Annotated in this window: 44 protein-coding genes and 1 pseudogene (2 of these 45 only partly in view); 17 read left to right on the top strand and 28 right to left on the bottom strand. The window is 70.1% G+C overall.

Annotated features, from left to right (window positions below; translation table 11 throughout):
- On the top strand, positions 1 to 606 hold the 3' portion of the coding sequence (locus tag PKE78_RS07975) for a transglutaminase-like domain-containing protein (RefSeq protein ID WP_271200345.1). It extends 246 nt beyond the left edge of the window; only the last 606 of its 852 coding nucleotides appear in the window; its start codon lies off the left edge, out of view; the stop codon is at positions 604 to 606.
- A gap of 261 nt (positions 607 to 867) precedes the next feature.
- Positions 868 to 1,167: pseudogene (locus PKE78_RS07980) on the top strand (excinuclease ABC subunit A); the annotation flags it as partial.
- Here the strand turns inward: PKE78_RS07980 and PKE78_RS07985 are convergent.
- Genes PKE78_RS07985 through PKE78_RS07995 form a run of 3 tightly spaced genes read right to left on the bottom strand, consistent with a single transcriptional unit; the run spans position 1,119 to position 6,837 of the window.
- Positions 1,119 to 2,636: an efflux transporter outer membrane subunit gene (locus tag PKE78_RS07985; protein ID WP_271200346.1), complete on the bottom strand. Its 1,518-nt coding sequence runs from the start codon at positions 2,634 to 2,636 to the stop codon at positions 1,119 to 1,121. The pseudogene PKE78_RS07980 and the gene PKE78_RS07985 sit on opposite strands and share 49 nt — an antisense overlap.
- Positions 2,637 to 2,639: 3 nt before the next feature.
- Positions 2,640 to 5,765 carry an efflux RND transporter permease subunit gene (locus PKE78_RS07990; RefSeq protein WP_271200347.1) on the bottom strand — a complete coding sequence of 1,042 codons (3,126 nt, stop codon included), beginning with the start codon at positions 5,763 to 5,765 and terminating at the stop codon, positions 2,640 to 2,642.
- Positions 5,766 to 5,769: 4 nt separating this feature from the next.
- A complete protein-coding gene (locus tag PKE78_RS07995; RefSeq protein WP_428981244.1) occupies positions 5,770 to 6,837 on the bottom strand; it encodes an efflux RND transporter periplasmic adaptor subunit in 1,068 nt (355 codons plus the stop codon).
- Between the two features lie 245 nt (positions 6,838 to 7,082).
- Between PKE78_RS07995 and PKE78_RS08000 the strand changes: the two genes are divergently transcribed.
- On the top strand, positions 7,083 to 7,673 hold the full coding sequence (locus PKE78_RS08000; protein WP_271200349.1) for a TetR/AcrR family transcriptional regulator: 591 nt from the start codon (positions 7,083 to 7,085) through the stop codon (positions 7,671 to 7,673).
- A 234-nt stretch (positions 7,674 to 7,907) separates the two neighbouring features.
- Here the strand turns inward: PKE78_RS08000 and PKE78_RS08005 are convergent, their stop codons facing one another.
- Both PKE78_RS08005 and PKE78_RS08010 read right to left on the bottom strand, forming a co-directional pair.
- Complete coding sequence (locus PKE78_RS08005) at positions 7,908 to 8,204, bottom strand: putative quinol monooxygenase (RefSeq protein WP_271200350.1); 297 nt, start codon at positions 8,202 to 8,204, stop codon at positions 7,908 to 7,910.
- A gap of 74 nt (positions 8,205 to 8,278) precedes the next feature.
- Positions 8,279 to 9,073, bottom strand: coding sequence for a type 1 glutamine amidotransferase domain-containing protein (locus tag PKE78_RS08010; RefSeq protein WP_271200351.1), 795 nt, complete (start codon positions 9,071 to 9,073; stop codon positions 8,279 to 8,281).
- 117 nt (positions 9,074 to 9,190) lie between these two features.
- On the opposite strand from PKE78_RS08010, the gene PKE78_RS08015 reads away from it, so the two are divergent.
- Positions 9,191 to 10,099: a LysR family transcriptional regulator gene (locus PKE78_RS08015; protein WP_271200352.1), complete on the top strand. Its 909-nt coding sequence runs from the start codon at positions 9,191 to 9,193 to the stop codon at positions 10,097 to 10,099.
- A gap of 110 nt (positions 10,100 to 10,209) precedes the next feature.
- On the opposite strand, the gene ssuD is transcribed toward PKE78_RS08015, so the two are convergent.
- The 4 genes from ssuD to solA form a co-directional block, all read right to left on the bottom strand.
- Positions 10,210 to 11,340, bottom strand: a complete 1,131-nt coding sequence (ssuD, locus tag PKE78_RS08020) for an FMNH2-dependent alkanesulfonate monooxygenase (protein WP_271200353.1) — start codon at positions 11,338 to 11,340, stop codon at positions 10,210 to 10,212.
- Between the two features lie 163 nt (positions 11,341 to 11,503).
- Complete coding sequence (locus tag PKE78_RS08025) at positions 11,504 to 11,701, bottom strand: helix-turn-helix transcriptional regulator (protein WP_428981257.1); 198 nt, start codon at positions 11,699 to 11,701, stop codon at positions 11,504 to 11,506.
- A gap of 460 nt (positions 11,702 to 12,161) precedes the next feature.
- Positions 12,162 to 12,395 (bottom strand): hypothetical protein, encoded by a 234-nt coding sequence (locus PKE78_RS08030; RefSeq protein ID WP_271200354.1) that lies wholly within the window; start codon positions 12,393 to 12,395, stop codon positions 12,162 to 12,164.
- Positions 12,396 to 12,515: 120 nt separating this feature from the next.
- Entirely contained in the window at positions 12,516 to 13,685 is a 1,170-nt protein-coding gene (gene solA / locus PKE78_RS08035; RefSeq protein ID WP_271200355.1) for an N-methyl-L-tryptophan oxidase, read from the bottom strand.
- 247 nt (positions 13,686 to 13,932) lie between these two features.
- On the opposite strand from solA, the gene PKE78_RS08040 reads away from it, so the two are divergent.
- Entirely contained in the window at positions 13,933 to 14,949 is a 1,017-nt protein-coding gene (locus tag PKE78_RS08040) for an LLM class flavin-dependent oxidoreductase (protein ID WP_271200953.1), read from the top strand.
- A gap of 33 nt (positions 14,950 to 14,982) precedes the next feature.
- Here the strand turns inward: PKE78_RS08040 and PKE78_RS08045 are convergent, their stop codons facing one another.
- Positions 14,983 to 15,816: an aspartate dehydrogenase gene (locus tag PKE78_RS08045; RefSeq protein WP_271200356.1), complete on the bottom strand. Its 834-nt coding sequence runs from the start codon at positions 15,814 to 15,816 to the stop codon at positions 14,983 to 14,985.
- A gap of 168 nt (positions 15,817 to 15,984) precedes the next feature.
- Positions 15,985 to 16,893 carry a LysR family transcriptional regulator gene (locus tag PKE78_RS08050; protein ID WP_271200357.1) on the bottom strand — a complete coding sequence of 303 codons (909 nt, stop codon included), beginning with the start codon at positions 16,891 to 16,893 and terminating at the stop codon, positions 15,985 to 15,987.
- Positions 16,894 to 16,991: 98 nt separating this feature from the next.
- On the opposite strand from PKE78_RS08050, the gene PKE78_RS08055 reads away from it, so the two are divergent.
- Complete coding sequence (locus tag PKE78_RS08055; protein ID WP_271200358.1) at positions 16,992 to 17,921, top strand: alpha/beta fold hydrolase; 930 nt, start codon at positions 16,992 to 16,994, stop codon at positions 17,919 to 17,921.
- Between the two features lie 70 nt (positions 17,922 to 17,991).
- Here PKE78_RS08055 and PKE78_RS08060 read toward each other — a convergent pair whose 3' ends face one another.
- The gene (locus tag PKE78_RS08060) at positions 17,992 to 19,008 is read right to left on the bottom strand and encodes an alpha/beta fold hydrolase (protein WP_271200359.1); all 1,017 of its coding nucleotides are present in this window, start codon (positions 19,006 to 19,008) and stop codon (positions 17,992 to 17,994) included.
- A gap of 83 nt (positions 19,009 to 19,091) precedes the next feature.
- Here PKE78_RS08060 and PKE78_RS08065 point away from each other — a divergent pair, with 83 nt between their 5' ends.
- On the top strand, positions 19,092 to 20,021 hold the full coding sequence (locus tag PKE78_RS08065) for a LysR family transcriptional regulator (RefSeq protein ID WP_271200360.1): 930 nt from the start codon (positions 19,092 to 19,094) through the stop codon (positions 20,019 to 20,021).
- A gap of 14 nt (positions 20,022 to 20,035) precedes the next feature.
- Here the strand turns inward: PKE78_RS08065 and PKE78_RS08070 are convergent, their stop codons facing one another.
- Both PKE78_RS08070 and xoxF5 read right to left on the bottom strand, forming a co-directional pair.
- Positions 20,036 to 21,091, bottom strand: coding sequence for a threonine aldolase family protein (locus PKE78_RS08070; RefSeq protein ID WP_271200954.1), 1,056 nt, complete (start codon positions 21,089 to 21,091; stop codon positions 20,036 to 20,038).
- A gap of 238 nt (positions 21,092 to 21,329) precedes the next feature.
- Positions 21,330 to 23,135, bottom strand: coding sequence for a lanthanide-dependent methanol dehydrogenase XoxF5 (xoxF5, locus tag PKE78_RS08075; protein ID WP_428981245.1), 1,806 nt, complete (start codon positions 23,133 to 23,135; stop codon positions 21,330 to 21,332).
- Positions 23,136 to 23,365: 230 nt separating this feature from the next.
- Here xoxF5 and PKE78_RS08080 point away from each other — a divergent pair, with 230 nt between their 5' ends.
- From PKE78_RS08080 to PKE78_RS08090, 3 genes are all read left to right on the top strand, one after another.
- A complete protein-coding gene (locus PKE78_RS08080) occupies positions 23,366 to 24,775 on the top strand; it encodes a histidine kinase (RefSeq protein ID WP_271200361.1) in 1,410 nt (469 codons plus the stop codon).
- A gap of 3 nt (positions 24,776 to 24,778) precedes the next feature.
- On the top strand, positions 24,779 to 25,441 hold the full coding sequence (locus PKE78_RS08085; protein ID WP_271200362.1) for a response regulator: 663 nt from the start codon (positions 24,779 to 24,781) through the stop codon (positions 25,439 to 25,441).
- A 69-nt stretch (positions 25,442 to 25,510) separates the two neighbouring features.
- Positions 25,511 to 26,449 (top strand): glutaminase, encoded by a 939-nt coding sequence (locus PKE78_RS08090; protein ID WP_271200363.1) that lies wholly within the window; start codon positions 25,511 to 25,513, stop codon positions 26,447 to 26,449.
- Positions 26,450 to 26,531: 82 nt separating this feature from the next.
- On the opposite strand, the gene PKE78_RS08095 is transcribed toward PKE78_RS08090, so the two are convergent.
- The gene (locus tag PKE78_RS08095; RefSeq protein ID WP_271200364.1) at positions 26,532 to 28,328 is read right to left on the bottom strand and encodes a hypothetical protein; all 1,797 of its coding nucleotides are present in this window, start codon (positions 28,326 to 28,328) and stop codon (positions 26,532 to 26,534) included.
- 180 nt (positions 28,329 to 28,508) lie between these two features.
- Between PKE78_RS08095 and PKE78_RS08100 the strand changes: the two genes are divergently transcribed.
- The 3 genes from PKE78_RS08100 (at position 28,509) to grpE (ending at position 36,534) form a co-directional block, all read left to right on the top strand.
- Positions 28,509 to 33,719 (top strand): alpha-2-macroglobulin family protein, encoded by a 5,211-nt coding sequence (locus PKE78_RS08100; protein WP_271200365.1) that lies wholly within the window; start codon positions 28,509 to 28,511, stop codon positions 33,717 to 33,719.
- On the top strand, positions 33,716 to 35,782 hold the full coding sequence (gene pbpC / locus PKE78_RS08105) for a penicillin-binding protein 1C (RefSeq protein WP_271200366.1): 2,067 nt from the start codon (positions 33,716 to 33,718) through the stop codon (positions 35,780 to 35,782). The genes PKE78_RS08100 and pbpC overlap by 4 nt, the downstream gene beginning before the upstream one ends.
- Positions 35,783 to 35,877: 95 nt before the next feature.
- Positions 35,878 to 36,534, top strand: a complete 657-nt coding sequence (gene grpE, locus PKE78_RS08110) for a nucleotide exchange factor GrpE (protein ID WP_271200367.1) — start codon at positions 35,878 to 35,880, stop codon at positions 36,532 to 36,534.
- Between the two features lie 16 nt (positions 36,535 to 36,550).
- On the opposite strand, the gene serA is transcribed toward grpE, so the two are convergent.
- The 6 genes from serA to ftsH all read right to left on the bottom strand — a co-directional run bounded on the left by serA (position 36,551) and on the right by ftsH (position 44,984).
- Positions 36,551 to 38,137: a phosphoglycerate dehydrogenase gene (gene serA, locus PKE78_RS08115; RefSeq protein ID WP_271200368.1), complete on the bottom strand. Its 1,587-nt coding sequence runs from the start codon at positions 38,135 to 38,137 to the stop codon at positions 36,551 to 36,553.
- A 40-nt stretch (positions 38,138 to 38,177) separates the two neighbouring features.
- Entirely contained in the window at positions 38,178 to 38,924 is a 747-nt protein-coding gene (locus PKE78_RS08120; RefSeq protein ID WP_271200369.1) for an enhanced serine sensitivity protein SseB C-terminal domain-containing protein, read from the bottom strand.
- A 185-nt stretch (positions 38,925 to 39,109) separates the two neighbouring features.
- Positions 39,110 to 40,282: a phosphoserine transaminase gene (locus PKE78_RS08125; RefSeq protein WP_271200370.1), complete on the bottom strand. Its 1,173-nt coding sequence runs from the start codon at positions 40,280 to 40,282 to the stop codon at positions 39,110 to 39,112.
- Between the two features lie 191 nt (positions 40,283 to 40,473).
- Positions 40,474 to 41,217 (bottom strand): outer membrane protein, encoded by a 744-nt coding sequence (locus PKE78_RS08130; protein WP_271200371.1) that lies wholly within the window; start codon positions 41,215 to 41,217, stop codon positions 40,474 to 40,476.
- 325 nt (positions 41,218 to 41,542) lie between these two features.
- Complete coding sequence (glmM, locus tag PKE78_RS08135) at positions 41,543 to 42,889, bottom strand: phosphoglucosamine mutase (protein WP_271200372.1); 1,347 nt, start codon at positions 42,887 to 42,889, stop codon at positions 41,543 to 41,545.
- Between the two features lie 181 nt (positions 42,890 to 43,070).
- Positions 43,071 to 44,984: an ATP-dependent zinc metalloprotease FtsH gene (gene ftsH / locus PKE78_RS08140; RefSeq protein WP_271200373.1), complete on the bottom strand. Its 1,914-nt coding sequence runs from the start codon at positions 44,982 to 44,984 to the stop codon at positions 43,071 to 43,073.
- 199 nt (positions 44,985 to 45,183) lie between these two features.
- Between ftsH and PKE78_RS08145 the strand changes: the two genes are divergently transcribed.
- On the top strand, positions 45,184 to 45,507 hold the full coding sequence (locus PKE78_RS08145; RefSeq protein WP_271200374.1) for a DUF1476 domain-containing protein: 324 nt from the start codon (positions 45,184 to 45,186) through the stop codon (positions 45,505 to 45,507).
- A gap of 234 nt (positions 45,508 to 45,741) precedes the next feature.
- Complete coding sequence (locus PKE78_RS08150) at positions 45,742 to 46,539, top strand: SH3 domain-containing protein (RefSeq protein WP_271200375.1); 798 nt, start codon at positions 45,742 to 45,744, stop codon at positions 46,537 to 46,539.
- A 267-nt stretch (positions 46,540 to 46,806) separates the two neighbouring features.
- Here the strand turns inward: PKE78_RS08150 and purB are convergent, their stop codons facing one another.
- The 4 genes from purB to PKE78_RS08170 all read right to left on the bottom strand — a co-directional run bounded on the left by purB (position 46,807) and on the right by PKE78_RS08170 (position 50,723).
- Positions 46,807 to 48,114 (bottom strand): adenylosuccinate lyase, encoded by a 1,308-nt coding sequence (purB, locus tag PKE78_RS08155; RefSeq protein ID WP_271200376.1) that lies wholly within the window; start codon positions 48,112 to 48,114, stop codon positions 46,807 to 46,809.
- Between the two features lie 117 nt (positions 48,115 to 48,231).
- Complete coding sequence (locus tag PKE78_RS08160) at positions 48,232 to 48,627, bottom strand: hypothetical protein (protein WP_271200377.1); 396 nt, start codon at positions 48,625 to 48,627, stop codon at positions 48,232 to 48,234.
- 1 nt (position 48,628) lies between these two features.
- Entirely contained in the window at positions 48,629 to 49,456 is an 828-nt protein-coding gene (locus PKE78_RS08165) for an RNA methyltransferase (RefSeq protein ID WP_271200378.1), read from the bottom strand.
- 70 nt (positions 49,457 to 49,526) lie between these two features.
- Complete coding sequence (locus PKE78_RS08170) at positions 49,527 to 50,723, bottom strand: MFS transporter (RefSeq protein WP_271200379.1); 1,197 nt, start codon at positions 50,721 to 50,723, stop codon at positions 49,527 to 49,529.
- Positions 50,724 to 50,911: 188 nt separating this feature from the next.
- Between PKE78_RS08170 and PKE78_RS08175 the strand changes: the two genes are divergently transcribed.
- Both PKE78_RS08175 and PKE78_RS08180 read left to right on the top strand, forming a co-directional pair.
- The gene (locus PKE78_RS08175; RefSeq protein WP_271200380.1) at positions 50,912 to 52,123 is read left to right on the top strand and encodes an NADP-dependent isocitrate dehydrogenase; all 1,212 of its coding nucleotides are present in this window, start codon (positions 50,912 to 50,914) and stop codon (positions 52,121 to 52,123) included.
- An 84-nt stretch (positions 52,124 to 52,207) separates the two neighbouring features.
- Entirely contained in the window at positions 52,208 to 53,257 is a 1,050-nt protein-coding gene (locus PKE78_RS08180) for a hypothetical protein (RefSeq protein WP_271200381.1), read from the top strand.
- 161 nt (positions 53,258 to 53,418) lie between these two features.
- Here PKE78_RS08180 and alaS read toward each other — a convergent pair whose 3' ends face one another.
- The 3 genes from alaS to cckA form a co-directional block, all read right to left on the bottom strand.
- The gene (alaS, locus tag PKE78_RS08185; RefSeq protein WP_271200382.1) at positions 53,419 to 56,070 is read right to left on the bottom strand and encodes an alanine--tRNA ligase; all 2,652 of its coding nucleotides are present in this window, start codon (positions 56,068 to 56,070) and stop codon (positions 53,419 to 53,421) included.
- 177 nt (positions 56,071 to 56,247) lie between these two features.
- Positions 56,248 to 57,327, bottom strand: a complete 1,080-nt coding sequence (gene recA, locus PKE78_RS08190) for a recombinase RecA (protein WP_271200383.1) — start codon at positions 57,325 to 57,327, stop codon at positions 56,248 to 56,250.
- A 147-nt stretch (positions 57,328 to 57,474) separates the two neighbouring features.
- Positions 57,475 to 57,671, bottom strand: the final stretch of a protein-coding gene (cckA, locus tag PKE78_RS08195) for a cell cycle histidine kinase CckA (RefSeq protein ID WP_271200384.1). The gene runs 2,326 nt beyond the window's last position; only the last 197 of its 2,523 coding nucleotides appear in the window; the start codon falls outside the window, past its right edge — the gene reads right to left on this strand; its stop codon occupies positions 57,475 to 57,477.

Consider the following 57,671-nt stretch of genomic DNA (forward strand, 5'->3'; position numbering starts at 1 on the left):
GCCGATCCGACGACGATCAACGAGACGCCGATCAGGGACCTGCCGCTCGACGTCCTGCCTTACCTGCTGCCCAGCCGTTTCGTGCCGTCAGACCGGCTGGCGGATTTCGCGCTTCGGGAGTTCAGCGCATTCCCGCCCGGCCATATGCGGGTGAGCAACATCTGCAGCTGGATCTACCGGAACATCGACTACGTCCGGGGGAGCAGCGACTCCGAGACGACGGCGACCGAGATCCTGATCCAGCGCGCCGGCGTCTGCCGCGACTTCGCGCATCTCGGCATCGCCTTCTGCCGCGCGCTCGGCATCCCGGCGCGTCTCACGAGCTGCTACGCCTTCGGTCTGAGCCCGGCTGATTTTCACGCCGTGTTCGAGGCCTATCTCGACGGACGCTGGTGGTATTTCGACGCGACGCGGCAGGCGGCGCTCGACGGTCTGGTGCGGATCGGCGTCGGACGGGACGCAGCCGAGATCGCGTTCTCGACGCCCTTCGGCGCTATGACGCCCAAGGGGCCGCCGAGGATCTGGATCGACCGCGCAGACGGCCAGCCGGAGCCGTCGCCCCGGACGACCGATGCGATCAGCACGGACGAACCGCATTCGGGCTGATGGCCGGCGCAACGGGCCTCCGCTAAATCACGGAGCTAGACGGCGAGCCCCTCCGGCGCCAGGCGTTGGATCTCGTCGAGAGGGTCGTGCGCCACGTCTCGCGCGACGGCCAGCATTTTTCGGCGACGCGCCGCCGCCGCCGGCGGCCGACCGCGATCTGTCGCCTCCGTCCTTGGCTTTTGACGATCGTCAATGTTTCCGGACCGGGTCCGGCGTCTCATCACGGCTTAGACGTGGCTTGCGCTTAATTCGACTTGGAGCGGCGCGCTCTATGTGGTCGACGAGCCGACGACCGGCCTTCATCCGACCGACGTCGAGCGCCTGCTCGGCCAGCTCCACGCCTTGGTCGACGCCGGCGCCAGCGTCGTCCTGGTCGATCACGACATGACGGTGGCCGCGGCGAGCGACTGGGTGATCGACATCGGCCCGGGCGCGGGCGACGAGGGCGGGCGGATCGTCGCGAGCGGCCCGCCGGCGAAGGTCGCCGCCAACGGTGAGAGCCGCACGGCCCCTTATCTCGATCGCGCGCTTGGCGGAGGCCTGCTCGCCACGACTACCTGACCTCCGAGCCTCGGTCCTGTCGCGACGTCGACCACTTCAGGCTTCGAGACGTCGACCGGTCTGTCCCAGCCGCCGCCGAGCGCCTTGTTGAGCGCGACGTAGTCGGTCGCGGCCAACACGCGGCTCTGGAGCAGCGCATCCTCCGCCTCGAAGGCCGAGCGTTCGGCGTCGAGCACGTCGAGGAAATCGGACGAACCTGCGCGATAGAGCTCGCGGGCGAGCCGCGCGGCCTCGCGATAGTTCGAGGCCGCTGTCGCAAGCTGGCCGGCGCGTTGGCGCTCCTTGGCGAGCGAGACGAGCGCGTTCTCGACGTCTTCGAGCGCGGTCAGCACGGAAGCCTTGAACGCCACAAAATACTGGTCGCGCTGCGCCTTGGCGACGTCGACCGCCGCGCGCAGCGAGCCGCCCTGGAACAGCGGCACGTTGACGGATGGCCCGTAGGACCAGCCGATCGTCGAGCGCTTGGCGAGGTCCCCGATCTTGCTGCTCGTGGTCGAGATCGAGCCTGTCAGGCTGACGCTGGGGTACAGCGCGGCCTCGGCCTGGCCGATCTTCGCGGTGTATTGCGCAAGCTGACGCTCAGCGCGGCGGACGTCCGGCCTCGTGAGCAGGACGTCCGCCGGCAGGCCTGCGGCGGGGGGACGCCGCGGGCTCGGGATCGGCTTCGTCGCCGCCATACGCGGGCTGAGCGACGCGGGGGACCGACCCGTCAGGACGCCCAGACGATGGATCGACTGGGCAAGCGAGGATTCGAGCGAGGGAATTTCCGCCGCCGTCGTGGCTGCGAGGCCGGCCGCGTTCGCCGCGTCGACGGATGAGGCCGAGCCCGCTTCGAGTTTCTGTCTCGTGAGGCCCGCAGTCTCGCGCTGGGAGGCCGCGGTTCGTCGCGCGAGCGCGATGCGCGCCTGGTAACCCCGCGCCTCGACATAGTTCTGGGCGACGTCGCCGACGAGCGTCAGCAGCGTCGAGCGAAGCTCCTCGTTCGCCGCGTCGACCCCATAGGTCGCAGCCTCGACCTCCCGGCGGGTCGCGCCGAACAGATCGAGCTCCCAGCTCGCGTCGAAGCCCGACTGAAAGGTGCTCGCGGTGACGGACGCGCCCGTGCCGGTCTGGGTCGCGGCGGTCTTGGTCCGGTCGGCGTCCGCGGTCCCGTCCACGGTCGGGAACAGCCCGCCGACGGCCTGCCGCCGCGTCGCCCTGGCCTCGCGGATCGCGGCTTTGGCGGAGGCGACGTCGAGATTGCCGGCGACGGCCTCATCGACCAGCGCATTCAGCAACGGGTCGCCGAGGTTGCGCCACCACTGCGAGAGCTGCGGGCGGGCCGGCCTCGTCTTGGCGGCTTCGCCCTTCCAGCTCACCGGCATGGCGAGCGACGGCGTCCTGTAGTCGGGGCCGACCGCGCAGCCCGCGAGCAGCAGAGCGAGCGACGCGGCGATCCCGACGCGCAGGGCGGACGCTGTGGCGGTCATGGGTCAGGCTCCCGCGGTCTGGACGGTTGCGGGAGCGGGCGAGCGCCAGAAGATCCGCCGCACGGTCACGTAGAGGAGCGGCGCGAAGAACACGCCGATCACGGTCGAGGCGATCATGCCGCCCATGACCCCAACGCCGATCGCGTTCTGCGCGCCCGATCCGGCGCCGCTTGCGACCGCAAGCGGGGTCACGCCGAGGATGAAGGCGAAGGAGGTCATCAGGATCGGGCGGAGGCGCTGCCGCGCGGCGTCAAGCGTCGCCTCGATCAGACCGAGACCCGCCGCCTGTTTCTCGATCGCGAACTCGACTATGAGGATCGCGTTCTTGGCCGCAAGCCCGATGGTCGTGAGCAGGCCGACCTTGAAGTAGACGTCGTTCGACTGCCCGAAGAGCGTCGCGGCCGCGAGCGCGCCGAAGACGCCGATTGGCACCGACAGCATCACCGCGAAAGGCACGGACCAACTCTCGTAGAGCGCGGCGAGACACAGGAACACGACGAGGAGTGAGATCGCGTAGAGCGCCGTCGCCTGGTTGCCCGACAGCCGTTCCTGATGCGACAGGCCCGACCATTCGTGGGCGTAGCCCGCGGGAAGCTGCGCGATCAGGCGATCGATCTCGTTCATGGCCGCGCCTGAGCTGACGCCGGGCGGCGACATGCCCTGGATCTCGACCGCCGAGGAGCCGTTGTAGCGTTCCAGCCGCGGCGAACCGAAGGTCCAGCGGCCGCTCGCGAAGGCCGAGAACGGCACCATCTCGCCCTCGGAGTTGCGTACGTACCAGAGGTCGAGATGCTCCGGCTGCATGCGATGCGCGGCGTCGGATTGGACGTAGACGGTCTTCACCCGGCCGCGATCGATGAAGTCGTTCACGTAGGTCCCGCCCCAGGCGGTCGAGAGCGTCGTGTCGACGTCGGAGAGGCTGAGGTCGTAGGCGCGGGCCTTCTCCGGATCGATCTCGACGGCGTATTGCGGCGTGTCCTCCATGCCGTTGGGCCGCACGCCGGCGAGTTGCCCGCTCTTCGCCGCCTCGGCGAGCAGCCGGTCGCGCGCTGCGATCAGCGCCTTGTGGCCCGCGGCGTTGATATCCTGCAGGTAGAAGCTGAAGCCGGCGGTGTTGCCGAAGCCCTGGATCGCCGGCGGATTGAGCGCGAACACCTGGCCGTCGCGGAACGAGGCGAAGCGGCCCATGGCGCGGCGCGCGACCGCCGAAGCCGACAGTCGCTCGTCCTTGCGCTTGTCGAAGTCCTTCAGCCGCACGAAAGCGATGCCGACGTTCTGCCCGGAGCCGCCGAAGCCGAAGCCGACGCTCGCGAACACGCTTTCGACCGCGTCCTTTTCCTCCGTGAGGTAGTAGGAACGGACCTGGTCGAGCGCTTTCAACGTCCGGTCCGCGGTCGCGCCGACCGGCATCTGGACCGAGGTGATGAGCAGGCCCTGATCCTCCTCCGGCAGGAAGGAGCTCGGCAGCTTCACGAACAGCCAGCCCATGGCGGCGGCGATCGCCGCGAAGGCGCCGAGGCCAATGGCGGCGCGGCGCAGGAGCGAGCGCACGCCGGACTGGTAGCCGCCCGTCATCCGGTCGAAGCCGCGGTTGAACCAGCGCGCGAGCCGGTTCTTGTCCCCGTGCGTCTTCGGCTTCAGCAGCGTCGCGCAGAGCGCCGGCGTGAAGATCAGCGCGACCAGCGCCGACAGCGCCATGGCGGTGACGATCGTGACCGAGAACTGGCGGTAGATGACGCCGACCGAGCCCGAGAAGAACGCCATCGGGACGAACACCGCCGACAGCACCATCGCGATGCCGATCAGCGCGCCGGTGATCTCGCCCATGGACTTGATCGTCGCATCGCGTGGGCCGAGCCCTTCCTCCTCCATGACGCGCTCGACGTTCTCGACGACCACGATCGCGTCGTCGACCAGAAGGCCGATCGCCAGCACCATGGCGAACATGGTCAGCGTGTTGATCGAGTAGCCGAACAGCGCCAGCACGCCGAAGGTCCCGAGCAGCACCACGGGCACCGCGAGCGTCGGGATGAGGGTCGCGCGGATGTTCTGCAGGAACACCAGCATGACGACGAAGACGAGGACCACCGCCTCGATCAGCGTGTGCACCACGGACTCGATCGAGAGGCTGACGAAGGGCGTGGTGTCGTAGGGGTAGGCGACATCGACCCCTTCGGGCAGCGTCGACTTCAGGCGCTCGATCGTCGCCTTGACGTTCGCGGCCGTGTCGAGCGCGTTCGCGCCGGTCGCGAGGCTGATGGCGAGGCCCGCCGTGTTCAGGCCGTTGAACGAGGCGGCGGTGGTGTAGTCCTCGGCCCCGAGTTCCACCGTCGCGACGTCGTTCAGCCGGACGATCGACCCGCCGGTCTCGCTCTTCAGGATGATGTTCTCGAACTGCGTCGGGGTCTGGAGCCTGCTCTTCGCGGTGATGGTGGCGTTGAGCTTCTGTCCCTTCGCCGCCGGCAGGCCGCCGAGCTGGCCGGCCGACACCTGCGTGTTCTGCGCCTCGATCGCCGACGTCACGTCGCTCGGCATCAGGGCGTATTTCTGGAGCTTCGCCGGATCGAGCCAGATCCGCATGGCGTAGCCGGAGCCGAAGAGCTGGGTCTCCCCGACGCCGTCCACGCGCTTGATCGTGTCGTTCAGCGTCGAGTCGACATAGTCGGCGAGGTCGGTCGAGCTCAGCCGGCCGTCCTTCGAATAGAAGGCCACGACCAGCAGGAACCCGCCGGTCGATTTCGTGACCGTCAGTCCGTTGTCGCGCACCGCCTGCGGAAGCTGCGCCTCGACGAGTTGCAGCTTGTTCTGGACCTGCATCTGCGCGACGTCGGGGTCCGCCGCGTTGGTGAAGGTCAGCGTGATCGTGGCCGAGCCGGTCCAGGTCGACGTCGAGGCCATGTAGTCGAGGTTGTCGAGCCCGGTCATGCCCTGCTCGATCACCTTGGTGACCGAGTTCTCGATGGTCTGGGCGTCCGCGCCGGAATAGGTGGCGCTGATCCTGACGGTCGGTGGCGCGATCTCCGGATATTGCGAGATCGGCAGCGACCGGATCGCAAGCACGCCGCCGAGCATGACGGCGATCGCGAGAACCCAGGCGAAGACCGGCCGGTCGATGAAGAAGCGCGACATCACCTCAGTCCTTCAGCGCGGCTTCGCGGACTTCGCCGGTGGCGTCGTCGACGGTGACGTTCTCCGCCGTGACCGTCTGGCCGGCGCGGACGTTCTGCGCGCCCTCGACGATCACCCGCTCGCCCGCCCTGAGACCGTCCTCGACGAGCCAGGAATTGCCGACGCTGCGCCGGACCTTCAGCGCGCGCTCCTCGACCTTGCCCTCGGTGTTGACGACCTTCGCGGTCGGCTCCCCCTTGGTGTTGCGGGCGACGGCCTGCTGCGTGACCAGGATGCTGTTCTCGGCCACCCCCTCCTCGATCACCGCGCGGGCGTACATGCCGGGCACGAGCAGTCGGTCGGGGTTCGGAAAAGTCGCCCGCACGGTGAAGGTGCCGGTGGTCGTGTCGACATTGGCTTCGGCGAAGGCGAGCTTGCCGGTCTGGGCGTAGGTCGAGCCGTCCTCGAGGATCAGCTTCACGGCGACGTTCGGGCCCTCGAACTTCAAAAGCCCGGTGCGGATCGCCTCGCGGAAGCGCAGCAGGTTCGTGCTCGACTGGATGACGTCGACATTGACGGGGTCGAGCGTGCGGATCGTCGTCAGAGCAGTGTCCTGGCTCGCGGTGACGAGCGCGCCGGGGGTCAGCGACGAAGCGTCGGCGCGGCCGGAGATCGGCGCGCGGATCGTCGTGTAGTCGAGGTTGATCTTTGCGGTGGCGACCTCGGCCTTCGCCGCCGCCACATCGGCCTTCGCCTGCGCGAGCGTCGCGACCGCGTCGTCGACATCCTGCTTCGACACCGCGTTCGATTTCGACAGCAGCTGGTAACGCTCGACCTTGGCCTGGGCGCTCGGCACGGCGGCCTCGGCCTTCTGCTCGGCCGCGACCGCGCTGTCATAGGTCGCCTGGTAGCTGGACGGATCGATCTGGTAGAGCGGATCGCCCGCTTTAACCTCGCTGCCCTCCCGGAAGATCCGCTCGCGGATGAGTCCCGCCACCTGGGGGCGGACCTCGGAGACGAGCGAGGCGCTGACCCGTCCGGGAAGTTCGGCCGTCAGCGCGACCGACCTCGCCGCGAGGGTCACGACGCTCACCTTCGCCTGTTCGGAGTCGCGCGGCTGGCCGGCCTGCTCCTGCCGCTCGCACGCCGCGAGCAGGATCGCTAGACCTAGGGCGAGGAGCCGAAAGGCTGCGGAAACGCCTTGACGGCGGTTGAGCGAACAGGACATGTTTCGAAACATACCAGTACCGGAACAGATAAGTACCGATAATGCCGACTGAGACCCTTTGTCAATCGGCGTCGCTCGACGACGCGAAGCGATCGCCCGGCCGGCCGCGGGTGAGCGAGGACGACCGCCGCGCCGCGTTCATCGCGGCGGCGCGATCGCTGTTCGTCGAAGGCGGCTATGCGGCCCTGACCACGAACGCGGTCGCGGCCCGCGCGAAGGCGTCGAAGCGCTCGCTGTACGAGGCGTTCGAGAGCATCGACGCTCTGTTCGCCGCGGTCGTCGCCGAGCATTCGGTGGAGATGCTGCGAGAGCCGCCGGACGACGACGCGACGCCGCTCGAGGACGCGATCGCCTACATTTTCAATCTCGACATCGACGAGGAGAGCGATCGGTATCGCTCCACCTTCCTGCACGCTGCGATGTTGGACCAGAGCCGTTTTCCGCAATCGCACGCCGCAATCGTTGAGCACGGCATCGACCCGGCACGTCGCAGGCTGACCGGATGGCTTCGACGCCAGATCGACGCCGGCCGGATCGTGAAGGAGGATCCCGACAGGCTCGCCCGTCTCCTCATGGACCTTGTCTTCGCATCGTCGCGGTTCCAGCCCGGATCTGCCGACGACTGGCCCGATCGCGACACGAAGAAGGATCACGTGCGGTGGTGCATCCGGATGGCGCTTCGGGGGCTCAGAGCTTCGTGACCTCTACACCGATGACGGCTGCCGGCGAGCGCGGCCGCGTGCGAGCGGAGACCTGCGCCTGCCGCCGTCGCGTCTCTGACGCGCAATGCAAGAACGTCGGGCGCCGCTGACGAGCGGAATCAGCTGACCGAGCCGAACGACGCCCACGCGCGAAGCGAATGCCGCTCCGGCGCGTGGGCGTTCCCAAAGTGGAAGCAGGGAGACAGCACGCCCGCCAAAGCGAGCGACGAACGCTCAGGCGACCGCCTCCGGATTGAGGACGAAAGCGCTTCGCTCGGCGAGATCGCCGACGCGCGTCAGATAGGCTTGGAAGTGCGGGCTCGCCCGATGCGCGGCCACCGCCGCTTCGTCGACGTAGAGTTCGTCGAGGACGAAGCGTGCGGGGTCGGCCTGATCGACCCAGAGGTCGTAGCGCAGGTTTCCCGGCTCGCCGCGGGACGGCGCCAGCATCCCGTCCAGGAGCTGCCTCAAGTCCGCGGCCTTGTCGGGACGGGCGGTCAGAACGGCCACGATCTTCACATGGTTCGACATGATGTCATTCCTTTCCTGTCGCCGTGCGAAGCGCTGTCGGAGCGCCCCGCCGGTCCTCCTGGTCGGCATCGCGTTCAGCCGAGCCGCGCGTCCAAAGCTTCGACGAACGCCTTGGCGAGCGGATGATCCGACCGCGGGTTCTGCCCCGTGATCAGTTCGCGGTCGACGACGACATGGGGCTCGAAGTCGACGGGGGTGGTCTCGACCCGGCCGCCGGCGGCGGTCAGCGCCTGCGGCATGTCGAAATACATCTTGGCGTGGAGGATGTGCTCTTCGACGACCTTCTCCTCGGAGGCGGAAAAGATCGTCATGCGGTAGTCCCGGTAGGTCCAGTCCTTGGCCCACTCGCTGGCCTTGGCGTCGTCGCCGGCGATCAAGGCCGCCCGGAAGGCGCGTGGGTCGGGCATCGCGGCCGTGAGCGCGATCGGCCCGTGGCAGAGCAAGGCGGTCGGCTTCTCGGCCTCATGGAAGTGGCGCAGGATCTCGCCGACCTCCGCGTCCTGCATCAGATCGACCACAGGCGCCTGGCCTCCAGGGACGAACACGCCCGCGAAGCCGTCGAGACCGTCGTCGATCACCGAACGCAGGGTGCGAGGGCTGTTCATGGCGGCGCTGGCGTCGAAATAGTCGCGGCCGGCGCGGTAGGCGGCCGCGTCGTTCTCGAAGTGCGCGGGCGCATCCGAGGCCGCGTCGATCGTCGGCTTCTCGCCGTTCGGGGTGGCGAGGACGACCTCGTATCCGGCCGCTTCGAGCGCCATGGCCGGAACCACGGTCTCGTTCAGATATTGGCCGGTCGCGCCCCACCTGTTGCCCTGCACCTCGATGCGGGTAGCGTTGGAGCCGACCACAAGCACTTTGCCCTTCGTCATCGTGACCTCCTGTCTCGAAACTCGTCCGCATCCCGGACGCGACGGAAGATGCGCCTGACCCTTTCATTCCAGATGTTTATTTCTTGGATTTCAGATATATCTATGACAGCATAACTTATGCGCTATGACCTCAATCTGCTTCCGGTGTTCGTCGCGCTCATGGAGGAGCGCAGCGTGACCCGCGCGGCCGCGCGCCTCGGGATGACGCAGCCGTCGATGTCGAATGCGCTGGCGCGTCTCCGCCTGATGCTCAAGGACCAGCTTTTCGTTCGCGAGCGCTATGGCGTCCAGCCGACCCCGATCGCTCTCGAACTGGCTCCGGTGATCGCCGATGCGCTCGCGCTGCTGGACGACGCCGTGCTCGGTCAGCAGGATTTTGATCCGGCCACCGCCGAGCGGCTCTTCACGATCGCCCCCAACGGCTACGTCGAGGCGGCGATCATGCCGGCGCTCGCCGCGCGGTTCGCCGAGGTCGCCCCCAGGATCAGGCTGCGGCTGGCGCCCTATGGCAACGATCTCGTCGAGACAGGCGTGGTGTCCGGCACAACGGCCATGGTCCTCGGACGCATCACCGATCCGCCCGACAACCTCGTAGTCCAGCACCTGATGGACGACGGTTTCGACTGCGTCGTGCGCGCCGATCATCCGGAGATCGGCGCCAGGATCACGCGGAAGCAGTTCGAGACGATGCGGCATGTCAACGTGATCCCGCCCGGACGCATGCGGGCCGGACTGTTCCAGGCGTTGGCCAAGCAGAGCCTTCGTCGTGAGGTCGCGCTGTCCGTCACCAACTTTCTGGCCGTGGCCGAGATGGTCGCGGTCACGGATCACATCGGGACGCTTCCGCGGCTGATCTGCCGACGCCTCGTCAAGGACCCGCGGGTCCGCGTGCTGCCCGCTCCGGTGGATCTGGGCAGCTTTCCGGTCGAGATGGCATGGCACGTCCGGTACCGGCACGACCCCGCGCATCGATGGTTGCGGGGAATGGTGGCGGACACGATCGCGTCCATCGCCTCTCCACCTTGATTTGGTCGCGTCCCGGATCGTCAGCGCCGGCCCGACGCCTGCGCGCGACGTCGGTCGGGCCCGAAAAATGCGCGTCGTTCTGCGCCGCGCCGCCTCCGAACTTTGTGTGTTTACGACGTCGTCGCGGCCTTGACGCCGAACTCGCCACCGATCGTCGCGTGCGCGCCGCTCGGTTCGCGCCCGAGCCCGAGATTGGGGAACAGCAGCTCGGCGACCTTGAAGGCCTCCTCAAGATGCGGATAGCCGGACGCGATGATCGTATCGATCCCGACCGCCTGATACTCCCGCAGCCGCTCCGCCACGGTCGCCGGATCGCCGACGAGCGCCGTGCCCGCGCCTTTGCGCACGAGGCCTAGTCCCGCCCAGAGGTTTGGCGCGATCTCAAGGTTCTCACGCTTGCCGCCGTGGAGCGCCGTCATCCGCTTCTGGCCGACGGAATCGGATTTGGCCGCCATCGCCTGCGTGGCCGCGATCGCCTCGTCGCTCACACGGCTGATCAGCCGGTCGGCGGCCGCCCATGCTTCCGCGGCCGTCTCGCGAACGATGAGGTGGAGGCGCAGCCCGAAGCGCAGCGTCTTGCCGCGTTTGGCGGCGGCCGCCCGCACCCGCGCGATCTTTTCGGCCACCTGATCCACCGGCTCGCCCCAGGTGAGGTAAACTTCGGTGTGATCGGCCGCGATCTCGATCGCGGCGTCCGACGAGCCGCCGAACCAGAGCGGCGGATGCGGCCGCTGCACCGGCGGGAAAGCGAGCTCCGCCCCGATCGCCTTCAGGTGCTCGCCCTCGAAGTCGACTCGCTCGCCCGACAGGAGCTTCCGCCAGACGGTGAGAAACTCGTCGGCCTGAGCGTAGCGCGCGTCGTGGTCGAGGAAGACGCCGTCGCCGGCGAGCTCGGCGGCGTCGCCCCCCACAACGACGTTGAGCAACAGGCGGCCGCGGCTGATGCGATCGAGCGCCGCCGCCTGCCGCGCCGCAAACGCCGGACTGGTGACGCCGGGCCGCAGCGCGACGAGGAACTTGAGCCGCTCCGTCGCGGTCGCGAGCGCCGTCGCGACGATCCAGGACTCTTCGCAGCCCTTTCCCGTCGGCAGCAGAACGCCCTCGAAGCCGAGCCGATCGACCGCTATCGCGACCTGTTCCAGATAGAGGGGATCGGCCGGCCTGTGGCCTTCGCTCGAACCGATATAGGTTCCGTCTCCCTGCGTCGGGATGAACCAGAACATCGTGAGTGGCTTGGTCATCGTCGTATCGCTCCGAGCGTCGCCCGCCTGAGGTCAGGCGCGGTTCCAGGCGCCTTGGCGAGCAGAAGGCCCATGCCGCACGTGTCGCTCACGCCGGCGAAAACCAGCCCCGCGCCGATGAAGGGCGGAGCCGCGCCACGTAGGCGCACGAATGCTGCATCGATCAGACGATCGCTCGAACCTGCGCCTTCGCGGCGCGCGCGCTGCGGACAGGCGGCGCACCGAACAGACGGCCGTATTCGCGGGCGAACTGCGACACGCTTTCATAGCCGACCGCGAAGGCGGCGCTGCCGGCGCTCGCGTCTTCCGACAGCATCGGCCGCCGCGCCTCGACCAGCCCAAGCTGCTTCTTCCTGGTCATCACGTCCTGCGGCTCCCTGCCGAAGCTCGCCTCGCCGGCGGTCGAGGAGCGACGGCGATGCGGCGCTGCTCCTTCGCGCTGATGACCCGCGCCCCCTGCGAGGCGGGCGCAGCTAATCGTCGTCGTGCTGACCGCGGGCCGCGAAGGGAGGCGTGTGCACCAGCGTGGCGATCAGTCGAAGAAGTGCCTGATGCTCCGGCCCCTGGGGGTCGTGGCTGAGAAACGCGCCCAGTCCGATGTGAGAGAGGCGCCCGCCGGAAGGCCCGTTCGGCTGGTGAATGACGAATGCGGCGCCGTTTGTCGGTTCGCGACCCAAGAACCAGGAATCTCCGTTCGGGCTTCGGTACAGCTCTCGCCTATCCGTCATGGTCGGTGCGCCTCCTTGGCCGTTTCGACCATACAGGACGTCGCAGGACTGCGAAGGCGCATGATCATTCCTGCATGGCGATCCAGCGCGCGCCTAGTCCCCCAGCCGCTTCGCCCGCCTGTATTCCGCGACGGTCTCTCGCAGGCTTTCGATCGTCTCAGCCGATCGCGCCGCCGTTTCGACATGGGCGGCCTTGTCCGAGCGCAGCTTCTCGATCGCTTCGGCCGCGTCGAAAAGGAGGACCTTAAAATCCTCCGGTCGCAGCTCGCCGGGGATCACGGCCGCCGCCCGCAGGACGGTCACGATGTCAGGCTCTTTGTTTTTCATGCGTGATTCTCCGGCGGCTCGCCTCCTTGTTCAATATCTGGGCCCGTCGCGATACCGCCCTTCTTCGGCATCCTGCTTCAGAAGTTCGTCGTGACGGAGCTCCCCGGCTCCCGCTCGAGATCAGCGATCGAAGCGCGCGAGTGAGAACGGGCGCAGGGGTTCCCAGCTCCCTGTCATGACCGCGGCCGCGACCGCCTCGCCGATGCCGGCGGAGTGCTTGAAGCCATGGCCGGAGCAGGCCGAGATCGCGACGACGCGGTCCATGGCCGGGTGGCGGTCGATGATGAACCCGTTGTCGGGCGTCACGGTGTAAAGGCAGGCGGCCGCCTTCGCGACGGTGGCCGAGGCTCCTGCGAGGCGACCTGCGACGTGGACGCGGTGCATCTCGGCCGATTCCTCGGCCGAGACCTCGCGCGACATCGCGTCGGCGGTGGTGGCGTCCGCGTACTGTTCGGTCGCGACCTTGACGCGCGGATCGCCGGGCAGCGGCGGAAAGCCGTAGAGATAGTCGACGTCGGTCGGTCCGTGCATCCAGATGAAGACGGGGGCGTCGGCGGCGTAGGCGCTCATGTCGTCGAGCGCGAACCAGTGCAGGACCTGCCGGTTGACGGTCAGCAGCCGGTCGAACGGCGCGCCGAGCAGGTCGGCGGCCCAGCCGCCGGCCGAGACGATCACGTGTCCGGCGACGACCTCGCCCCGCGACGTCGTGACGATCGCCCGATCGGCCTCCTGGCGCACCGACAGGACGTGCGTGTCGCTCCGGAGCTCCGCGCCGAGCGCCGCGGCGCGCGCGAGCTGCGCCTCGATGCAGCGTTCGGGGAACACGTAGCCGCCGCCGGGCTCGTAATAGACCTTCTCGTCGCCTTCGAGATTAATGAACTGCGGGAAGCGCCGCGCCACGTCGGCGCCCGTCATCGTTTCGTGCGGGACGCCGAACGCGCGCGCCGCCGCCGTCGAGCGCGCGACGAAATCCGGCTTGCCGTGGTGGGAGCTCTCGCCCTTCCCCGGCGCCATCACCAGCACGCCGCAGGCCTCGAACAGCTTCTGCCCAGTCTCCGCCTCGAGCTCGCGCCAGATCCGGTGCGAGGCCGTGACCAGCGGCACGTAGTCCGCGCCTTCGCCGACCGCCTGCCGGGTGATGCGGGTCTCGCCGTGGCTCGATCCGAGCGCATGGGGCGGCGCGAAACGGTCGAAGCCGATCACCTTCGCCCCTGCCCTGGCGAACTGATACGCGCAGGCCGCGCCCATCGCGCCGAGCCCCACCACCACCACGTCGGCATGCGTGCTCACGAAACGTCTCTCCTCGCAGGGACCCGCCGCGACATTGAAGCAGCGGGCGGGCCGGAGAAATGGGGAACGACCGATCTCCAGCGCTTATTCATTCCATGCCGCGGACTTGAACGGGGCTGTGCGGATCGCAGCCGTTCGACAATTTCGAAAGCAGTTTCTTGCACGGACGCCCGTGAGACCCCCGGGCGGACCCTCCATATAAGGCGCGGGCGCCCAAGACGCGCCGCGCGGACCTGAGGTGACGGCTTTGCTCAAGATCGGATTCCTATCCTTCGGCCACTGGGCGCCCACGCCACAGTCGCAGACGCGCTCGGCCGGCGACGTGCTCCTGCAGTCGATCGATCTCGCGGTCGCGGCCGAGGAGATCGGCGTCGACGGGGCCTATTTCCGCGTCCACCATTTCGCGCGCCAGCTCGCCTCGCCCTTTCCGCTGCTCGCGGCCGTCGGCGCGAAAACGAAGCGGATCGAGATCGGCACCGGCGTGATCGACATGCGCTACGAGAACCCGCTCTACATGGCGGAGGACGCAGGCGCCGCCGACCTGATCGCCGGCGGGCGGCTGCAGCTCGGCATCAGCCGCGGCTCGCCCGAGCAGGTGATCGAGGGCTGGCGCCATTTCGGCTATGCGCCGGCGGAGGGCGAGAGCGACGCGGACATGGGCCGGCGCCACGCCGAGAGGTTCCTCGACGTGCTGAAGGGCGAGGGCTTCGCTGAGCCGAACCCGCGGCCAATGTTCCCCAACCCACCGGGCCGGCTCAGGATCGAGCCGTATTCGGAGGGCTTGCGCGACCGCGTCTGGTGGGGCTCGGCCTCGAACGCGACCGCGGTCTGGGCCGCGAAGCAGGGCATGAACCTGCAGAGCTCGACGCTGAAGAAGGATGAGAGCGGCGAGCCGTTCCACGTGCAGCAGGCGCGCCAGATCCGGGCCTATCGCGAGGCGTGGGCGGCGGCCGGCCATCAACGCACGCCGCGCGTCTCGGTCTCGCGCTCGATCTTCGCGATCGTCAACGACCAGGACCGCGCCTATTTCGGCCGCGGGCAGGACAGCGACCAGGTCGGGATCATCGACGACATGCGGGCCGTGTTCGGCCGCTCCTACGCGGCGGAGCCGGACCGGCTTGTGGACGAGCTCAAGGCCGACGAGGCGATCGCCGAGGCCGACACGCTGCTGCTCACCGTGCCGAACCAGCTCGGCGTCGCCTACAACGTCCATGTGCTCGACGCGATCCTCAGGCACGTCGCCCCGGCGCTCGGCTGGCGCTGACGCCCCGGCCCAGCCGGGATGATGCGGGATCGATCACGAGCCGACCCGGAGCGGCGCGCCGAGCTTGCGCAAATAGGCGATCACCGAGAGCGCGGTGATGCGGCCGGTCTTGGGGTTGTCGGTCGGCACGTTCTCGATTGTCATGCGGAACGTCGCGGAGTCCGCCTCGACCTCGACATGGTGGGTGTTGAGGGTCAGCGCCGGATCGGCCCAGATCTCAAGCGTCGTCCTGTCGGGGCCGACGCCGGCGAGCGAGAGCGCGACCGCGACGTTGAGGTTGGCCGGAAAACCCACCGCCGCCTCGCGGGGCGTGCCCTTGAAGATACGAAGCGGCTCGGCGATGTCGTCGATGGCGATGCCGTTCTCGACGAGGTAGGGCGCGCCGGCGAGGCCTTTCACGGGCTTGCGCGTGACCATCCGCACCGAGCGGATCTCGCCTTCGGCTGCGGCCGTCACGGCGTCAAGGCCGAGCAGCGCGCCGGTCGGCACGACGATCTGGCCGCCATGGGCACGGGCGAGCTCCACCAGCGCCTCGTTGGCCAGCAGCGCGCCGGAGCTCAGCACTACGACCGTCTTGCCGGCCTTCAGGAACGGCTCGGCGATCGCGGGCAGCAGGGAGGCCGGGGCGCATTCGACGACGATGTCGGCCAGCGGCTCCAGCTCATCGATCGGCACGACCGGGACCGGCGTCCGCAGACGGCCGAGCCTGGCGCTGGCCCGGGTCAGGTCGTTCGCCGAAACCGCCGCGAGCGCGCAGCCGGGCAGGCCCTCGTCGAGCGCCTCGGCGACGCGCAGGCCGACGGCGCCCAGCCCCGCGATCGCGACGCGGCGCGGACCGCCGACGGCTTCGTTGCGAGCGTCGCTCATCGGGCAGGGTCCTTCCAGAACGTTTCGGTTACAGGCCATGCGGCCTTGGGCGCTGGCCTTCCCTTCGGGACGGCGTTGTGACGAACTTTGGGCTTCCCGCTCCAGGCGCGGCCAGCGCGCGCTGCGCTCGAAACATCGGACGGGCCCGATAGCGGTCGAGCTCCGATACTATCCCCTGTCGACGCCTTCGATCGCGAGAATCCGCGGCGCCGCGAAATCGGCGAAGGCGCGCACCGCTGGCCTCAGGAACCGTTTCGAGAGGTAGGACATGCGGATGTCGGTGGGCGTCACCCGATGCTCGGGCATGACCCTGACGAGCCGGCCGTCCGCCAGTTCGTCCGACACCAGCAGCACCTGAGCGGTCGCGATCGCGCGGCCGGACAGCGCCGCGCCCATCAGGATCTGCACGCTGTTCGTGCGCAGAACCGGATCAAGCGTCACGGTCTCGGGTCCGTTCGGCCCGATCATCGAGAGCCCGCCGTCCGCGGAGAGCGAGGCGTCGGTCACCGCGACGTCGTGGGCTGTCAGCTCCGCGGGCGTTCCGGGCGCGCCCCTCCGCGCGAGATAGTCGGGCGACGCCACGAGAACGCGCCGGGCGATCCCGATCCTGCGCTCCTGGACGTCGGCTTGCGTCGCGCGCCTGAGCCCGAAGGCGAGGTCGATCCGCTCGTCCGCGAGATCGACGCCGGCGTTTCCCAGGATCAGATCGACCGAGACCGTGCGGTGCCGGTCGCGGAAACTCTCCGCGATACGGTGAAGATGACGCTCGCCGAGGCAGGCGGGGCTGTGGATCCGGACGTTTCCGGAAATCTCGTCGCCCTCGGCCCTAACGGTCGCGAGCGCTTCGTCGATCGTCGCCAGAGCGTCGCCGCAGAGCGAGTGCAGACGGCGGCCGGCCGCCGTGGGGGCCATGCCGCGTCGCGAGCGGTGGAACAGGCTCGCCCCGCAATGCTCCTCCATCTTCCGCAGGAGCTTGCTCGCCGCCGGCTGCGCGAGGCCGAGATCACGGGCGGCCTGCGAGAGCGAGCCCGTCTCGACTGTCCGAACGAAGACCCGGAGAGAGTTCGCGACGTCCATCCATTCTCCTCGGTCATGACGATTATGGCGATCCCCGCACTATCGCGCCGGGGCCGGCTTCGCAATCATCCGCGCCATTGACGCCGGAGACCTGATCGATGACGCCCCGCCGCCGCGACCTTCTCCTGTGGTCCGCCGCCGCCTCGACGGTCGGCCTGCGGGCGGCGGCGCAGGCCGCGCCCGGGCCATCGGATGCGGCGGGCCTCGAGAGCCGATATCTCGATCTCGACGACGTGCGGCTGCGCTACGTCGTGGCGGGCGAGGGACCGACCGTGGTCCTGCTCCACGGATGGCCCGAGACGTCGGCGGCCTGGTCCGGCGTCATCCGCCGCCTCGCCGGCCGCTTCAGGCTGATCGCCCCGGATCTGCGCGGCGTCGGCGGATCGAGCATCCCGACGACCGGCTATGCGAAAGAGCGGATCGCGGCCGACGTCGCGGCGCTGATCGAGCGGGAGGCCGGCGGGGCCGCGGCCGTGGTCGGCCACGACATGGGCGGCAAGGCGGCCTATGTGCTCGCGCTGACGCAGCCGGCCCGCGTCTCGCGGCTCGTGCTGGTCGACTGTCTACTGCCGGGCACAGAGAACGGCGACGCCCTGCGCGGAGGAGCCTGGCACTACGGGTTCCACATGGCCGAAGGCTTCGCGGAACTGCTGACCCAAGGGCGCGAGCGAGACTACATCGCGGCCCAGATTCGCGCCTGGTCTCACGTCAAGGACGCGATCCCGGAAGCCGAGATCGCCGCTTACGCGCAAGCCTACGCCCGGCCCGGCAGGATGACCGCCGGCTTCGGGCTCTATCGCGCGCTTCCCGAGGACGCCGCGTTCGCGGCCGGATTGCGGTCCCGGACGCTCGCCATGCCGGTGATGACGGTCGCGGGCCGCAGCAGCGCTGGGACCACGCTCTCGAAAGCCGTCGAGCCCCAGGCTCCGAACCACGCCGCGGTCGTGATCGAGAATTGCGGGCATTTCGTCGCCGCGGAAGCGACGGACGTCCTTTGCGACAGACTCGCGTCGTTCTTGGACGCATGAGCCGGCGCCCGGCCGGCCAGCCGGACGCCTCGAAGGACGCCGCGCGCGCCCCCGGCGACGACGCCCGCCTTCAGATGACGCCGTGGCGCTGGAGGAAGTCGCGGATGCGCGCGGCGATCTCGGTCGCGTGCGTCTCCAGCGCGAAGTGGCCGGCGTCGAGCAGATGGATTTCGGCCTTCGGCAGGTCGCGGCGGTACGCTTCGGCCCCGGGCGGGATGAAGAAGGCGTCGTTCCTGCCCCACACCGCGAGCAGCGGCGGCTGGTGCTTGCGGAAGTAGGCCTGGAAGTCCGGGTAGCGCTCGACATTGGTGCGGTAGCTCAGGATCAGGTCGAGCTGGATCTCCTCCGCCTCCGGGCGGCGCATGTAGTGCATGTCGAGCGTCATGCCGTCGGGCCCAACCCGGCCCTCCGGCGCGCCGTGGGTCCACTGGAAGCGGATCGCCTCGTCGGTCAGCGCGGCGCGGCAGGCCTCGCGGTTCTCGGGGGTGGGGTTGCGCCAGTAGGCCTCCCACGGGCCCCACTCCTTGCTGAACCCTTCCACATAGGCGTTGCCGTTCTGGCTGATGATCGCCGTCACCCGCTCGGGATGCGCCATGGCGAGGCGGAACCCGGTCGGCGCGCCGTAGTCGAAGACGTAGAGCGCGTAGCGGGTGAGCCCCATGGCCTCGACGAAGCCCTCCGTCACCTCGGCCAGCTTGTCGAAGCTGTACGCGAACGAGGCGCGCGGCGGCGCGATCGTATTGCCGAAGCCGGCGAGGTCCGGCGCGATGACGCGGTACCGGTCGGCCAGCAGCGGGATGAGGTCGCGGAACATGTGGCCCGCGGTCGGGAAGCCGTGCAGCAGCAGCAGCACGGGCGCGTCCGGCCGGCCGGCCTCGCGGTAGAACACCGTGACGTCGCCGACCTTTTTCGTCCCGAAACGCAGGCGGACGTCGTCCGCCGCGACGGGGCTCGGGGACGGCGCCGCTCCGGCTGGCGCGGTAGCTCCCGCCGCGGCGAGGCCGCCCAGGCCGATCGCGGCCATCACCGACCGCCGTTCCCAGCTCTTCTGCAGCATCTCCATGATGTGCGCTCCTGTCTCGATCATCTCTGTCGAGCCAGAAGCTATGGCTTGCAGGTTCATGCTATAAGACGCCAAATTCGCACTCTTCGATTTCAGGAAATGAAATCATGGACCGGCTCGACGCCATGGTGATGTTCGTCGCGACCGTGGATCAGGGGTCGCTCGCAGGCGCCGCCCGCGTCTTCGCCTGCTCGCCCGCCAAGGTCACGCGCGCGCTGCAGATGCTGGAGGAGCGGCTCGGCGAGCGGCTGGTCCACCGCAACGCCCGCCGCCTGCGTCTGACGGACGCCGGCGAGCGGCGGCTCGCGGTCTACCGCCGGGTGCTGGCGGAGCTCGACGCGGCGGAGGGCGGCTCCGGCGGCGCGATCGACGGCCTGATCGGCGTGACCGCGCCGGAGCTGTTCGGCCGGCTGCACGTCGTGCCGGTGATCGAGACGTTTCTCGCCGAGCATCCGGCCGCGCGGGCGCGGGCGCTGCTGCTCAACCGGATGGTCGATCTGGTGGAGGAAGGCATGGACGTCGCGGTCCGCCTCGCGCCGCTGCCCGATTCCGGGATCGTGGCGACGCGGCTGGGCGAGGTCCGCAAGCTCGTCTGCGCCGCGCCGTCCTATGTGGAGCGCGCCGGCGCTCCAGCGAACCCGATCGAGCTGCAAAAGCACGCCTGCGTGGGCGAGGAGGAAGGCGACGCCGGCGCGCTGTGGCGCTTCGCGGAGCCCGGGCCGCGACGGCGCAAAACGTTCGCGGTCGCGATCCGGCCCCGCATGGCGCTGAACTCCGCCGGCGCCGCGATCGACGCCGCCGTGCGCGGCCACGGCGTCTGCCGCGCGCTGTCCTACCAAGTCGCCGAGCATATCGCCGCCGGGCGGCTGGTGACGCTGCTCGACGCGTTCGAACCGGAGCCGACCCCCGTCAGCCTCGTGTTCCATCCCGTGCCGCGCCGCAACGAGACGCTGCGCGCCTTCATCGACCACGCGGCGCCGCGCCTGCGCGAGACCCTCGCTGGGGTCGCGCGGCAGATCGGCGAGACCCGCGGATGAGCTCCCTGCGCCGGTCAGGCCGCCGGAGAACTACCCCCTGCGCCCCCGCGCCGGAACGCCGCCGCGACCTCGCCGGCGACGTCGATCGCCCGCGTGATCCCCGCCGCGTCCACGTCGAGATGGGTGGTGGCGCGGACCTCGTGCGCGCCGGTCGCACGGAAACGCACGCCGCGCCGCTCGCAGGCCTCCACGAAGGCGGCGGCCGTCGCGTTCAAGCCCTCGACCGTGAAGCGCAGGATGTTGGACTGGGTCGCCGCCTCGAACTTGACGCCCTCGATCGCCCGCAGACCGCGGTCGAGGGCGGCGGCGTTGTCGTTGTCGACCTTGAGCTGCGCGACGTGATGGTCGAGCGCGTAGAGCCCGGCGGCGGCGAGCACGCCGGACTGGCGCATCGCGCCGCCCAGCCGGTACTTCCAGCGCCAGGCCTCGACGATGAACGCGCGCGTTCCGCACAGCACCGCCCCGACCGGGCAGCCGAGCCCCTTCGACAGGTCGATCCAGGCGCTGTCGAATCCGGCCGCGTAGTTGGCCGCTGAGATGCCGGTCGCCGCGACCGCGTTCAGCAGCCGCGCCCCGTCCATGTGCGCCTTCAGGCCGTGGCGGCGGGCGACGTCGCGCACCTCCCGGACGGTCCCGAGCGGCCAGATCGAGCCGCCGGAGAAGGCCGTCGTGTTCTCGATCGAGATAAGCGCCGGGCGCGGCGCAGTGCGGGCGGCGGGCCTAATCGCGGCCTCGGCCTGCGCGGCCGAGAACACGCCGTCGCGGGTCGCGAGCGGCAGGGTCGCGACCCCCGCGATCGCGGCGGCGCCCGCGGCCTCGGTGTTGAAGATGTGGGAGGTCCCGTCGACCACGATCTCGTCTCCCGGCCGCGTCTGCACGAGGATGGCGACCAGATTGCACATGGTGCCCGACGGCATGAACACCGCGTCCTCCATGCCGAGCAGATCGGCGACGCGGGCGCAGAGCGCGTTGGTCGCGGGGTCGGAGCCCGCCTGCTCGTCGCCGACCTCGGCGCGCGCCATCGCGTCGCGCATGCCGGCGGAGGGGCGCGACTGGGTGTCGGAGAACATGTCGACAAGATCAGGCAAGGGCGGCTCCCGCTTCGGCTCCGGACGGGCGTGATAGCGGGAAACGCGTCCGCGCGCACGGCCCCCGCCCTCTCCGGGCGACGCATAAAAAAAACGGCGGGCCGCCAGGAGCCCGCCGTGTCCATAAGTCCTGCGCCCGGCCGAGGGAGGAGATAGCCGGGCGCGTCTGCGCTATGGAAAGTTTCGTCGGGGGGCCCGGGTAGGACAGCCCCAGACCTCGTCAATTCGGAAGCTTGAACACCGTGAGCTGGCCGCCGAGGGCGGTGTAGCTCGACAGAGCCGCGTAGCCGCCGACCGCGCCGAGACCCTCGTTGCCGCCGGTCAGGCCGGCCGCGAGGCCGATGCCGGCCCAGCCGCCGACGCCCGAGAGCACCGCGACGTACTGCTGGCCCTTGTGCTCATAGGTCGTGACGTTGCCGATGATGCCGGACGGGGTCTTGAACTTGTAGAGCTCCTTGCCCGACTTGGCGTCGACCGCCTTCAGGTAGCCTTCCAGCGTGCCGTAGAACACGACGTCGCCGGCGGTCGCGAGGGCGCCCGACCACACGGAGAACATCTCCTTGTTGGACCAGACGATCTTACCCTTGACGTTGTCCCAGGCGATGAAGTTGCCCATGCCGCCGTGGCTGTTCGGCGCGGCGTACATCGACAGCGTCGCGCCCACATAGGGCTGGCCGGCGGTGTAGGACACCTGGAACGGCTCGTAGTCCATGCAGACGTGGTTGGTCGGCACGTAGAACAGCTCGGTCTTCGGCGAATAGGCCGCCGGCTGCTGGTCCTTGGTGCCGAGAGCTGCGGGGCAGATGCCCTGGCTGTTCACGTCTTCGCCGTTCTGCTCGGTCGAATACTTGGCGACGACAAGCGGACGGCCGTAGGTCTTGGACGACTTGTCGAGATCGACCTTGGTGGCCCAGTTCACCACGGGATCGTACTTCTCGGCGACCAGCACTTCGCCGGTCTCACGGTTCAGCGTGTAGGCGAAGCCGTTGCGGTCGAAATGGGTGAGAAGCGGGACGTCCTTGCCGTCAATCTTCTGATCCGTGAGGATCATCTCGTTGACGCCGTCGAAGTCCCACTCGTCGTGTGGGGTCATCTGGTAGACCCACTTGGCGACGCCGGTGTCCGCGTCACGGGCCCACACCGTCATCGACCACTTGTTGTCGCCGGGACGCTGCTTCGGGTTCCAGGTCGAGGGATTGCCCGAGCCGTAGTAGACGAGGTTCAGCTTGGGGTCGAAAGCGAACCAGCCCCAGGTCGTCCCGCCGCCGATCTTCCACTGGTCGCCTTCCCAGGTCTTCAGCGACGAATCCTTGCCGACCGGCTTGCCGTGCTCGGTGGTCTTCGCCGGATCGACGAGCATCTCCTCGTCCGGACCCATGGAGTAGCCGCGCCAGGCGAGCTTGCCGTCCTTCAGGTTGTAAGCCGTGACGTGGCCGCGCACGCCGAACTCGCCGCCCGAGATGCCGACCAGCAGCTTGTCCTTGAAGGGCATGACGGTGGTGGTGTTGGACTCGCCCTTCTTCGGGTCGCCGTTCACCACCGACCAGATCTTCTTGCCGGTCTTGGCGTCGAGCGCCACCACCGTGGTGTCGGCCTGCTGGAGGAAGATCATGCCGTCGGCGTAGGCGACGCCGCGGTGAACCGTGTCGCAGCACATCACCGGCACGACGCCGGCGTCCTGCTTCGGCTCGTACTTCCAGATGATGCGGCCTTCCTGATTGAGGTCGAGCGCGAACACGTTGTTGGGGAACGGCGTGTGCACATACATCATGTCGCCGACGATGAGCGGGCCGCCCTCATGGCCGCGCAGGACGCCGGTCGAGAACGTCCAGGCCACCTGGAGCTTGTCGACGTTCTTGTTCGTGATCTGGTCGAGCTTGGAGTAGCGGGTGTTGGCGTAGTCGCCGGTCTGGATGCCCCACTGCTTGGGGTCCTTGACGATCGCCTCGACGCTGTCGTTGGCGAGCGCGGGCGAGGCCGCAACGGCGGCCGTCAGGCCGAGGCCGAGAAGAAAGGCGCGGTTCAAATGGTCGTCCTCCGACTGCGCGGACAATGGCGCCGGCGGCGCTCTCTTCTGGTTTCACCCTTGCGGGCGTCCGTCCGCTGATTGGCAGAGACTCCCGAACGGCGCGCGGATGCGTAGAGACCGGCTCCCAAGTTCGATTGGGAAATCTTCCCGATCTCGATCGGGTCCCTTGCATTCGGCGCGGCGGTCCCGGACACCGGAGCGTCGAGACGAAAGGCGGACGCGAACCCATGTCGCTCATGACCGGGCTTGTTCTGCGCATCTTCGCGGTCGTCGCGCTGTGCCTCGCCGGAGCGGGCGCATGGACGATGATGGAATCGCACGACGTCATCCGCCGCGAGGTCGCCGCGACCGCCGAGCGGGTGGAGCGTGAAGCCAAGAACCTCGCCTGGCGCGAGGTGATGTTCCGCGGAAACGAGGGCCCCAACGCCCGGCTCGCCTTCCCCGAATGGCGCACCGCCGACACGCTGCGGATCATCAGTCCGGGCTACTGCGTCACGCTCGCCTGGACCGGCGAGCCGCCGACGCGGTTCTGCGGCGGGCCGGAGAACGCGCGCGACGCGGCGCCGGGCTGGTTCGCGGCCCTGCATCACGCGCTGTTCGGGGCGCTCCCGCCGGTGCGGAAGACGATCGCGGCCGGCCGCCACGTGGTCGGCATGGTCGAGGCCTCGGCGGACGACGCCGCCGTGGCGTGGCGGGTGTGGCGGCAGGTCAGCGTGGTGCTCGGCGTCGCCGGCGCCATGGCGATCGCCATCGCCGCGCTCGCGACCGTCGCGATCGGCCAAGCGCTGCGTCCGGCTGACGTCATCGTCCGCGGCCTGAAGCGGCTGGAGGACGGCGACCACGAGGTCCGCCTGCCCGACTTCGCGGCGCGCGAGTTCGCCCATGTGGCGCGGGCGTTCAACGACCTCACCGAGCGCCTCGCCCGCACCACCGCGCAGCGCGCCGCCGTCACCCGCCGGCTGTTCCAGGTGCAGGAGGAGGAGCGCCGGGCGCTGGCGCGCGATCTTCACGACGAGTTCGGCCAGTGCCTTACGGCCACGCGCGCGCTCGCCGCGGCGGTGGCCGGCGCGAGCGCGAAGGACCGGCCGGACATCGCCGGCAGCGCGCGCGAGATCGGCGCGATCAGCGAGGGCATGGCGATGACGCTCCGGAGCGCTCTCGCCCGGCTGCGGCCGCCGGAGCTCGACGAGATCGGGCTGGAGCAGAGCCTCGAACAGCTCGTGGCGACGTGGAACGCCCGCACCGCGACGGCCGCCCGCCGGCCGACCTTCCGGCTGGATGTCTCCGGCGACCTCGACGACGTCCCGCCCCAGACGGCGCTCACGATCTACCGCGTCGCGCAGGAGGGACTGACCAACGCCGCGCGGCACGGCGCCCCGCAGGAGGTGCGGATCGCCGTCGCGCGGCCGGAGGAGGCCGCCGCGGCGGTCACCGTCACGGTCGAGGACGACGGCGGCGGGGACGCGCAGGGCCTCGAATCCGGCGCCGGGCACGGCCTGCTCGGCATCCGAGAACGGGTCGACGCGCTCGGCGGCGCGTTCACGGCGGAGCCGACCGGACGCGGCGTGCGTATCTCGGCGCGGATACCGCTCGCGGAGCGGACCGACGCCCGCGCCGCCGCGCGCGAGGCCGCCTGACCGATGCAGGGCCTGACCATCCTGCTGGTCGACGACCATCCCGTCGTGCGCGCCGGCTACCGCAAGCTGATCGAGCTGCAGCCGGGCTACCGCGTCGCGGCCGAGGCCGACAGCACCTCCGCTGCCTATCTCGCCTACCGCCGCGCGCCGACCGACATCGTGATCATTGACCTCAGCATGCCGGGCTCCAGCGGGCTCGAGGCCATCCGCCTGATCAAGGCGGTCGACCGCAACGCCCGCATCCTCGTGTTCACGATGCACGAGGGCCTGTCCCACGCCCTGAAGGCGTTCGAGGCTGGCGCCTCCGGCTACGTCACCAAGAGCAGCCCGCCCGAGGCGCTGATCGCCGCGATGGGCGCGATCGCCGAAGGCCGCAAGGCGGTGAGCGACGACATCGCCCGCGAGATCGCGGTCGAGCGGCTGTCCGGCCGGCGTTCCCCGCTCGACGCGCTCGGGCCGCGCGAGGTCGAGATACTGCAGCTCATCGCCTCGGGCCGGACCACCGACGAGATCGCCGACGCGCTCTCGCTCAGCCAGAAGACGATCCAGAACTACCATTCCGGCATCAAGGCGAAGCTCAACGCCCGGACCGACGCCAATCTGGTCTGGGTCGCGATCGAGGCCGGCCTGATCGAGATGCGGTCGGTCGGGGTCGGCGCGGGCTGAACCGGCGCATCGGCCGCCCCCGCAAGAACCCGCGCGCCGACGCCAGGAATCGGAGATAAGTCGTCGCCCATGACCACGCGCCCCGACCTCGATCAGATCGTTCAGGACATCGCCGGCGAGATGCTGCGGCGGCCCGACCGCGGCGACGTCGCGCGCTACATCCCCGAACTCGCGCGCGTCAGCCCAGACCAGTTCGGCATCGCCGTGATCGACGCCGACGGCGCCGTCAGCGCGGCCGGCGACTGCGACGCGCCGTTCTCGATCCAGAGCGTCTCGAAGGCGTTCACTCTGACGCTCGCGCTCGGCAAGGTCGGCGACAGGCTGTGGAAGCGGGTCGGACGCGAGCCCTCGGGCAGCCCGTTCAACTCGATCGTCCAGCTGGAGCGCGAACAGGGCGTCCCCCGCAACCCCTTCATCAACGCCGGCGCGATCGCCGTCACCGACGTCATCCTCTCCGGCCACAAGCCGCGCGAGGCGCTGGGCGAGATCCTGCGCTTCATGCGCTTCCTCGCCGACGACGACGCCATCTCGATCGACGAGGCGGTCGCGGCCTCCGAGCAGCGCACCGGCTTCCGCAACGCGGCGCTCGCCAACTACATGAAGTCGTTCGGGGTGATTGAGAACCCGGTCGAGTTCACGCTCGGCGTCTACTACCACCACTGCGCTATCGCCATGTCGTGCCGGCAGCTCGCAATGGCGGCGCGTTTCCTCGCCCATTCCGGCGTCCAGCCCACCACGGGGCGCTCGGTCGTCCCCCCTGAGCGCGCCCGGCGCATCAACGCCCTCATGCTGACCTGCGGCCACTACGACGGCTCGGGGGACTTCGCCTACCGCGTCGGCCTGCCGGGCAAGAGCGGGGTCGGCGGCGGCATCGTCGCGGTCGCGCCGGGCAAGGCCTCGATCGCGGTGTGGTCGCCAGGCCTCGACGCCGCCGGCAACTCCCATCTCGGCCGCCTCGCGCTGGAGATGCTGGTGAAGCGCACCGGCTGGTCGATCTTCGGCGCCTGACGTCGCGAGCGCAGAGAAAAGCCCGCGGCCGCCGGGGCGGACGCGAGCTCAAGACGCTTTAAGCCTTCGACCCGGGGCCGGCTCAGGGCGCGACGCGGTAGGCTCTGAGCCGCGCGTCCGGCCCAAGATCGACCGGGCGGAGCCACGCCGGCGTCTCGCCGGCAAGCAAAGCCGCTGCGAAGCCGTCGGGATAGCGTGCGGCGAAGCCGGCGACATCGCCCTGGCCGGGACATATCACCACATAGGCGGCCCGGCGCGACAGCGCGACGGCGCGCGCCTCCTCGGCGCTGCCGGTCAGCGCGTCGACCTGGGCCGTCAGGCCGTCCACGCCGCGATGGTAGGGCGCGGCGACCACCGCGTGCGGCGTGAAGGCCAGCACGAACGGCCCGGCGTCGGAATTGTTGAGCGCGAGCCCCGGCGCGAGCCGCGCCAGCGCCGCGTAGTCCGAGCGCGGGCAGGCGGCGAGCGGCGCGACCGACGCCGGCGTTCCCTTGAGGCTCGCCGCGTGGGCGAGGCCGAGCCCCGCGACGCCCGCCGTCACCGGATTGAGCGCGATCAAGGCGAGCGCGGCCCGCGCCGCGAGGGGCTCGCCGTTCCGGGCGAAGCGCACGGCCGCGGCGCCCAGGACCGGCGCCGCGAAGGCGAGTGCCAGCGTGACGCCGCGGATCTGCCAGGCCGCGACCAGACAGGCGACGGCGACCGCGGCCGCCGCCGTCCAGGCCCGCCAGCGATCGTCGCCGCGGCTGGTCGCGCAGAGCGCCGCCGCCGCCGCGAGCCCGAACAGGGCGGACACCGCGATCACGACCGAGGTTTCCGGATCGTCCGCCCACAGCGTGAAGGCCCCCTGCGCCTCCCGAATGCGGTCGAGCCATTCGATCTTGAGGCGTTCCGGAAGAGCGGCGTAGGGATCGCCGAGGCAGGCTGAGGCGACGAGCGCGATGCCGATGACGACCACCGCGCCGACGAGCGCGAGCGCCGCGAGCCGCGCCAACACGCCGTCGCCGCGGGCGCGGGTCGCGAGCGCGAGCCCGCCGCCGCCGAGCGCCGCGGCGACGAGATGGCCGCTCGCAAGCGCGTCGCAGGCCGGTACGAGCCAGCGCGCCGGAGGCGTGGTCGCGACGAAGGCGGCAGCGGTGAACAGCGCGAAGCTCGCCCCGAACAGCGCCGCGCCGCGCGCCAGCGCCCGGCCCTGGATCGCGAAACGCAGCGCGACGATCGCCGCGAGCGACGCCAGCGCCGGCAGCGTCTCGAGCCCGATCGCGAGCATGGCCGCGGCCGCGAGCCCGCCGCCGACCGCCGCGCGGTCCGAACGGTCGAGCCGCAGCACGCAGGCGAGCAGCGCCATCGCGAGCGCGATCTGGGGCCCGTGATGATCGATCGCGCCGGGCTGGAACGCGCCCATGGCGCCGGGCGACAGCGCGAACAGCAGCGCTGCCGCGAGCCCGGCTCCGGGCCCTCCGAGCGAGCGACCCGCGGCCGAGGCGCCGATCAGGGCGACGGCCAGCGGCAGCAGCGGCCAGACCGTCAGCGTCGCCTTCAACGCCGCCTCCGGCGAGAGCAGCCGCTCGAACGTCCACAGCAGCGCCGCGATCGGAAGGTCGATCAGCCGCGACCAATGCATCAGCACGCCGTCTGGCGGATCGAGCCGCCGCTGCATCAGGTCGAACCAGCCCTGCCCGGCCAGAAAGTCCCGCACCTCGACGAGCCGCATGGCGTCGTCGCTCGAAAGCGCGTCAAGCGATCCGGCGAAGCCGCGCCACGCCAGAACGGCCGCGACCGCGCCCCACAGGACGAGCGTCGCCGCCGCTTCGGCGCGGTCGGTGAGAGCGACGGCGGGACGCCGGCGGCCGGCGACCCCGGCCGCGTCGAGACTGGCCATGGCCCAAGCGATTCCCTGAAACGGGCGCGAGGACGCCCGGATGAGGGCCGCAGGCTAGGCCACGCAGCGTTAGGGTCTCGTAAACCGGAAGCGCCATTTCGCGGCCGGCCCGCCGGCGCTATCGTGGCTCCCAACGACGCCCGTCCTGCACGCGGCGTCCGCTCTGGGGAGGGCGCGGTCATGCTGCGGATGTTCAGGACGCTCGGCTTCGTCGGGCTGACGGCTGCGGCGGTCGCCGCGACGGCGGCCGGTTTCTCCGCTCCGGTCCTCGCCGCGACCGACGGGTTCCAGAACAAGGACGCCCGCGACAGCGCGCTGAAGCTTGCCGCCCGGCTGGCGCGCGAGGCGGCGTCCGACGCGCGGCCCGCCGCCGAGCTGATCAAGCAGGGCGTCGCGCAGGTCCGCGCCGGCCAGTGGCGCGACGCGGCGGTCAGCATGGCGCTCGCCGCCGGCAAGGACCCGAACAACGAGCAGGCGTGGCGCAACCTGTCGATCGCGCTGTCGCGCGTGCAGACCGACGACTATTCCGAACGCGAGACCCTGAAGGAGCAGTCCGCCGGCGCCGCCTGGCGCGCCTACGAGCTCGCGGGCGACGCCAAGACCCGCGCCCGCGCGCTTGCGGTGCTCGCCAACGCCTTCATCTTCCGCGAGGAGTTCCGTCCGGCGCTCGACGCCTACAAGGCGAGCCTCAGGGATCAGCCGAGCGCCGAGGTGCAGGCGGCCTACGACAGGCTGCGCGCCGAGCACGGCTTCCGCGCGCTGGACTATTCCGTCGACGCCGAGGCGGCATCCCCGCGCGCCTGCGTTCAGTTCTCTGAGAAGCTGGCGCAGGGCCGGATCGACTTCGCGCCCTACGTCGCGCTGAAGGGCGTCGAATCGCCAGCCGTCACCGCCGACGACACGCAGATCTGCGTCGACGGCCTCAAGCACGGCGAGACCTACGAACTGACCGTGCGGCAGGGCCTGCCGTCCGAGGTCGACGAGACGCTGCCGGCCTCCAAGGACTTCCGCATCTATGTCCGCGACCGCGCGCCCGCCGCGCGCTTCACCGGGCGCAACTACGTGCTGCCCTCGACCGGCCAGCAGGGGCTGCCGATCGTCTCGGTCAATGTGGACGCGGTCGAGGTCGAGCTGTTCCGCGTCGGCGACCGCAACCTCGCGCCCTCGGTCGTGTCCGGCGACTTCCAGCGCCAGCTCGACGGCGAGGCGGTCGACAAGCTGAGGAGCGACACGGCCTCACTGGTCTATTCCGGCGAACTCGCGGTGGAGCGGAAGCAGAACGCGGACGTCGTCACCGCCTTCCCCGTCTCGGAAGCGGCGCCGGACCTGAAGCCCGGCGTCTACGTCATGGTCGCGAGCCCCAAGGGCGCGGTCGATCCCGAACCCTGGGACGCCCGCGCCACCCAGTGGTTCGTGGTGTCGGACCTCGGCCTGACCGCGGTGTCGGGAACCGACGGCGTCAAGGCCTTCGCCCGTTCGCTCGCCTCCGCCGGGCCGCTCGCCGGCGTCGAGCTCAAGCTCGTGGCGCGCGACAACGAGGTGCTCGCCACCCGCACCACCGACGCGGACGGCTTCGTGACCTTCGAGGCCGGGCTCACCCGCGGCTCCGGCGGCTCTGCGCCCGCCGTGCTGGTGGCGGCGAAGGGCGGCGACTACGGCTTCCTCGACCTCACCAAGCCGGGCTTCGACCTCTCCGACCGCGGCGTCGGCGGCCGCGCCGCGCCCGGCCCGCTCGACGCGCAGGTGTTCGCCGAACGCGGCGTCTACCGCTCCAAGGAGACGGTCCACGTCACCGCGCTGCTGCGCGACGACAAGGGAGCGGCCGTCGACGGCCTGCCGCTGACCCTCGTCGTCAGCCGGCCGGACGGCGTCGAGGACCGCCGCGCCGTGCTCGCGGACGCCGCCGCCGGCGGGCGGACCTTCGACATCCTTCTCGTCGACCAGGCCATGGGCGGCACGTGGCGCGTCGACGCCTACGCCGACGCGAAGGCCGCGCCGGTCGGCTCGACCACCTTCCTCGTCGCGGACTACGTGCCCGAACGGCTCGACCTGAAGCTCTCGACCGACGCCAAGGCGCTCGGCGCCCGCGGCGCGACCGTGGCGATCGACGGGCGCTGGCTCTACGGGGCGCCGGCCGCCGACCTCGCGATCGAGGGCGACCTGACGGTGCGGGCGAGCGACGCGACCCCGCCGGGCTTCGAAGGCTACCGTTTCGGCCTGTCCGACGAGACGGTCGCGCCGACCCGCACGCCGATCGACGCGCCGGGCCGCACCGACGCGGCCGGCAAGGCGTCCGTCGTCGTCGCCGAGCCGACGCTGCCCGAGACGACCCGGCCGCTCGAAGCCGAGGTCGCGCTCCGGCTCGCGGAGCCCTCCGGCCGGACGCTCGAGCGCACGGTGGTCCTGCCGATCGCGCCGAAGGGCGACCGCATCGGCGTCAAGCCGCTGTTCGCGTCCCGCGTCGGCGACGGCGAGAACGCCCGCTTCGACGTGAAGGTCGCCTCGCCCGAGGGCGCATCGCTCGCCGCAAAGGGCCTGACGTGGCAGCTCGTGCAGCTCGAGACCTCGTACCAGTGGTACGCGACCAACGGGCGCTGGAACTTCGAGACCGTCACCCGCACCCGCCGGATCGCCGATGGCGCGATCGACGTGGCGGCCGACCGGCCCGCGCGCATCGACGCCAAGGTAAGCTACGGCCGCTACCGGCTCGAGGTTTCCTCCGCCGATCCGCAGGGGCCGGCGACGAGCGTGACCTTCGACGCCGGCTTCTACGCCGCGGCGTCCACCGACACGCCCGACATGCTCGACGTCGCGCTCGACAAGGCGGCCTACGCGCCGGGCGAGACCGCGACCGCGACGCTGTCCTCCCGATTCGCGGGACGGGCGACCCTGCTGGTGGTGGGCGCGGGCGTGATCGCGCAGAAGACGCTCGACGTCTCCGACAAGGGCGCCTCGGTCGGCTTTGAGGTCACGGAAGCCTGGCGGCCCGGCGCCTATGTCGTCGCCTTCGTGCACCGCGCGCTCGACGCCAAGGCGAGCCGCATGCCGGGCCGCGCCATCGGCGTCGCGCATGCGGCCGTCGACGCCCGCGACCGCACCATCGGCGTCAGCCTCGACGTCCCCGACGCCGGCGAGCCGCGGAAGCCCTTCGCCGTCCCGGTGAAGCTCTCGGGGCTCGCGAGCGGCGAGCAGGCCTATGTCACGGTCGCCGCCGTCGACGTCGGCATCCTCAACCTCACCGGCTACAAGCCACCGGCGCCCGACAGGACCGTGTTCGGCCAGCGCCGCCTCGCAAGCGAAATCCGCGACCTCTACGGCCAGCTCATCGACGGCATGGGCGCCAAGGCCGGGCGCATCCGCTCCGGCGGCGACGGCGCCGGCGCCGGCGGACTGCAGGACACGCCGACGCAGGCCCCGCTCGCGCTGTTCTCCGGCCTCGTGCCCGCCGGCCCCGACGGGGTCGCGAACGTCGCCTTCGAGCTTCCGGCGTTCAACGGCACGGTGAAGCTGATGGCCGTCGCCTGGAGCCGGACGAAGCTCGGCAACGCCGCGAAGGACGTGGTCGTCGCCGATCCCGTGGTGGTGCAGGCGGCGCTGCCGCGCTTCCTCGCCGACGGCGACCGGGCGCGGCTCAGGCTCGACCTCGACAACGTCGCAGGCCCCGCCGGAGAGCATAAGCTGACGGTCGCCGTCTCCGGGCCGCTGACCGCGGGCGCCGCGCCGAAGGCGGTCACGCTCGCGGCCAAGGCGCGGACGGCGGTCGAGATCCCGCTGACCGCAAAAGGCGTCGGCCCCGCGCGCATCGACGTGGCGTTGAGCGGCCCGGATGGCCGCAGCTACCTCCAGGCGTTCGCGCTCAACGTGAAACCCGCGACCGCGCCGATCTCCCGCCGCAGCGTCGTCGCGCTCGCCAAGGGCGCGGGCGTCACCGTCTCGAACGACATGCTGGCCGACATCGTGCCCGGCACGGGCTCGGTCGCGCTTTCGGTCGGGCGGCCCGGCGCGCTCGACGCCGCGACCTTCAAGCTCGCGCTCGACGGCTACCCCTACGCCTGCTCCGAGCAGCTTTCGAGCCGGCTGGTCGCGCTGATCTACGGCGACGAGCTCGGGCTGTCGTCGCGGACGGCGGGCGCATCGCCCGAGGAGGTGAAGCAGCGGATCGGCGACATCGTCGCCCGCGTGCTGTCGCGCCAGGACGGAAACGGCTCGTTCGGACTGTGGTCCGCGGGCGGCGGCGACCTCTGGCTCGACGCCTATGTCACCGACGTGCTCGCCCGCGCCCGGACCGCGAAGGCCGACGTGCCGGCGAAGGCGCTCGAGCTCGCACTCGACAACCTGCGCAACACGATCGGCCTCAGGCAGGATTCCACGGAGTCCGACGTCGCCTACGCCCATTACGTGCTCGCCCGTTCCGGCCGCGCGCTGGTGGGCGAGCTGCGCTACCTCGCCGACGTGAAGATCGGCGAGTTCGCGAGCCCGCTGGCGCGGGCGCAGATCGGCGCGGCGCTGGCGCAGATCGGCGACCGGACACGCGCCGAGAAGGCCTTCGCCGCCGCCGAGACCGCGCTCGACGACGACCAGGCCCGGACCGATTTCGGCTCCGGCCTGCGCGATCAGGCCGGCGTCGTCGCCCTCGCCTCGGAGGCGCGGGCGGGCGCCGAGGTCACGCCGCTCGCCCTCCGCCGCATCGGCGAGGCGCGCGCCCAGCGCTCCTACCTGTCCACGCAGGAGAACGCCTGGCTGCTGCTCGCGGCGCGGGGCCTGCGGGCGCAGAGCGCCGACCTTTCGCTCACCGTCGACGGCGCGGCGCGGACCGGGGCGCTCACTGAGACCTATCCGCCGGAGCGGCTCGCCGCCGGGCCGTCGCGCATCGTCAACGCCGGCCAGACGCCGCTTGAGGCCGTCGTCACCGTGCGCGGCGCACCGGCCTCGCCAGAACCGCCTGCGGAGCGGGATTTCCACCTCGAGCGACGCTACTATACGACCGCGGGCGTCGAGGTGGACCCGTCGAAGGTCGCTCAGAACACGCGCCTCGTGGTCGTGCTGCGGGTGACGGAGCCCGAGCCGAGGCCCGGCCGCGTGCTCGTGGTCGACCGGCTACCCGCGGGATTCGAGATCGACAATCCCGAGCTCGTCTCCAGCGCGAAGCTGCCGGCGCTCGGTTTCCTCGGCGAGGAGCCGTCCGCGGCGCATTCGGAGTTCCTCGACGACCGCTTCGTCGCGGCCTTCGAGCGCGAGGCCGGCGGCGACGCGGTCTACTCCGCGGCCTATGTGGTCCGCGCGGTGACGCCGGGGCAGTTCGCGCAGCCCGCGGCCGTCGTCGAGGACATGTACCGGCCCGAGCGCTTCGCCCGCACCGGCGCGGGCCGGATCGAGGTGACGGCGAGGTGAGCGCCTACGGGCGCCCTGCCCGCCTCGCCGCGGGCTGCCTGCTCGCGGCCCTCGTCGGCGGCGGGGCGGCGGCGGTCGCGCTCGGAGGCTACGCCGCCCCCTCCCCCGGCCGCGCCGAGACGCTGTCGACGCTCGTGGTCGACCGTGACGGACGGCTGCTGCGCCCGTTCACGGCGACGGACGGCGCCTGGCGGCTGCCGGTCGCGCGCGAGGCGGTCGACCCGCGCTTCGTGCGGCTGCTGACGGCCTACGAGGACAAGCGCTTCTTCCGGCACCCCGGCGTCGATCCGCTCGCCGCCGCCCGCGCCGCGGCGCAGGCGTTCAAGCATGGCGGCATCGTCTCGGGGGGCTCAACGCTGACCATGCAGGTGGTTCGCCTGCTGAACCCGGACCGAGCGCGGACGCTGCGCCGCAAGCTCGACGAGGCCGCGACCGCGCTCGCGCTCGAACGGGCCGTCGGCAAGAACGGCGTGCTCGACCTCTATCTCCGGCTCGCGCCCTATGGCGGCAATCTCGAGGGCGTGCGCGCGGCGAGCCTCGCCTATTTCGGCAAGGAGCCCGCCCGGCTCTCGATCGCGGAAGCCGCGCTGCTGATCGCGATCCCGCAGGCGCCCGAGGCGCGTCGGCCGGACCGCGACGCCGCCGCCGCCCGCCGCGCGCGGGACCGCGTGCTCGACCGGCTAGCCGAGGCCGGCGCGATCACCGCGGCGGAGGCCGCCCACGCCCTGGAGGAGACGACGCCGTCCGGGCGGCGGGCGTTCCCGAACCTCGCGGCCCATGCCGCGGAGGCCGCCGCGCGCCGCGCCGGGCCCGGCGGCGTCGTTGGGCTCACCCTCCGCCGCGACGCCCAGCACGCGCTGGAGGAGCTGGCGCGCGACCGGGCGCGCGCCCTCGGCCCCGGCCTGTCCGCCGCCATCCTCGTCGCCGACCACGCCACCGGCGCGATCGAGGCGAGCGTCGGGGCGGCGGACTATTTCGACGCAAGCCGGGCCGGCGGGCTCGACCAGACCCGCACGGTGCGCTCGCCGGGCTCGGCGCTGAAGCCCTTCATCTACGCGCTCGCCTTCGAGAACGGGATCGCGGCGCCGGCGACGCTGATAGAGGACCGCCCCGCCCGCTTCGGCTCCTACGCGCCGCGCAACTTCGACGAGGGCTTCCACGGCACGGTGAGCTGCGCGCAGGCGCTGGCGCTGTCGCTGAACATTCCGGCGGTGGCGCTGATGGAGGCGGTCGGGCCGCAGCGCTTCGTCGCGCGGCTGCGCGCGGCCGGCGCCGAGGTCTCGCTGCCGGGGACCGAGGCGCCCGGCCTTGCGGTCGCGCTCGGCGGCGTCGGTGTGCGGCTCGTCGACCTCGCCACGCTCTACGCCGGGCTCGCCCGCGGCGGCGCAACCGTGCCGCTGACCGACGACCCGGCGCGTCTCGCGGAGCCGGGCGCGGCCGGGCGACGCCTCGTCGATCCGGTCGCCGCGGCCCAGGTCGCGCTGGCGCTGCTGAAGAGCCCGCCGCCGGAAGCCGCGCTCGGCGGGCGCATCGCCTTCAAGACCGGCACCTCCTACGGCTACCGCGACGCCTGGGCGGTCGGCTTCGACGGCCGCCGCGTGGTCGCGGTCTGGGTCGGACGGCCCGACGGCGCCTCGAGCGCGGGCCTCGTCGGGCGCGACGCCGCCGCGCCGATCCTGTTCGACGCCTTCGCCCGGCTCGGCGGCGGGATCGCGCCGCTCGGCCCCGCCCCGGCGGAGACGACCGTCGCCGCCGCAGACCTGCCCGCGCCGCTGCGCCGCTTCCGACCCTTCGGGAGCCTTCCGGAGGCGGAGCCCGGCCGCTCGCCGCTCGTGGTCGCCTATCCGCCGGACGGCGCGCGGGTCGAGCTCGACGGCGGCGCCGAGCTGGCGCTGAAGGCGGCCGGCGGCGTGGCGCCGTTCCGCTGGCTGGTGGACGGACGCCCGCTGCCGCCCGAACGACGGCGTGAGACGCTGTGGCCGGTCTCCGGACCCGGCTTCGCCCGCGTCACCGTGACGGACGCGACCGGCGCGACCGCCTCGGCCGAGGTGCGGATCGACTGACGGCGCTCGGGCGCGGCGGAGCTTGATTTTCGGCGCCGGCCGCCTGATATCGGGCTCGCTTCCCCTTCCCGTGAACGACTTGCAAGAGGCGCGCGATGCCGGACCCGACTTCGCCCCGCACCCCCGAGACCGAAACCGCCGACGAGGCCCCGACGAACGCCGCCGCCGCGACCGACGAGCAGCGCGCGGACGGCACGGTCGAGCCCGAGGTGACCGAACCGGCCGCGCCGGCCGACCGGACCGCCGAGCTCGAGGCCGCGGTCGCGGACCTGCGCGACCGTTTCCTGCGCAGCCACGCCGAGATGGAGAACCTTCGCCGCCGCACCGAGCGCGAGGTTCAGGACGCCCGCAAGTACGCGCTGACCGCCTTCGCGCGCGACCTGCTGTCGGTCGCGGACAATCTGCGGCGCACGCTCGAATCCTCAGGGTCCGCCGGCGAGGCGGCGAAGCCGCTGGTCGAGGGCGTCGAGCTCACCGAGCGCGAGCTGCTGAAGACGCTCGACAAGCACGGCGTCGCCAAGCTCGACCCGAAGGGCCAGCCGTTCGACCCGAACTTCCACCAGGCGATGTTCGAGGCGCCGGACCCGAGCGTGCCGAACGGCACCGTGGTCCAGGTGGTGCAGGACGGCTACGTGATCGGCGACCGCCTGCTGCGGCCGGCGATGGTCGGCGTGGCGCGCGGCGGCCCGAAGCCGGGATCCGCCGAGGCCGCGCCCGCCGAACCGAAGGCCGGCGTCGACCGCACCGCGTGAGCCGGAGCTCGCGCGCTCAGAACCTGAGCGCGCGAGCCTGCTTCACGTGCTCCAGCGACTGGACCTGGGCGACGACGGCGTCCGGGATCTCGCCGTCGATCTGGACGATGGCGATGGCGTCGCCGCCCTGCGCGGCGCGTCCGAGATTGAAGGTCGCGATGTTGACGCCCGCGGCGCCGAGCGTCGCGCCGAGCGCGCCGACGTAGCCCGGCTTGTCCTCGTTGGTCACGTAGAGCATCGACGGCCCGAAGGCGGCCTCGATCTCGATGCCCTTGATGTCGATGATGCGCGGCTTGCCGTCGGCGAACACCGTGCCGGCGACGTGCCGGGTGAGGTCGCCGGCGGTGACGGTGAGGCGGATGACGCTGTCGTAGGTCTCCGCCTCCTCGCGCAGCACCTCCTCGATTGCGACGCCGCGCTCGCGCGCGATGACGGGCGCCGAGACCATGTTGATGTCGGCGAGCTGCGGCTTCAGCAGCCCGGTGACGGCCGCCGAGGTCAGCGCGCGGGTGTTCATGTCCGCGACCAGCCCCTCGTACTCGATGCGGATCGCCGTGATCCCGCTCTCAGTGAGTTGCCCCGCGAAGGAGCCGAGCTTCTCGGCGAGCGCCACGAACGGCTTCAGCCGGGGCGCCTCCTCGGCGGTGATAGAGGGCGAGTTCACCGCGTTCGAAACCGCGCCGCGGAGCAGGTAGTCGGACATCTGCTCGGCCACCTGCAGCGCTACGTTCTCCTGCGCTTCCGAGGTCGCGGCGCCGAGATGCGGCGTGCACACGACCGCGGGATGGCCGAACAGCGGGTTCTCGGTCGCGGGCTCGGTCGTGAACACGTCGAAGCCGGCGCCCGCCACATGGCCGGCGTCCAGCGCGTCGCGCAGGGCCTTCTCGTCCACCAGGCCGCCGCGGGCGCAGTTGACGATACGCACGCCCTTCTTCATCCGCATCAGAGCCTTGGCGTCGATGACGTTGCGCGTCTTCTCCGTCAGCGGCGTGTGCAGGGTGATGAAGTCGGCCCGATCGAACAGCTCATCGAGCTCCACCTTCTCGACCCCGAGGTCGAGCGCGCGCTCCGGCGACAGGAACGGATCGAAGGCGATGACGCGCATCTTCAGGCCGATCGCGCGCTCGGCGACGATCGAGCCAATGTTGCCGCAGCCGATGATCCCGAGCGTCTTGGAGGTGATCTCCACCCCCATGAAGCGGTTCTTCTCCCACTTGCCGGCCTGGGTCGACACATCCGCCGCGGGAATTTCGCGGGCGACCGCGAACATCATCGCGATGGCGTGTTCGGCGGTGGTGATCGAGTTGCCGAAGGGCGTGTTCATAACGATGACGCCCTTCGCCGTCGCGGCCGGCAGGTCGACGTTGTCGACGCCGATGCCGGCGCGGCCGATCACCTTGAGGCGCTCGGCGTTGGCGAGGATCTTCGGCGTGACCTTGGTGGCCGAGCGGATGGCGAGGCCGTCGTAGCCTCCGATGACGGCGGCGAGCCGGTCCTTGTCCTTGCCGAGATCGGGTTGGAAGTCGACCTCGACGCCGCGGTCCTTGAAGATCTGGATCGCGGCCGGGGACAGCTTGTCGGAGATGAGGACGCGGGGGGCCATAGGCTCGTCTTTCGTGTTCGCCGCCCCTCGCGGGGCCGGCTCAGGTTTTCCGATAGAACGGCTGCACGTCGCGCTCGAAATAGGCGTCGAGCGGCGAGCCGGGGACGGGAACGAAATCGATCGTGTCGGTCGGGCGGGCGACGTTCTCCAGCACCTCCTCGACGCGGTCGAGCACGGCGTCGAGATCGCTCTCGACCCCGAGCCCGATCACGAGGCGCTTGACGCCGTCGGCGTCGGCGAACAGCGCCTGCGCGATGTGCGCCGTGGTGACCTCGGGCGTCGTCGCGAACAGCGCGGCGAGCGGCGCGGTGAGATGGGTCGGCATCGGGTCGGGACGCCCGACCAGCGTCGGGAGCTCTCCGGCGTCCTCGTCGCCGACGTCGGGCGCGTCGTCGAAGCCCTCGTTGGCGCGTTCGAAGTCGCCCTCGAGCATGGCCGCGACGTCTTCCGCCATGAACTCGTGGCCGTAGTCCGAGCCCGGATTAAGGACGAAGTTCGCGTCCTCGATCTGGCTGACGATCTGCTTGAACGACTGCCGGACGATCAGAAGCCTTTCCTCGCCGAACATCGCCGTGACGCGGCTGTCGGCGGTGAAAATCGGCACGAAGCTCAGGTCCTCGTGCGTCACTTCGGGCACCGCATAGCCGCCGCCCTTTCCATCCGCCGGATCGAGCAGCGCGAAGGACAGTTCGGCGTCGAGGAACTCCTTGAGAAAAGCGACGCGGTGCGCCGGCTCCTCGATCGCGCGGATCAGCGAACGTTCGAGAGCGTTCTCGGGCGTGAACATGAGGTGGGCTCCGGGCTGGGCTTCATACGTTCGGATGGAAAAACGCGTCGTCATGCCCGCCTTCGCGGGCATCCACGACTTGAGACGACAGTGGGCTTGCGCCCGAAGTCGTGGATACCCGGCTTCGCCGGGCATGACGCGTCTTTTTTCGTCGCGAACGGCCGAGCCTGCCGCGCCGGGAAGGCTCAGGCCGCCTTGGCGAGCTTCGGCGTAAGCTGCGCATAGGCCCATTCGAGCCAGGGCAGCAGCGCCGCGACGTCCGAGGCCTCGACCGTCGCGCCGCACCAGATGCGCAGGCCGGGAGGCGCGTCGCGGTAGGAGCCGAAGTCGAAGGCGACGCCCTCACGCTCAAGCAACGCGACGAAGGCCTTGGCGAACTCGGCCTGCTCGGCCTTCGGCAGCGCCGCGACGGCTGGATCCGTGAAGACCAGGCAGACGCCGGTGTTGGTCCAGGTGGCGCGGTCCTCGGCCAGCACGCCGAGCCACGGCGTGCGCGCGACGAAGTCGTAGACCACCTTTGCGGTGGCGTCGGCGCGGGCGATCAGGCCCTTGAGGCCGCCGACCGATTTGCCCCAGTTCAGCGCGTCGATGTAGTCCTCGACGCAGAGCATGGACGGGGTGTTGATCGTCTCGCCCTGGAACAGGCCCTCGTCGATCTTGCCGTTCTTCGTCATACGGAACAGCTTCGGCAGCGGCCAGGCCGGCGTGAAGCTCTCCAGCCGCTCGACCGCGCGGGGGCCCATGATCAGGACGCCGTGCGCCGCCTCGCCGCCCATGACCTTCTGCCAGGAGAAGGTGACGACATCGAGCTTGTCGTAGTCGAGCTCCATCGCGAAGGCGGCCGAAGTCGCGTCGCAGATGGTCAGGCCCTTGCGGTCAGCCGGGATCCAGTCGTGGTTCGGGACCCGGACGCCGGAGGTGGTGCCGTTGAAGGTGAAGATGACGTCGCTGTCGAAATCGACGGCGGCGAGGTCCGGCAGCTTGCCGAACTCGGCGACGGAGGCCTTGGTGTTGGGCAGACGGAGCTGCTTGACCGCGTCGGTCACCCAGATCGCGCCGAAGCTCTCCCAGGCCAGCACTTCGACGCCGCGGGCGCCGAGCAGCGCCCACATGGCCATCTCCACGGCTCCCGTGTCGGAGCCCGGAACGATGGCGATGCGGTGGGTCGCCGGAACCTGGAGAACCTCGCGGGTGAGGTCGATCGCCTGCTTGAGCTTGGCCTTGCCGGCCTTGGAGCGGTGCGAGCGACCGAGCGCCGCGCCGTTCAGCGCGTCGAGCGACCAGCCGGGGCGCTTGGTCGTGGGTCCGGACGAAAAATTGGGATTGGCGGGGCGGCCCGCGGGAGCTGCAATCGTCATGGTCCATCCTTCCAGATGGTCAGCCCCTCGTTGGGGAGGGGTGGCCCGCCGCGAGCATTAGGATCGACGCCTGCGGCGGTCAAGCTAATTTCGCGGCCCTTGCAGGACGTGCTTCCCGGGCCGTAAACGCCGATGGCGGGGCCTCACGACCCCGCCATCGCAGTTCTCACAAAGATGAGCCGAAGGGCTCGTCAGTCGATCATGTAGCGCACGCCGACGCGGAACTCGTGGGCCTCGAGGTCCTTGAACTTGACCGGCTTGTCGTTGACGCCGCCGAACTTCTTGGTCTTGCCGTCGCCGAGGTTCAGGTAGCGGTAGCCGGCGTCGACGACCAAGTTCTCCGAGACGTTGTAGCCGATGCCGGCCATGAGCGCCCAGGAGAAGTCCCAGTTGTTGTCACCCTTGATCTTGCCGCCGGTGCCGTTCGGATTGGTGTAGCGGTAGTTGTCGACCATGATGTACGAGGCGCCGATGCCCGCGCCGACGTACGGCGTGATGCCATACCAGGTGCCGAGATCGGCGTAGACGTTCACCAGCGGGGTGAGCGCGGAGATCTTGGCGCGCTCGTCGCTGTAGAGCCCGGCGGTCGTACAGCCGAAGCAGTCCAGCTTGCCGTCGAACTTGGACTTGAACTCGTAGTCCAGCGTCACGTCGGCGCGGAACCACTCGTTGAACTTGTAGCCGACGCCGCCGCCGATGACCGCGGTGTCGTTCAGGTCCTCTTCCTTGAACTTCGTGCCGTGGAAGCGGGTGTCCGGGTCGCGATAGACCTTGTAGCCGACGTCGCCGCGCAGATACCACGCCGAGCCGAACTCGACAGGCTCCGGGACCGGCTCCAGCAGCGGAGGCTCCGGCAGATCGGCCGCATGACCCGCGACCGGCGCGAGCGCAACAAGGAGCGCGCCCGCAAGCGCGTAGGTCGAAAGTCTGGCCATACCGCCATGTCCCCGATTGGGCGACCGCCTCGCGAACCAAGGCGAACGCTTGTCTGTAATGAGGCTGACTTTGGCGTGTATTCGTTAAAGAGCGCTTAACCTTAACCTTTAACCGTAAGCGTCGCTTCTGCCCCGATGCACTGGCGTATTAGGGACACACTGCGCACGCAGCGGCGCGGCGCGGATGAAGTCAGCGGTCGACAAAATGGGCTGGCTTAGCTGCGCGCCATGTGGCGCATGCGGCCGATGGGGATGAGGGACTGGGAGGGCTGAGGCCACAGCCCGAGCAGAGTCGCCCGGACTGCGATAGGCCTTCGCGGTCGTGTCAGGCGGCGGCCTTGGTGATGACGTCGACCACGCCGTCGACCACGTCGGCGACGAGGTCGCGGTCGTCTCCCTCCGCCATGACGCGGATCACCGGCTCGGTGCCGGACGGGCGGATGACGAGGCGGCCGTCATGGCCGAGCCGCGTAGTCGCAGCCGCGATCGCGGCGCGCACGGCGTCATCGTCGAGCGGGCGGCCCGACTTGTAGCGCACATTCTTCATGATCTGCGGCAGCGGCTCGAAGCGGTGGCAGATCTCCGACACCGGGCGGTCGGCCTTCTGCACCACGGCGAGGAGCTGAAGCGCTGCGACGAGCCCGTCGCCGGTGGTGGCGTAGTCCGACAGCACGATGTGGCCCGAGGGTTCGCCGCCGAGATTGTACCCTTGCGCGCGCATGCGCTCGACCACGTAGCGGTCGCCGACCGGCGTGCGCTCGAGCGTCAGGCCGAGCGAGGCGAGATAGCGCTCGAGCCCGAGATTGGACATGATGGTCGAGACGAGGCCCGGCGCGGACAGCCGCCCCTCCTCCGCCCAGGACTGCGCCACCACCGCCATGAGCTGGTCGCCGTCGACCACATGGCCCTTCTCGTCGACGATGATGACGCGGTCTGCGTCGCCGTCGAGCGCGATGCCGATGTCCGCGCGGGTCTCGCGCACCTTGGCGATCAGAGCGTTCGGCGCGGTCGAGCCCACGTCCTTGTTGATGTTCATGCCGTTCGGCTCCACGCCGATCGCGACCACCTCGGCCCCGAGCTCCCACAGCGCCTCGGGCGCGACCTTGTAGGCGGCGCCGTTGGCGCAGTCGACGACCACGCGCAGGCCCTCGAGCGAAAGGTTGCGGGTCAGCGTGCGCTTGGCGAACTCGATGTAGCGCGCCTGCGCGCCCTCGATGCGCTTGGCGCGGCCGAGAGTCTCGGAGGAGGCGAGCTTCGGTCCGAGGTCGGCGTCGAGCAGCGCCTCGATCTCCAGCTCGTCCTCGTCGGACAGCTTGTAGCCGTCCGGCGCGAACAGCTTGATGCCGTTGTCGGCGAAAGGATTGTGCGAGGCCGAGATCATGACGCCGAGGTCGGCGCGCATGGAGCGCGTCAGCAGCGCGATCGCCGGCGTCGGCATCGGCCCGAGCAGCAGCACGTCGACCCCGACCGAGGTGAAGCCCGCCTGCAGCGCGCTCTCGATCATGTAGCCGGAGAGCCGCGTGTCTTTGCCGATCACCACCCGGTGCCGGTGGTCGCCGCGGCGGAAGGCGATGCCGGCGGCCATGCCGACCTTCATCGCGAAGTCGGGCGTGATGGGGAACTTGTTGGCCTGGCCGCGGATGCCGTCGGTGCCGAAATACTTGCGCGTCATGAAGCGTTTCTCCCGGCGCGCGAAGCGATGGCCGCGCATGGCCCATGGTCAGTCATAGCGCGATGATAGCGCAAGACGGGTTCAAAAAGCGTGAGCGATGGTTACGGCGCGGTTGGAGGCGTAACCCGCGCAAAGAAAAAGGCCGGGATCGCTCCCGGCCTCATCTGTTCGTCCGTCAGCCTCACGCCTGCGGCTGCGGCTCCAGCCCGCTGTCGGGCCGCGGCCGGGGCTTGCCCGCGGTCGGCACCGCGGAGCCGCGCGGGGCCGGCGGTTCGTCGGCGGCGTCGCGCACCGGCGGCTTGCCGGCGAGCAGGCCCTTGATCTCCTCGCCCGTCAGCGTCTCGTATTCGAGCAGCGCCTTGGCGAGCTGGTCCATCTGGTCCTTGTGCTCGGTGATGATCCGCCGCGCGGTCTCGTAGCCCTCGTCGATGAAGCGTTTGATCTCGTTGTCGATCTTCAGCATCGTCGTGCCGGACACGTTCTGCTGGCGCGCGACCGACATACCGAGGAACACCTCGTCCTGGTTCTCGCCATAAGCGACGGTGCCGAGCTCCTTGGAGAAGCCCCAGCGCGTCACCATCCCGCGGGCGATGTTGGTCGCCATCTGGATGTCCGACTGGGCGCCGGCCGTCACCTTGTCGTCGCCGAAGAACACCTCCTCCGCCACGCGCCCGCCCATCGCCATCGCGAGGCGCGAGGTGAGCTGCTCGTAGGAGATCGAGATCTGGTCCTTCTCCGGCAGGTACTGGACCATGCCGAGCGCGCGGCCGCGCGGAATGATCGTCGCCTTGTGGATCGGATCGTTCGCCGGCGTGTAGAGCGCGACGATGGCGTGGCCGGCCTCGTGATAGGCGGTGACCCTCTTCTCCTCGTCGGTCATGACCATGCGACGCTCGGCGCCCATCATGATCTTGTCCTTGGCCGAGTCGAACTCGGCCGAGGTGACCATGCGCTTCGAGCGGCGTGCGGCGAGCAGCGCCGCCTCGTTGACGAGGTTCATCAGGTCGGCGCCGGAGAAGCCCGGCGTGCCGCGCGCGACCGTCTTGAGGTCGACGTCCGGCGCCAGCGGCACCTTGCGGACGTGGACCTTCAGGATCTTCTCGCGGCCGATGATGTCCGGGTTGCCCACCACGACCTGGCGGTCGAAGCGGCCTGGACGCATCAGCGCGGGGTCGAGCACGTCCGGACGGTTGGTCGCGGCGATGAGGATGATGCCCTCGTTCGCCTCGAAGCCGTCCATCTCGACGAGGAGCTGGTTCAGCGTCTGCTCGCGCTCGTCGTTGCCGCCGCCGAGGCCAGCGCCGCGATGGCGGCCGACCGCGTCGATCTCGTCGATGAAGATGATGCAGGGCGCGTTCTTTTTGGCCTGCTCGAACATGTCGCGCACGCGGCTCGCGCCGACGCCCACGAACATCTCGACGAAATCGGAGCCCGAGATCGTGAAGAACGGCACGTTCGCCTCGCCGGCGACGGCGCGCGCGATCAGCGTCTTACCGGTGCCGGGAGGTCCGACGAGCAGCACGCCCCGCGGAATGCGGCCGCCGAGGCGCTGGAACTTCTGCGGATCGCGCAGGAACTCCACGATCTCCTGCAGGTCGTCCTTGGCCTCGTCGACGCCGGCCACGTCCTCGAAGGTCACGCGGCCATGCGCCTCGGTGAGAAGCTTGGCCTTCGACTTGCCGAAGCCCATGGCCTTGCCGGCCCCGCCCTGCATCTGGCGCGACAGGAACACCCAGACGGCGATCAGCGCGATGAACGGCAGCCACTGCAGCAGCAGCGCCACGAACCAGGGCATGCTCTCGCCGGGCGGACGCGCGGTGATCGCGACGCCCTTGGCGTAGAGCTTCTGCACCAGCGACGGATCGTTCGGCGCGTAGGTCTGGAACTGCGTGCCGTCGGTGTACTGGCCCGAAATGTTCGGCCCCTCGATCGTCACGCCGCGCACGCGGCCGTTGTCGACCTCGGTCAGGAGCTGGCTGAACGAGATGTCGTTCGTCTGCGCCCGCTGCCCGGGGTTCTGGAACAGAGTGAACAGCGCAAGCAGCAGCAGAACGATGATCACCCAGAGGGCGAAGTTCCGGAAGTTCGGGTTCATTGCGGGCCTTTCGCGTCGGTCGCGGCGGCGGAGCCATGGGCCAGCGACGCTTGGCCGAATGTAAGGCCGGGCGCTCGCTCTGCCAAGACGAACGAATGACGGGAGAATGCGAAGGTCGCGTTGTCTTCGCCACAATTGCGCGGTGTAGTCGCACGGATGGAGCGATGCGTGGCGGCGTGACCGCCAAAAAGGACGTGTGATGACTACCTTCGACCAACGCGAGCAGGCGTTCGAGGCGATGTTCGCCCATGACGAAGCGATCCGGTTCTACGCCTATGCGCGGCGGAACAAGCTGCTCGGCCTCTGGGCGGCGGGGAAGCTCGGCAAGACCGGCGACGCCGCCGACGCCTACGCCAAGGCGGTCGTGCTGGCCGACTTCGAGGAGGCCGGCGACGAGGACGTTTTCCGTAAGCTGCGGCGCGACTTCGACCGCGCCGGCGTGTCCGAGCCCGACCAGACGATCCGCGGCAAGATGGCCGAGCTGCTGTTCGTCGCGGTCCAGCAGGTCAAGACCGAGCAATAGCGCACTCCCGGCTGGAGGCCGCGCGGCCCGACCGCGGGAGCGGCGGCCTCAGGCCCTTAGCGGCAGGTCGCGGAATTCTTCCATCGCGCCGGATACTCCGACCGCGCCTGCCTACGAAATCCCACAATCGGCGCGTGAAACTCGGCGGCGCATCGGCGCGTTGTAGCGTCGCTTCGGGCGGCTCGCGGGCGGGCGGGGGTTCCGGCGCATCACAGGGAACGTAAGGAGTCCCGCATGTCACCCCTACTCAAGCGTCTGCTCTGCGCCTCGGGCGCGCTGGCGATGTCCGCCGGCGCCGCCTGGGCCGCCCCCGCCACGGCGACCGCCTCGGTCAACGTCCGTTCGGGCCCCGGAACCGGCTACGCCGTCGTCGACACGCTTCGGCCGGGCGAAACGGTCGAGGTCATCGGCTGCACCGGCTCCTGGTGCGAGATCGATACCGGAGCCGGCTCCGGCTTCGCCAGCGCCAGCTATCTCGACATCGGCGGCGGATCGCGCTCCACCGTGGTGATCGAGGAGCCGGACGACGACGTGTTCGTCTCGGGCCTCTCCATCGGCGGCTATTGGGACAACCGCCCCTGGTACTTCTACGACGGCAGCTACTACTGGGGCGGTCGCTGGTACGGCTACCGACCCGGCCGCCCGGGCTGGCGGGGCTCGCACCGGCCGCGGCCGCCACATTGGGGACGCCCCGGCCGGCCGGGCTGGCATGGCGACCGCCCCGGTCGCCCGGGTCGGCCTGACCGTCCCGGCCGTCCGGACTGGAACGGCGGGCGGCCGGACCGTCCTGACAGGCCCGGCCGGCCGGGCTGGGACGGCGACCGTCCCGGACGGCCCGACAGGCCGGACCGCCCCGACCGGCCGAGCCGGCCGGACTTCGGCGGCGACCGCGGCGGCGGACGCGACGTCGATCGCGGCGATCGCGGCGGCGGGCGTGATTTCGACCGCGGCGGCGGGCGCGAGTTCAACCGGATGGGCCCGAGCGACGGCGGACGGTCGCCCGGCGGCGGCGGAAGGGACCGGGACCGCTAACCGGTCCGGCGCGCTGAGCGAGGGCGGCCCAAGGGCCGCCCTTTTTTGTCCCGCAAGCCGGCGGGCGGGGCGGGCCGCGACCTTCGGCGCGTCTTTTGGATCCGGACATCATGCAAACGCCGGGATGAACCAATCACGTCATGCCCGGCGGAGCCAGGCATCCCCGATTTTCTAGGTTCGCCGAGCTCTACTGAGAAGTCGTGGACACCAGCGAAGGCGCGGGCGTCACGTGGCGACGCCTCCCGAGACAGGCCTGATCCGGTCGGCTCAGCTCGCGCCGAAAACCCGCGCGAAGGTCTGCTCGACGGCCTTGAAGTGATAGCCGAGGTCGAAGGCGTCCTCGAGTTCGGCGTCGCTCAGCAGCGCCGTCACCTCGGCGTCGGCCTTCAGCAGGGCGAGGAAGTCGCCCTCCCCGCGCCAGACCGGCATGGCGTTGCGCTGCACGAGGCGGTAGGCGTCCTCGCGGCTCGCGCCCTTCTGGGTCAGCGCCAGCAGCACGCGCTGCGAGTGCACGAGGCCGCCCAGCCGGTCGAGATTGCCCTGCATGCGCTCGGGGTAGACCAGCAGCTTCTCCACGACGCCCGCGAGACGGTTCAGCGCGAAGTCGAGCGTCACCGTCGCGTCCGGGCCGATCATGCGCTCGACCGAGGAGTGCGAGATGTCGCGCTCGTGCCAGAGCGCCACGTTCTCCATGGCGGGCAGCGCATAGGCGCGCACCATGCGGGCGAGGCCGGTGATGTTCTCGGTCAGCACCGGGTTGCGCTTGTGCGGCATGGCGGAGGAGCCCTTCTGCCCCTCCGAGAAGAACTCTTCCGCCTCCAGCACCTCCGTGCGCTGCAGGTGGCGGATCTCGGTCGCGAGCCGCTCCATCGACGAGGCCACCACGCCAAGGGTCGCGAAGAACATGGCGTGGCGGTCACGCGGGATGACCTGGGTGGAGACCGGCTCGACCGTCAGGCCGAGCTTCTCCGCGACGTGGGCCTCGACCGCCGGATCGATGTTGGCGAAGGTGCCGACCGCGCCGGAGATGGCGCAGGTCGCGATCTCCGCGCGCGCCGCGACCAGCCGTTCGCGCGCCCGCTGAAACTCGACATAGAAGCCCGCGAGCTTCAGGCCGAAGGTGGTCGGCTCGGCGTGGATGCCGTGGCTGCGGCCGATGGTGGGCGTGAGCTTGTGCTCGAGCGCGCGGGCTTTCAGCGCCGCGAGCAGCCGGTCGACGTCGGCGATCAGAATGTCGCTCGCCCGCTTGAGCTGAACGCTGAGGCAGGTGTCGAGCACGTCCGACGACGTCATGCCCTGATGCACGAAGCGGGCGTCCGGGCCCACGAACTCGGCGAGATGGGTCAGGAAGGCGATGACGTCGTGCTTGGTGACCGCCTCGATCTCGTCGATGCGCGCGACGTCGAAGGTCGCGGCGCCGCCCTTCTCCCAGATCGTCCTGGCCGCCTCCTTCGGGATCACCCCGAGCTCCGCCAGCGCGTCGCAGGCGTGGGCCTCGATCTCGAACCAGATGCGGAACCGGGTCTCCGGCGACCAGATGTCGGCCATCTCGGGGCGGGAGTAGCGGGGGATCATGCGGACTCGTCTCCGATAAGATGCGGGCGCGCATAACATGGAACTGCAGTCGGATGTCCAGTCAGATCGTGATCGCTCCGATCGGATAGGGATTACCGGAGAAGCGCGGCATGACCTTCAATCCGAAAACTCTCCAGTCTTGGGATCCGCGATCCTCCAAGAATTTTCGGAGCCATACCATTCGCATTCACCGATGACTGACAGCTCCAAGATCTTTATTTTTTGCTTCTCGATAAAAAGTCCGTATGTGCCTCCATACGGCAACCCATCCATTTCAAAATGGCAATAATTTCCCACCCCATGCCATCCATCCGGAAGCGCAACGACGCCCGGATGGCCCAGATAGGTATAGCGACCGGCACCAGTATGTTCCCTGTATTCGACTTGCAACTCCGATATGTCCGGAAAGCCTTTGTCGGAATACGCCACGTGGAACCGACCGAGAATATCCTTCTCAAGCTCTGTCAGTTGCGGATCGGTCCCCGCCGGCGATGCGCCCCACCATAGGGTCATCTCAGCCCTGCCCTTCGTCCTTCAACGGCTTCAGCACGTTACGCGTCCGGCCTTCCGGCCCCGGCCGTCCTTCGACCAGCGCGGTGACGACGCCGTGCAGGGTCTGCAGATCCTGCTTCGTCGGCTCCATGCGGTGGATCATGTTGCGCAGGTTGCGCACCATCGAGGCGCGCTTGTCGGCGGAGCGGAAGAAGCCGGCCTCGTCGAGCTCGCCTTCGAGATGGCGGTAGAACGCGATCGCCTCCGCCTGGGACGCCTCGGGCGAGCGCGGCGGCATCGCGAAGGCCGGTGCGCCGCCGGTCGCCGCCTTGAACCACTCGTAGCCGACGAGCAGCACGGCCTGGGCGAGGTTGAGGCTGGCGTAAGCCGGATTGACGGGGAAGGTGACGACCCGGCTCGCGAGCGCGACCTCGTCATTGTCGAGCCCGGTGCGCTCGCGGCCGAACAGCACGCCGGCGCGCCCGCCGCCCGCGCCATGCGCGACGAGCCGGCCCGCCGCGGCGTCGGGCGCGTCCACCGGCTTCGCCTGCCCGCGCTCGCGCGCCGTGGTGGCGAACAGCAGGGTGAGATCGGCGACCGCCTCCTCGAGCGTGTCGAACACCTGCGCCTGCGCCAGCACGTAGTCGGCGCCGGCCGAGAACGCGATCGCGGTCTCCGAGCGGACGTCCGCCCGCCCCTGCACGACCCGCAGGTCCGTCAGGCCGAAATTGGCCATGGCGCGCGCGACCGATCCGACGTTCTCCGCGAGCTGGGGCTGCACCAACACGATCGCCGGCCCCTCGGGCAGCGCGGCCGCGAGGTCGGCTTTGGTGTGGTCGGTTCCGGCCATGCCGTTCGGGCCTTCGAAGGTTTCTCGTGGGGGCGGAGCGATAGCACGCGGGCGCGCGGCCGCGCCAACCTCAGTCCGCGCCGCGGTCGAACGCCGCGAAGGCGAAGGCGATCAGCGGCAGGATCGCGCCGACCGCGGCGACGCCCGGCCAACCGAAGCTCGTCATCAGCGGGCTCACCAGCGTCGAGCCGGCCGCGCCGCCGAGGAACAGGATCGCGACATATAGCCCGTTCAGCCGGCCGCGCGCCTCGGCATCGAGGCCGTAGATCGCGCGCTGTCCGAGGATCATGTTGATCTGGACGCCGACGTCGACCACCACCGCCCCGAACAGGAGGCCGGCGAGGCCGAGCCAGCCGTCGGCGCCCGCGACGGCGAAGCCGACGGACGCCATGACCAGAGCCGCCAGCGTGCCGGGATAGGTCAGGCCGCGGTCGGCGAGCTTGCCGGCCCAGGGCGCGACAAGCGCGCCGGTCGCGCCCGCCAACGCGAACAGGCCGACGAGCGAATGGGAAAAGCCGTAGGCGTCGATCAGGCGCATCGGCGCCGCCGTCCAGAACAGGCTGAACACGGCGAACATCGCCGCCTGGTAGCCCGCCCGGCGGCGCAGCACGCCATGGCGCGCGAGCAGCTTCGGCATGGACGCGAGGAAGGCGCCGTAGCCCATGCCGCCCTCGGGCCGGCGCGAGGGCACCGCCGCCCGCACGACGAAGGCGATCAGAACCATGAAGGCGGCGGACGCCGCGAACACCGCGCGCCAGCCCGCCACGTCCGCGAGCACGCTGGAGAATGGCCGCGACAGCAGGATGCCGAACAGCAGCCCGCTCATCACGGTGCCGACGACCTCGCCGCGCTTCTCCTCAGGTGCCGCGCTCGCCACGATCGGCAGCAGCATCTGCGCCGCGACCGAGCCGACGCCGATCAGGAACGAGCCGGCGAAGAACCAGCCGCCCGAGGGCGCCGCGGCGGTGAGCGCGAGCGCGAGCGCCGCCGCGAGCAGGGTGACGGTGAGCAGCCGCCGGCTCTCCGTCAGGTCGACCAGCGGCGCGACCAGGAGGAGGCCCACGCCGTAGCCAACCTGCGTCAGCGCGACGACCGAGCTCGCCGTCGCCGGATCGAGCCCGAGGCCCGCCGCGATCAGGTCGACCAGCGGCTGCGCGTAATAGAGGTTCGCGACGATCGCGCCGCAGGCGACGGCGGCGACGAAGACCAGACGGCGGTCGGCGCCGGCGGGCGGCGCGCCGACAGTCGCGCTTTCGACTTTGCTCATGAGGCTCGATTCCGACGGAGCGCCGTTTTTGGGGCTTTTCCGCTCATCGACCACCCCGCCATGCGCACGACGAACATGCGCCCGCGCATGACCGGCGCTTCCGCCAAAGGCCGCGCGATGCTACACGAGCGCCGAATTGCCGCAGCGCACCCTCCGCCGTCCCTCCCCTTGCGAAAGGCTGTCCGCATATGTCGAAGATCAAGGTCGCGAACCCCGTCGTCGAACTCGACGGCGATGAGATGACGCGGATCATCTGGCAGTACATCAAGGACAAGCTGATCCACCCCTATCTCGACCTGGACCTTCACTACTACGATCTCGGCGTCGAACACCGCGACGCCACCGACGACAAGGTGACGGTCGAGGCCGCCGAGGCGATCAAGAAGCACGGCGTCGGCGTGAAATGCGCGACCATCACCCCCGACGAGCAGCGCGTCGAGGAGTTCAAGCTCAAGAAGATGTGGCGCTCGCCGAACGGCACGATCCGCAACATCCTCGGCGGCGTGATCTTCCGCGAGCCGATCATCTGCAAGAACGTGCCGCGGCTGGTGCCCGGCTGGACGCAGCCGATCGTCGTCGGCCGCCACGCCTTCGGCGACCAGTACCGCGCGACCGACTTCAAGTTCCCGGGCAAAGGCAAGCTGACGATCAAGTTCGTCGGCGAGGACGGCCAGACCATCGAGCACGAGGTGTTCGACGCGCCGGGCTCCGGCGTCGCGATGGCGATGTACAACCTCGACGACTCGATCCGCGACTTCGCCCGCGCCTCGCTGAACTACGGCCTCAACCGCGGCTTCCCGGTCTACCTCTCCACCAAGAACACGATCCTCAAGGCCTATGACGGCCGGTTCAAGGACATCTTCCAGGAGATCTACGAAGCCGAGTTCAAGGACCAGTTCGCCGGCAAGAAGATCTGGTATGAGCACCGCCTGATCGACGACATGGTGGCCTCCGCCCTGAAGTGGTCCGGCGGCTACGTCTGGGCGTGCAAGAACTACGACGGCGACGTGCAGTCCGATACGGTGGCGCAGGGCTTCGGCTCGCTCGGCCTGATGACCTCTGTGCTGACGACGCCGGACGGCAAGATAATGGAGGCGGAGGCCGCCCACGGCACCGTCACCCGCCACTATCGCGAGCACCAGAAGGGCAAGGCGACCTCGACCAACTCGATCGCCTCGATCTTCGCCTGGACCCGCGGCCTCGGCCACCGGGCCAAGCTCGACGACAACGCCGAGCTGAAGCGCTTCGCCGAGACGCTGGAGAAGGTCTGCGTCGACACGGTCGAAAGCGGCTTCATGACCAAGGACCTCGCGCTGCTCGTCGGCGACGAGCAGACCTGGCTCACCACCACCGGCTTCCTCGACAAGATCGACGCCAACCTGCAGAAGGCGATGGCCTGAGCCGCGCCCAATTGCGCGACTCTACGTATTTAACTCCAGGTTGCATCATGTAGGCTTCTCCTCCTCATGTCGGGAGGGGAAGCCATGAGCATGCCCGCTGTCGTCGACGTCGCGCTCGGCGTCGTCCTGATGTACCTGATCCTGAGCCTCGCCGTGACGGCGATCGGCGAGATCATATCCACGACGCTCAGCCTGCGCGGCCGTCACCTGTCGCGCACCATCGGCATGCTGCTGGACGACGACGCCGTCCGGAAGAGGTTCTACGAGCACGGGCTGATCGTCAGCGCCAAGACCGCGGCCCGCGGCGGCGAAGCGCTCGACGGAACCACGACGCCGCCCGACGCGGCCGTCCGCCCGCCGGCTCCCGCGACGGACAAACGTGGCGTTCCGCGGGACAAAGACCACCCGTCCTATTTCGACCCGCGCGTCTTCGCCATGGCGCTGCTCGACAGCCTCGGCGCGACCGCAAAGGCGAAGAGCCTGACCTCGACCGGCACGGCGTTCGGCGACCTGAAGCAACTGGCCGAGGCGCTGCCGGAGGGAAGCAAGCTTCGCGACGTGGTGACGGCCAACCTCGCGGCCGCCGAGGGCGACCTTACGGCGGCGCGAGACAACCTCGCCTCATGGTTCGACAGCGCGATGGACCGGTTGAGCGGCGACTTCGCGCGGGAGAGCAAGCGCATCGCGCTCGGGGTCGGCCTCGTCCTGGCCGTGGCGCTCAACGCGGACACCTTCGCGGTCGCGCGCGCGCTTTGGGCGGACAAGGATCTGCGCGCGAACGTCGCCGCGGTCGCGGAAGCGGTGAAGTCGACCGACGACCTCAAACCCGCCTGCGCACAAGCGGACGCTGCGGACCGGCTGGAATGCCAGCTCCGCGTCGGGTCCGAGCTCTACGCCAAGCTGCAGCCGTTTCCGATCGGCTGGGGCACGCCGTCGACCGTCGCAGGCGGTCCGGCGAACCCGCCGGAGCCGATCGGCCTGGCCGATCTCGTCGCGGCGGCGGTCAAGGTTCTGGGACTGGCCTTCACCGGCCTCGCGCTTTCGTTCGGCGCGCCTTTCTGGTTCGACCTGCTGCAGAAGATCGTCAACCTCCGCGGTGCGGGCCCGAAGCCGAAGAAGACCGCGGACGGCTGAACGCGGCCGCGCCCGATAAACCCGCCCGCGCGAGCAGCAGATATCCTTGCACATCGGACCGCGAAAGCGCGCGATCCGGGACGGTCAGTCCCGGCCACCGTCGCTGGGCGATAGGGCTTGATAAGAACGTCGCGCGCCCCGTCAGGACGCGCGAGCAACACTCAAGCCGCGGCGAGACGGGCCGCGACCGCGTCCAGCGCGTCGTTCGCCTTGTCGCCGTCCGGTCCGCCGGCCTGGGCCATGTCGGGACGGCCGCCGCCGCCCGAGCCGCCGAGCGCGGCGGAGGCCGCGCGCACGAGCTCGACCGCGTTGAAGCGCTGCGTCAGGTCCGGGGTCACGCCGACCACGACGCCGGCCTTACCCTCGGAGGTGACGCCGACGATCGCGGCGACGCCGGAGCCGATCGACTTCTTGGCCTCGTCGACCAGACCCTTGAGGTCCTTCATCTCGATGCCCTCAACCGCCCGCGCGAACAGCTTGATCCCGCCGACGTCGCGCACCGCGTCGACGGCGCCCGCGCCCCCGCCGCCCATGGCGAGCTTCTTGCGGGCCTCCACCAGCTCGCGCTCGATCTTCTTCCGCTCCTCGACCAGCGCTTCGACGCGCGCGACCAGATCGGCCTCGGGCGTCTTCAACAGCGCCGCGAGATCGGCCACGCGCGCGTTCTGGCTCTCGAGATGGAGCCGCGCCGCCTCGCCGGTCAGCGCCTCAAGCCGCCGCACGCCGGCCGCGACCCCGCTTTCGCCCACGATGGTGATCGGACCGATCTCTCCGGTCGCCCCCACATGGGTGCCGCCACACAGCTCGATCGAATAGGGCTTGCCGTCGCCGGCCCGCCCCATCGCGACAACCCGCACCTCGTCGCCGTACTTCTCGCCGAAGAGCGCGCGGGCGCCGGAGGCGCGCGCCTCGTCAATGCCCATCACCCGCGTCGCGACGGGATCGTTCTGAAGCACGATGCCGTTCGCGATCGCCTCGATCCGCTCGAGTTCGGCGTCCGCGATCGGCTTGGTGTGGCTGAAGTCGAAGCGCAGCCGGTCGGGCGCGACCAGCGAGCCCTTCTGCGCCACATGGTCTCCGAGCGTCAGACGCAGCGCCTCATGCAGCAGATGTGTCGCCGAATGGTTGCCGCGCACGAGCCGGCGGCGCCCGTGATCGACCGTGAAGGTGAGGCCGTCGCCGACCGAGACCTTGCCCTTCCTGACCTCGACCGCGTGCACGAACAGGTCGCCGAGCTTCTTCTGCGCGTCGGAAACGACAACCTCGACGCCCGGCGCCGCAAGCGTTCCCGTGTCTCCGACCTGACCGCCGCTCTCGGCGTAGAACGGCGTCTGGTTCGCGATCAGGAAGCCGCTTTGGCCCGCCTCAAGCGCCGCGACCTCGGCCCCGTCGCGCACCAGGGCGACGACCGAGCCGTCCGCGCTTTCGGCGCCATAGCCGAGGAATTCGGTCGGGCCGACCCGGTCGCGGATCGGGAACCACACCGCCTCGGTCGCGGCTTCTCCGGACCCGGACCACGCGGCGCGCGCCTCGGCCTTCTGGCGCGCCATGGCGGCGTTGAAGCCTTCGACGTCGACCGAAACGCCGCGCGCGCGCAGGGCGTCCTGCGTCAGGTCGAGCGGGAAACCGTAGGTGTCGTGGAGCTTGAACGCGGTCTCGCCGGAGAGGCTGTCGCCTGAGGCCAGATCCGACGCCGCCTCCTCGAGCAGGCCGAGCCCGCGCGCCAGCGTCGAGCGGAAGCGCTTCTCCTCGAGCTCCAGCGTCTCGGTGATCAGCGCCTCGCCCCGGACGAGCTCGGGATAGGCCGCGCCCATCTCCCGGGTCAGCGCCGGCACCAGCCGCCACATCAGCGGATCGGCGGCGCCGAGCAGCTGCGCGTGCCGCATCGCCCGGCGCATGATGCGCCGGAGCACATAGCCGCGCCCCTCGTTCGAAGGCAGCACGCCTTCCGCCACCAGGAAGCTCGCGGCGCGCAGATGATCGGCGATGACGCGGTGGCTCGCGCGCGCGTCGCCCTCGGCCGGCACGCCGGTCGCCTCGACGGAGGCCGCGATCAGGGCGCGGAACAGGTCGGTGTCGTAGTTCGAGGGCACGCCCTGCAGGATCGCCGAGATGCGCTCGAGCCCCATGCCGGTGTCGATGGACGGCCGGGGCAGCGGGCGGCGCTCGCCCGGCTCGACCTGGTCGTACTGCATGAACACCAGGTTCCAGAACTCGAGGAACCGGTCGCCGTCCTCGTCCGGGCTGCCGGGAGGACCGCCAGCCAGCTTGTCGCCCTGGTCGAAGAAGATCTCGGAGCAGGGCCCGCAGGGCCCGGTGTCGCCGGCCGCCCAGAAATTGTCCGAGCTCGCGATCCGGATGATGCGGTCGTCGGAGAAGCCGGCGATCTTCTTCCAAAGCGCGTGGGCCTCGTCGTCGTCGATGTAGACGGTGACGAGCAGGCGGTCCTTCGGCAGATCGAAATGCTTGGTGACGAGATTCCAGGCGAGCTCGATCGCGCGCTCCTTGAAATAGTCGCCGAACGAGAAATTCCCGAGCATCTCGAAGAAAGTGTGATGCCGGGCGGTGTAGCCGACATTGTCGAGATCGTTGTGCTTGCCGCCGGCGCGCAGGCACTTCTGCGCGGTGGTCGCGGTCGAATAGTCGCGGCGCTCGAGCCCGGTGAAGAGGTTCTTGAACTGCACCATGCCGGCGCTGGTGAACATCAGCGTCGGATCGTTGCGCGGGACCAGCGGGCCCGAGGCGACGGCCGCATGCCCTTCCTTCTGGAAGTAGTCGAGGAAGGTCTTCCGGATCTCGTTGACGCCGCTCATGGACTTGATCGAACCGCTCTCAGGACGGGGAGGTCGTCGGCCGCGGAACGGCCGGCGCCTCGTCCGGCGCGGAGGTCAAGCCGCACGCCGAACGAGGCGCGCCGCACCATAGGGGGCGCGGCCCGCGACTGTCCAGAAAACCAAGCGCCGCGCCTTGAAGCCCTGAGGGCCGGCCCGTCAGTCGGCGTCGACGTCCGGATCGTTCGGATCGACGCGGTCGAGGATCTTCTCGGCGAGAACGCCGGCGCTCTGCCGGACCGCCGCCTCGATCCGGGCCGCGACGTCGGGTTGGTCCTTCAGGAAGGTCTTGGCGTTCTCACGCCCCTGCCCGAGCCGCTGGCTGTCGAAGGAGTACCAGGCGCCCGACTTCTCCACGATACCGGCCTTCACGCCGAGATCGATGAGCTCGCCGGTCTTCGAGACGCCCTCGCCATACATGATGTCGAACTCGACCTGCTTGAACGGCGGCGCGACCTTGTTCTTCACCACCTTGACGCGGGTCTGGTTGCCGATTGTCTCGTCCCGCTCCTTGATCGCGCCGATGCGGCGGATGTCGAGGCGCACCGAGGCGTAGAACTTGAGCGCGTTGCCGCCCGTGGTGGTCTCCGGGCTGCCGTACATCACGCCGATCTTCATCCGGATCTGGTTGATGAAGATCACCATGGTCTTGGACTTGGAGATCGAGCCGGTGAGCTTACGCAGCGCCTGGCTCATCAGCCGCGCCTGCAGCCCCGGCTGGACCTCGCCCATCTCGCCCTCGAGCTCGGCGCGCGGGGTCAGCGCCGCGACCGAGTCGATCACCAGCACGTCGACCGCGCCGGAGCGCACCAGCGTGTCGGCGATCTCGAGCGCCTGCTCGCCGGTGTCGGGCTGGGAGATCAGAAGATCCTGCAGGTTCACGCCGAGCTTGCGGGCGTAGACCGGGTCGAGCGCGTGCTCGGCGTCGACGAAGGCGCAGATGCCGCCCTTCTTCTGCGCCTCGGCGACGGTGTGCAGCGCGAGCGTGGTCTTGCCCGAGCTCTCCGGCCCGAAGATCTCGATGATGCGGCCGCGCGGCAGGCCGCCGACCCCGAGCGCGATGTCGAGGCCGAGCGAGCCGGTCGAGACCGTCTCGATGTCGAGCGTGGTCTGGCCGCCGCCGAGGCGCATGATCGAGCCCTTGCCGAAGGCGCGGTCAATCTGCGCGAGCGCGGCGTCCAGCGCCTTGGTCTTGTCCATGGAGCTTCCTTCGACGAGGCGGAGATTGGCTTGCGACATCGCGTCGGCTCCTTATGGCACGGCGGGCGAAAAACCTTCAACGCATGGAGATGTACCCACTTTGTTCCAGGAACACAAGAGGAACATAGCCATCGCGCGAAACAGCGATGGAGGCGTCAGCCGCAAGGAAAGCAAGGGATCGCGGCGTCAGCCGCCGATGGTCTGCTTCACCGCCTGCAGCAGCTGCTTCAGCGTGAACGGCTTCGGCAGGAAGGCGAACGATTCGCCCTCGGGCAGGTTCTTCTTGAAGGCGTCCTCGGCGTAGCCCGACACGAAAATGATCTTGAGGTCGGGCTGCTTCTTGCGCAGCTCGCGCAGCAGCGACGGGCCGTCCATCTCGGGCA

Source organism: Methylopila turkensis, assembly GCF_027922325.1.
GTDB classification, from domain to species: Bacteria; Pseudomonadota; Alphaproteobacteria; order Rhizobiales; family Methylopilaceae; genus Methylopila; species Methylopila turkensis.

Bases quoted from the DNA above. Each gene is read 5' to 3' on its own strand.
- serA (WP_271200368.1), bottom strand. From the start codon at position 38,137: ATGGCCCCCCGCGTCCTCATCTCCGACAAGCTGTCCCCGGCCGCGATC.
- PKE78_RS08030 (WP_271200354.1), bottom strand. From the start codon at position 12,395: ATGAAAAACAAAGAGCCTGACATCGTGACCGTCCTGCGGGCGGCGGCC.
- PKE78_RS08060 (WP_271200359.1), bottom strand. From the start codon at position 19,008: ATGATCGAGACAGGAGCGCACATCATGGAGATGCTGCAGAAGAGCTGG.
- PKE78_RS07985 (WP_271200346.1), bottom strand. From the start codon at position 2,636: ATGACCGCCACAGCGTCCGCCCTGCGCGTCGGGATCGCCGCGTCGCTC.
- PKE78_RS08010 (WP_271200351.1), bottom strand. From the start codon at position 9,073: ATGACGAAGGGCAAAGTGCTTGTGGTCGGCTCCAACGCTACCCGCATC.
- ftsH (WP_271200373.1), bottom strand. From the start codon at position 44,984: ATGAACCCGAACTTCCGGAACTTCGCCCTCTGGGTGATCATCGTTCTG.
- alaS (WP_271200382.1), bottom strand. From the start codon at position 56,070: ATGAGCGGCGTCAACGAGATCCGGAAGACCTTCCTCGACTACTTCCAG.
- PKE78_RS08175 (WP_271200380.1), top strand. From the start codon at position 50,912: ATGTCGAAGATCAAGGTCGCGAACCCCGTCGTCGAACTCGACGGCGAT.
- grpE (WP_271200367.1), top strand. From the start codon at position 35,878: ATGCCGGACCCGACTTCGCCCCGCACCCCCGAGACCGAAACCGCCGAC.
- PKE78_RS08085 (WP_271200362.1), top strand. From the start codon at position 24,779: ATGCAGGGCCTGACCATCCTGCTGGTCGACGACCATCCCGTCGTGCGC.
- PKE78_RS08070 (WP_271200954.1), bottom strand. From the start codon at position 21,091: ATGTTCTCCGACACCCAGTCGCGCCCCTCCGCCGGCATGCGCGACGCG.
- PKE78_RS08005 (WP_271200350.1), bottom strand. From the start codon at position 8,204: ATGTCGAACCATGTGAAGATCGTGGCCGTTCTGACCGCCCGTCCCGAC.
- PKE78_RS08090 (WP_271200363.1), top strand. From the start codon at position 25,511: ATGACCACGCGCCCCGACCTCGATCAGATCGTTCAGGACATCGCCGGC.
- PKE78_RS08120 (WP_271200369.1), bottom strand. From the start codon at position 38,924: ATGTTCACGCCCGAGAACGCTCTCGAACGTTCGCTGATCCGCGCGATC.
- PKE78_RS08015 (WP_271200352.1), top strand. From the start codon at position 9,191: ATGCGCTATGACCTCAATCTGCTTCCGGTGTTCGTCGCGCTCATGGAG.
- glmM (WP_271200372.1), bottom strand. From the start codon at position 42,889: ATGACGCGCAAGTATTTCGGCACCGACGGCATCCGCGGCCAGGCCAAC.
- PKE78_RS08125 (WP_271200370.1), bottom strand. From the start codon at position 40,282: ATGACGATTGCAGCTCCCGCGGGCCGCCCCGCCAATCCCAATTTTTCG.
- ssuD (WP_271200353.1), bottom strand. From the start codon at position 11,340: ATGACCAAGCCACTCACGATGTTCTGGTTCATCCCGACGCAGGGAGAC.
- PKE78_RS08160 (WP_271200377.1), bottom strand. From the start codon at position 48,627: ATGACCCTATGGTGGGGCGCATCGCCGGCGGGGACCGATCCGCAACTG.
- PKE78_RS07990 (WP_271200347.1), bottom strand. From the start codon at position 5,765: ATGTCGCGCTTCTTCATCGACCGGCCGGTCTTCGCCTGGGTTCTCGCG.
- PKE78_RS08050 (WP_271200357.1), bottom strand. From the start codon at position 16,893: ATGGACGTCGCGAACTCTCTCCGGGTCTTCGTTCGGACAGTCGAGACG.
- PKE78_RS08025 (WP_428981257.1), bottom strand. From the start codon at position 11,701: ATGACCAGGAAGAAGCAGCTTGGGCTGGTCGAGGCGCGGCGGCCGATG.
- recA (WP_271200383.1), bottom strand. From the start codon at position 57,327: ATGTCGCAAGCCAATCTCCGCCTCGTCGAAGGAAGCTCCATGGACAAG.
- PKE78_RS08170 (WP_271200379.1), bottom strand. From the start codon at position 50,723: ATGAGCAAAGTCGAAAGCGCGACTGTCGGCGCGCCGCCCGCCGGCGCC.
- PKE78_RS08095 (WP_271200364.1), bottom strand. From the start codon at position 28,328: ATGGCCAGTCTCGACGCGGCCGGGGTCGCCGGCCGCCGGCGTCCCGCC.
- PKE78_RS08165 (WP_271200378.1), bottom strand. From the start codon at position 49,456: ATGGCCGGAACCGACCACACCAAAGCCGACCTCGCGGCCGCGCTGCCC.
- PKE78_RS08130 (WP_271200371.1), bottom strand. From the start codon at position 41,217: ATGGCCAGACTTTCGACCTACGCGCTTGCGGGCGCGCTCCTTGTTGCG.
- PKE78_RS08055 (WP_271200358.1), top strand. From the start codon at position 16,992: ATGACGCCCCGCCGCCGCGACCTTCTCCTGTGGTCCGCCGCCGCCTCG.
- PKE78_RS08180 (WP_271200381.1), top strand. From the start codon at position 52,208: ATGAGCATGCCCGCTGTCGTCGACGTCGCGCTCGGCGTCGTCCTGATG.
- PKE78_RS08065 (WP_271200360.1), top strand. From the start codon at position 19,092: ATGGACCGGCTCGACGCCATGGTGATGTTCGTCGCGACCGTGGATCAG.
- PKE78_RS08145 (WP_271200374.1), top strand. From the start codon at position 45,184: ATGACTACCTTCGACCAACGCGAGCAGGCGTTCGAGGCGATGTTCGCC.
- PKE78_RS08080 (WP_271200361.1), top strand. From the start codon at position 23,366: ATGTCGCTCATGACCGGGCTTGTTCTGCGCATCTTCGCGGTCGTCGCG.
- PKE78_RS08150 (WP_271200375.1), top strand. From the start codon at position 45,742: ATGTCACCCCTACTCAAGCGTCTGCTCTGCGCCTCGGGCGCGCTGGCG.
- PKE78_RS08100 (WP_271200365.1), top strand. From the start codon at position 28,509: ATGCTGCGGATGTTCAGGACGCTCGGCTTCGTCGGGCTGACGGCTGCG.
- PKE78_RS08045 (WP_271200356.1), bottom strand. From the start codon at position 15,816: ATGAGCGACGCTCGCAACGAAGCCGTCGGCGGTCCGCGCCGCGTCGCG.
- purB (WP_271200376.1), bottom strand. From the start codon at position 48,114: ATGATCCCCCGCTACTCCCGCCCCGAGATGGCCGACATCTGGTCGCCG.